Source organism: Hymenobacter sp. YC55 (assembly GCF_029433095.1).
GTDB lineage: Bacteria > Bacteroidota > Bacteroidia > Cytophagales > Hymenobacteraceae > Hymenobacter.
This window is the reverse complement of sequence record NZ_JARNTX010000001.1, coordinates 344469-402139: the sequence shown is the minus strand read 5'-3', so window position 1 is coordinate 402139 and position 57671 is coordinate 344469. Positions and strand designations below refer to the sequence as shown.

Genomic DNA, 57671 nt, shown 5'->3' with positions numbered 1-57671 from the left:
CGTTTCGGTTCGCTATAAAGACGTAAAAATCAACATTATCGACACTCCTGGTCACGCCGACTTCGGCGGGGAAGTGGAGCGCGTATTGAAGATGGCCGACGGCGTATTGCTGCTCGTCGATGCCTTCGAAGGTGCCATGCCCCAGACGCGCTTCGTACTGGGTAAGGCCATCGACTTGGGGTTGAAGCCCATTGTGGTTGTCAACAAAGTTGATAAAGAAAACTGCCGCCCTGATGAGGTGCACGAGCAAGTGTTCGACCTCATGTTCAACCTTGGTGCTACCGAAGACCAGCTGGACTTCGTGACGCTCTACGGTTCGAGCAAGCAAGGTTGGATGAGCACCGACTGGAAAGTAAAGACCGACAGCATCATCCCGCTTCTAGATGCTGTAGTGGCTTCTATCCCGGCTGCTCCTACCTTGGAAGGCACGCCCCAGATGCAGGTTACCTCGCTCGACTACTCGTCGTTTGTGGGCCGTATCGCCATTGGCCGTGTACACCGTGGCACGCTACGCGAAGGCTCCAACATGAGCTTGGTAAAGCGTGATGGCACCATCAAGAAAGTAAAAATCAAAGAACTGCAGGTTTTTGAAGGCCTCGGCAAAAACAAGGTTTCGGAGGTTAGCTCCGGCGAAATCTGCGCCGTAACGGGTATCGAAGGCTTCGAAATCGGTGATACGCTGGCGGATGCTGAAAACCCTGAAGGGTTGGCTACCATCAGCATCGACGAGCCGACGATGAACATGCTGTTCACCATCAACAACTCACCGTTCTTTGGTAAGGAAGGTAAGTTCGTGACCTCACGTCACCTGCGTGACCGTCTGTTCAAAGAGACCGAGAAAAACTTGGCGCTGCGCGTAAAGGAAACCGATAAGGAAGACACGTTCTTGGTGTACGGCCGCGGTATTCTTCACTTGTCGGTACTCATCGAGACCATGCGTCGCGAAGGGTTCGAGTTGCAGGTTGGTCAGCCTCAGGTTCTGTTCAAAGAAGACGAAAACGGCAACCGCCTGGAGCCAGTGGAGCACTTGGTAGTAGACGTACCCGAGGAAACTGCCGGTAAGGTGATTGAATTGGTGACGATGCGCAAAGGCGAGCTAACCATCATGGAGCCAAAAGGCGACTTGCAGCATTTGGAGTTCAACATTCCAGCTCGTGGCTTGATCGGTCTGCGTAATAACGTGCTGACAGCTACTGCTGGTGAGGCCATCATGAACCACCGCTTCTCGGCCTACGAGCCCTACAAAGGCGTAATTCCCGGTCGTATTTCTGGTTCGCTGATTTCGATGGATACGGGTGCTGGCACGGCCTACACCATCGACAAGATGCAGGACCGCGGCGAGTTCTTCGTTGATCCAGGCGAGGAAGTATACGCTGGCCAGGTTATCGGTGAGCACACCCGCCCCAACGACTTGACTATCAACATCCAGAAAGGCAAGAAGCTCACCAACATGCGCGCTTCGGGCTCGGATGAAAACGTGAAGATCGTGCCCAAGCGTCAGTTCTCGTTGGAAGAAGCTATGGAATACATCCAGAAGGATGAGTACCTAGAAGTAACGCCAAAGTCGGTGCGGATGCGTAAGATCCTACTTGACGAAAATGAGCGTCTGCGTTACGCCAAGAAAGTAGACTAGTTTCTAGTTCTTTAGTTTGGAAAGGGGGACAGCCGATGGCTGTCCCCCTTTTTTGCTTTATACATAAAAGGACGATTTACCCCTTCGTGTGTTGTAGCAGCACCTATCTTCTCACTGAGCAGGTCCAGTACTCATTTCTGCTTTACATCCACACATGACCACTAATTCTTCTATCCCTACCCGTCCTCGATTTTCTTTGATGCGGCAGCGGTGGAGTGAGTTGCTATTTGCCCATTGGCCAGTGGAGCCGGAGTTGTTGCGGTCGTATTTGCCGGAGCGGCTGGAGCTAGACTTATTCGAGGGGCAGGCGTGGTTAGGCGTGGTACCTTTTACTATGAGTGGCATCCGGCCGCTTGGCTTACCTGCCGTGCCGGGCCTTAACCATTTGCACGAGTTGAATGTACGCACCTATGCCCGCCTGAATGGCGTGCCGGGCGTGTGGTTTCTATCTCTTGATGCTACTAACCCATTAGGGGTATGGGCGGCCCGGACGATGTTTCACCTCCCCTACTTGCACGCCCGCATCAGCCTTCGGGAAACAGACGGTGCTTTTCGGGCCGTGGCAAAACGCACTCACCCGGGCGCGGCGCCAGCCACCTTCGCCGCTACCTGGACGCCAGGCAAGTTGTTGCCACCGGCGCAGTCAGGTACCCTAGCGCACTTTCTGACCGAACGGTATTTTCTGTACACGGCGGGGCCTAATCTGCTACAAGATATACAGGGCCCCAACCTGTGGCGTGGCCAACTCTACCATGAGCCTTGGACACTGCGGGAAGCCACACTAAGTGAGTGGGAATCGACACTGGTAGAAGCGCATGGCCTGCCAACTCCTATTGGGGAGCCTTTGCTTTATGCAGCAGAGCCTCTGGAAGTGTGGGTGAAGGAGCTACGGCGGGTATAAGGCAAGATTAATGCACTGCCTCGGCTACCTCTTCGGCATCTCGCTGGAAGCTGTAGTAGAGGTAGTACAGGGCGGGCAGAATAAAAAGGCTACCGATCAGCAGGGCCCAGCCCAGCGCATTTATGGTGGCAAGAGGCGCTTGGCTGTTGAGCAGTGAAAGGTTAGCGCCATTTTGCACCACAATAAAATCCGGGAAATGCCAGTAGCCAATGGCCAGCAGAATCATGGTTACTTGGAAACCGGCCAAGAGGCGCGGCAAAATCGTCCAGCCTTGATTGACAGCATAGGCTAGCACTCCAAGCGAAATGGTTGCTAATACCACGGCCGTAGTGCCTATCACATTGCCGAAAATCCACTGCCAAAGCGGAACTCCATCTATATGGGCAGCCAGAAACACCAGTCCGCCTGCCGCAAAGGCAATAAGCGTCATGGTGCGCGTCTTGCGGATAAAGTACCGCTTATCAACCTCCGTATGGGCCTCCCCTATGCTGTAGACGCTGGCTAGGTAGCCGCACAAAGCCACCGTGAAAACGCCGACGGCCACCGCAAACCAATGCAACCAGCTATAGACGTAAGCAGATAAAAAATCCGTTGTTTCAAAATTGATGTTTCCAGCTAGAACGCTAGCCGCAATAACACCCAAGAAAAACGGCGTAATGGCGCTAGATAGTGCAAAAATGCGGTTGTAAAGCCGCTGCATCTGGTCCTTCACGGCATCATAATGCCGAAACACGAAGGCCGTGCCCCGGGCTATAATGCCCATGAGCATAACCAGTAGCGGGATGTGCAAGTAGACCGACATCACGCTGTAGATGCGCGGAAAACCCACGAATAGTATCACGACGGCAATGATGAGCCACATGTGGTTGGCCTCCCAAATCGGCCCAATGGCATGGGACATAGTTTGGCGGGCGGCACTGCGGTTTTTGCTGCGCGTAAACAGCTCCATGATGCCCGCCCCAAAGTCGGCGCCGCCTAGCAGCAGGTACAGCAAAATAGACAGGCACAGGTAGGTAATGACGACGTATTGCATCATAAAGCAAAGGCATTAAAACGTCAGGGAAAGGAGCAGTACAGCTAGGCTGCGACGAGTTGCGCAGGCCGGTCGTAGAGTTCGGGCACCATTTTTATCTGGCGGTAGAGCAGGAAAATCACCACCAAGCTCAACGACACGTACACGGCCGAGAACAGGTAGAACGAGTAGGCAATGCCGGGCATCGGCGTCACGGCGTCGGCGGTGCGCATCACCCCGTTGATGATCCAAGGCTGGCGGCCGACTTCGGTTACGGTCCAGCCGGCTTCCACGGCAATAAAGCCGGCGGGCGTAGCAGCCACAAAGAGCTTTAGGAGCCACTCGCTGCGCAGCCATTGCTTTTTGCGCCAAATCGCCAGAAAGTAGATTCCGGACAGTGCCACCATGCCCATACCAAGTCCAACCATAAGCTGAAACGCCAAGTGCGGCACCAGCACGGGCGGTTGGTCGGCCACCGGAATCTTATCGAGGCCGGTGACTTCCTGCTCGAAGTTGCCGTGCGCCAAGAAGCTCAGCATACCCGGTATTTTAACAGCGTAATCCACTTTTTTGCCTTTCTCATCGGGCAAGCCGCCTAGTACCAACGAGGCGCGTTTCTCGGTGTGAAAGTGAGCCTCCATAGCGGCCAGCTTGGCTGGTTGGCGGCGGGCTACATCTTTGGCCGAAAAGTCACCACTCAGGGGTTGAAGCACGGCCGCTACGGCTGCAAACAAAGCCGCAATCCGGAAAGCGCGGGTATGGAACTGCACGTTGCGGCGCTTCAAAATCATGAGGGCGTGCACGCCGGCTACCGCAAAGCCGGTGGCCGCAAACGCCGCCAACGACATATGAATGGCCTGCGACAGCCACGCATCGTTGAACATAGCGCGCATCGGGTCAATGTTTGTGTACTGCCCGTTCACGTAATCGAACCCGGCGGGGCTGTTCATCCAGGCATTGGCGGCTACCACCAGAATACCGGAGGCCAAGCCGCTTAAACCCACGACCACGCCCGTAAACCAATGAAACCACGGGTGAAACCGGCCCCAACCATACAGGAAAAAGCCGAGCGCAATAGCTTCAATAAAGAACGCCGTGCCTTCCAAGGAAAACGGCATCCCGAAAATTGGGCCGGCGTGCTCCATGAACTTCGGCCAAAGCAACCCTAACTCAAACGACAGCACAGTACCCGAAACGGCCCCGGTAGCAAAGAAAATAGCTACTCCTTTGCTCCAGGCTTTGGTTAGGTTTTTATAGTTGGGGTCGCCGCTGCGAAGCCATTGGAAGTGCGAAACCGCCATGAAAAACGGCATCACCATCCCGATACACGAAAAGATGATGTGGAAGCCCAGGGATAACGCCATTTGCGACCGGGCAGCAATGAAATCGTCCATCGTACGGAGTATTTAGCGCGTGAACCGCCGCCTCGTGGGCGGTGGCAACAGCCGACGCCTGCCTTCAGGCACGGCCTACTCTTACAACACCCCGAAGGTACTATCCAATCCCCGCACGGGCACATTATTAATTGCCAAATCCTGTGGCGCCCAGCTCTCGGCGCAGCACGGAGTCGGCGCGGGTGTGGCGCTGCCAGTAGTCGGATTTTAGCGTGGTGGTGCGGATGGCGCGGGTGGTTAGGGGCTTGGCGCTGCCGTAGGTCTGGTTACCGAAATGCATCTGCCCATTGTAGGTGTCTTCCCAGCCGGCAATCAGATAAGGAAACGCTTGCTCGAACACAATGGTGAGGGTGCGCTTAGTATCGGGATACGTGAGCGTGTAGGCTTGCAGCGCGGCCCCAGCTTGGGCCGGCTTGAATACGGCACCACGGTAAGGCACCAGCTCGGCGCTGGCTGTTTCCACGCGCAGGGGCTGGTGGCGCAGCCGGGAAGCTACGGTGCCCGGAACGATGTGCAGTTGACCCAAAGGCAAAGTCTTAGGATCGAGGCGAAGGCGGGTCCACAGCTCGTCTTCCAGCACCACAACTTCCAGCGAATCCATCTGGTCGGCTTCCTGCTGGAAGTAGGAATGGGCTTCGAGCTGGTATTGGTTGCGGCGAAGATTAAGTTGGGTGTACGTCTGCCCGCACCAGTCCTGCACGGAGGTGGCTACTTTGAAGGTGTGCGGAAACTGATTGGCTGCTACGGGGGTGAACACCGAGGTGTTGATAGAGTAGTCGTAGATGCCGGTGGTGAAGCGGCGCATCTGGTTCATCTTCAGCACCGACGTGGCTGTTTCGTTGGTTTTTCCGCCTTCCATTTTCACTTGCTTGGTGGGCAGGAAGTCTTCGGTGACAAACACGAGCACCGCCTCGCCGGGGTGAATGTCGTCGTAGCGGTTTTGCTGGAGTTGGTAGCGGCTTAGTTCGGCCTGGCCAGCATACCAGTAGCGCGAAAACTCCGCCGGCACCGGCGTGGCGGCCGGAACTACTGTTTTTGCCTTCTCAGAGCCAGATGAACAAGCCAGCAACAGTAAAGAGCAGGCGGCGCAAATCGTGAGTTGATGCATGAATGGCATAAGCAACCAGATGAAACTCGGTTAAGATAGCCGCTGCGGTTGTAACCCCAACTCCTAACGCCGCACCTCGAACGTCTGGTAGCCCTGCACCTCCCCCGTTTCCACTTCCACCTTATCTACCTGCGCGGTATCGGGGCCTTGGTGGCACCATGCTTCTAACTTGTCTAGTGCTTCAACAGGACCTTCGGCTTCGATGGTGACGGTGCCGTCGGGATTGTTGCGGGCGTAGCCGGTGAGGCCAAGGCGCTGCGCTTCGGTGCGCGTACTTTGGCGAAAGAAAACACCCTGGACGCGGCCGTGGACGTGCAAGGTGCGGTGCTCGGAAAGAGAAGTCATAAGCGCGATAGTCAGCTGGTGGCTAATTAGAAGCAGATGTACGTGCGCGAAGCTATACCGTGTACGTGAAAAGCTTCTGCTCCACCACCCATGCATGTTCTGCGCGGGCTTCACGCAACGCGGTTGAGCGGCAGCTTACAGCTTCTTCAGCGTTTCTTCAGAAAGGCCCCTGTACTTAGCTGGCTGCTTATGAAAGTACTACAACTTCTCCTGCTTTTCCTGCTGTTAGTGTTGGGGCCGACAGCCTGGGCCCAACACACCATTCGGGTAGTAGTGCGCGATTCCACAACCCGTGAGTTGTTGCCTGGCGTGAGTGCCGCTGTGCTTGGTACTACCCTGGGCGCAGCTACCGACAATAAAGGCCAAGTATCGCTCGACAACGTGCCGGGCCCGGCAGCCGACGTAGTGGTTAGCTATTTGGGGTATCGGCCTAAAAACGTGCATGTAGCGCTGCCCCAAACCGGTGGGCCACTTCTGGTGCTATTGGGTACTGCAACCAACGCCCTAGATGAGGTAGTGGTAACCAGTACGCGCACCAATTCTCGCATCGAAGACCTGCCTACGCGGGTTGAGGTGCTGGGCGAAGAGGAATTACAGGAGGAAAATGCCATCAAGCCCGGCAATATTGCCTCCTTGCTCGGCGACATTGCGGGCACCCAAATTCAACCCACCCAGCCCACTACCGGCAACGCCGACCTGCGTATTCAGGGCCTGCAAGGGCGCTACTCGCAGATTCTGCGCGACGGGCTGCCGCTGTTTGGCGGCTACGCGGGCTCGTTCGGTATTTTGCAGGTGCCCCCGCTGGATTTGCGACAGATCGAGCTAATTAAGGGTTCGTCGAGCACGTTGTATGGCGGCGGGGCCATTGCGGGCTTGGTGAACCTGGTTTCCAAGCAGCCGAAGCTAGGCAGCCCGGAGCGAAGCATCACGCTCAACCAAAGCACCCTGCGCGAGTCCAACCTCAACGGATTTGCCTCGGGCCGCAACCAGAAACTGGGCTACACGCTCTTTGTGGGCGGCACGCGGCAGCAGGACGTCGACGTGAACAACGACGGCTTTACCGACGTGCCCCGCCTGCGCAACTTCACCGTACACCCGCGCCTGTTTGTGTATCCGAATGCGCACGGCCAACTGGCCCTCGGCTACACCGGCACCGTGGAAGACCGCCGCGGCGGCGACCAGCAGGTGGTGCGCCAAGACGCTGATGCCCTACATCAATACTTCGTGATTAACAAAATGCAGCGCCACACCGCCGACGCGGTGTACACCCAAGACAGCGTGGCCGGGGGCACGCTTACCGGCAAAGGCACGCTCAGCAGCTTCGACCGGCGCGTAAGCAACAACACCGTGGATTTTCGGGCCCGGCAACTATCGTACTATTCGGAGGTGAGCTACTTGCACCGGCTGGGCCAGCAGCATACCGCCGTAGTAGGGCTCAATTTCAATGGCGAGCAGCTTCGGCCGCAAGCTAGCACGTCGGCGCTGCCGGCCGGGCACTATACGTACGCTACTATTGGAGGCTTCGCGCAGGACGACTGGCAGGTGCTTCCGGCGCTAACTGTACAGGCTGGTCTGCGCCTCGACCATCACAACCAGTACGGCAACTTCCTGCTGCCGCGTCTTGGCTTGCTTTACCGCTTCTCGGAGCAAGTGACGGCCCGCTTGAACGGGGGCCTGGGCTACCGCGTGCCCGTGCCGTACGTAAACGAGCTGGACGAGCGAGATTACCCGCAGGTGCAGCCCCTGGTTGGCTTGCAGGCAGAACGGTCTACCGGTCTGAACGGCGACGTAAACTACCAGCGCACCTTCTCCCCTACATTTACGCTGACCTTAAACCAAGGCTTCTTCTACACCCGCATCCAAGACCCGCTGGTATTGTCGGAGCCCACGGCAGGCAGCGGAGCGGGCCTGTCGCCGCTGTATTGGTTTAATGCGACCCGCCCTGTGGTAAGTGAAGGCACCGAAACGTACGTGCGCCTGCGCGCCCATGCAACGGAGCTCTACTTGGGCTATGTGTTTACGTATGCGCGCCGCCACTACGATGCCGTGAATCCCAACGTAGAGCTGGCAGCCCGCCACAAGCTAGCGGCAGTGGCCACGCAGGATTTTTCGGAACGCTGGGCCGCGGGCATTGAAGCCAGCTACACCGGCCGCCAATACCTTTCCGATGGGCGCCAAACGCCGGGCTACCCCATTGTGGCCGGCTTAGTGCGCTACCACCAAGGACCTTTGATTCTGGTGCTCAACGGCGAAAACCTGTTCGATTACCGCCAGACGCGCCGCGAAGCAGTGGTGCTCGGTTCGCGCCTCAACCCTGACTTTCCTCAGCTTTGGGCACCCGTTGAAGGCCGGGTCATCAACCTATCGGCGACGATCAGGTTTTAGCGGCTAACTGCCGGACTCCCGTTATGCTTCCCGCTGCCGGAGCGCCTCGAACGTGAGAATGGCGGTGGCGGTGCTCACGTTCAGGGAGTCGATGGCGCCGCGCATCGGGATGATGATGGTTTGGTCGCAGGCCTGCATGAGTTCGGGGGTGAGACCGTCGGCTTCGGTGCCCATGACGAGGGCGGTAGGGCCGCGGAAGTCGCAGGTAGTGTAGGGCACGGCCAACTCGGTGAGTGCGGCGGCATAGGTGCGAATGCCGTGTTCTTGGCACCACGCAAGCAGTTCGGTGCGGGTAGTGGCCACGGTAGGCACCGTGAAGCTGCACCCAATGCTGGCCCGAATGGCATTGGGGTTGTAGAGGTCGGTGCGCGGGTCGCAGACGATAACGGCGGTGGCTTGGGCGGCGTCGGCGGTGCGTAGGATGGCGCCGAGGTTGCCAGGTTTCTCCACCGACTCCAGCACCAGCAGCAGCGGCGCAGCGGGCAGCGGCAAGCTAGCCAGCGTGAGGCGCGGCGGCCGCACCAAGGCCAGTACGCCGTCGGACCCTTCGCGGTACGCTACCTTCTCGAACACCGCCTTCGACACCTCGAACCACTCGGTGGGGCCAGCGCCGAGCAATGCCCGCAGCTCTTGCATTCGTGGCTCGCCGGCCAGCTCCCGGCACACAAACAAGGCCGTAACGGCTACGCCGGCGCCGTGCGCAACGGTCAGTTCCCGGTGCCCTTCAATGATAGTCAGCCCCTGCTCGCGTCGTTCCGACGACTTCTGCTGCAAGCGCAGCAAGTTCTTGATGCGCGGATTTTGGGGGCTGGTAATAAGGTCGGGAGCAGACATGGGGGCAATGCAAACAAAGACGCACGGATGGGGCGAAGATACGAGAGGCAGGGCCAGCCGCGTTATAATGCAGCGTTACGGAGTGTTCATACGCGCTACTCAGGCTTGAATTCGCTGTGGGTGAGGCGGTACATTGCGGCTTGAAGTGCTTAGCAGGCGCGGCCCCATGTCGTGCTCCTAAAGACTTCGGAGCGACGGGTTAGTGGCCGAATAACTTGCAGGCTCAACCGTTATTCTTGCTGGCGCGTAAGTGCTGTGACTTTTGTACATGGTTGTTATTCGATGCGCTTAAAGCTCAATACCAAAATTATTCTGGGCTTTAGCCTAGCCCTAACTGTGCTACTACTTACGTCGTTGGGTGCTTATAAAAGCATCGAGCAATTGTCGTTTTACACGCGGCAGGTGCAGCATACCAACCGAGTATTACAATACACCTCCGATTTGCGCATACGGATACGAGACGCGCAAATGTCGGTGCGCGGCTTTCTGCTGATCGGCGACAACAACTACCTGCTGACTTTTCGTGATGGATTCCAATCCGTTCGGGTGGACCTGGATTCGTTGCAGGAACTCACCCGCGACAATCCCGAGCAGCAAAGCCGCCTCGATACGCTTCGGCGACTGGTAGGCCAGGAAAAGTCGTTTCTGCGGCAATGGACTAGTTTGCCCCCCTCGCCCTTGGCGGCGCGCGACTTGGTGATAGCCGACCAGAACAACCTCAACCAGCTCAATGGCATGCTTGTGCGGCTGCGCGCTTCCGAAGAAACCCTCCTGCGCGACCGAATGCAGTACCAGGATTTCTACCAGAACACCACCCCTTTTGCCATCATCATGGCGGCAGTATTGGCCGTGCTGATTGTGCTGTGGCTGTTTCTGAAAATTTCGCGCGAGCTGAAAGCCAACCAGCACCTGCAGGAGGAGCTAACCAGGGTGAACGAGGACACAGCACGCCGCATCGACATTATCGAGGAGTTGGCCGAACGGGTGGTGCAAGGCGACTACACCGTGAAAATCCGCAGCGAAAAGCAGCAGGACAGCCTCGGCAACTTAGCTACCTCGCTCAACCGAATGACGCAAACACTGGAAGAGAACTTTACAACGCTGGAAAACCGCAACAAAGAACTCGACCAGTTTGCCTACGTAGCCGCCCACGACCTGAAAGCACCGTTGCGGGGCGTCACAACGGTATTGAAATGGATTGAAGACGAGCTGGCCAGCGAGATAAGCCAGCAGATGCGCCAATACTTGACCATGATGAAAGGCCGCCTGAACCGGCTGGAAGACCTCATCAATGGGCTGCTGGCGTACGCCCGGGCGGGCCGGGCCAGCCAAGCCGAGGAGCAAGTAAACGTAGATCAGCTGGTGAGCGAAATAGCGGAAATGGTGGTTCCGGCGGGTTTTCAGGTGGTGCGCCCCGATCCGCTGCCCACCTTCCTCACCAACCGCCTTAGCTTGGAGCAGGTGTTCACCAACTTAATCGGCAATGCCGTTAAGTACCACCACAAGCCAACTGGCACCATCACTATTGGCTGCCGCGACATAGGCCGCTGCTACGAGTTCCGGGTACAGGACGACGGCCCCGGCATTGCCCCGGAATACCACGAAAAAATCTTCCTGATTTTCCAGACCCTACGCGACCGTCACACCGCCGAAAGCACCGGCATTGGCTTAAGTATCGTAAAAAAGATCATCGACGAGCAAAAAGGCACTATTCACGTCGAATCGACAGTTGGACAGGGTGCCACGTTTGTCTTCACTTGGCCGAAACAGGTGAAGCAATGAATTTGAGGCTCGACTGGCGCCATTTGCGCCGTTGGAATACCAAATTCACGCTTCGCTAAACTACCATTCTACTACCCCACCGTATGCGTTCAGTACTGCTTGTTGAGGACGATTTCTTCGACACGATGACTGTCAAGAAGTCTTTCGAAAAATTTAATATTCAGCACCAGCTCTACACTGCCTTCAATGGATTGGAAGCGCTGGACTTGCTGCTCGGTACCAACGGCGTAGAACCGATTCAGCCGCTGCCCGAGGTAATTTTGCTGGACCTGAACATGCCCAAGATGAACGGCCACGAGTTTTTGGCTGAAATCCGCAAGCACCCGGAGTTATCAACAATTCCGGTGTTTATAACGACTACCTCGGTGCTGGATGTCGACCGGCTGAATGTGCAGAACCTCGGGGTTAACGGCTACATTCTGAAGCCGCTGGACTTTGAAACCGCAGCCGACATGGTCGATAGTATGAGCTTACTGGAAAAGCTTCTGAAATAGAACAGCGGGGAGGCAAATTGTCCGGGATGCAGGTTTTTGCAAGTCAACCGTTACTTTCATCCTGTTGTACTCTTCCTCGCTTTCTTTGTCATGATGCACCGTTCGGTTTTGGTTTTGCTGAGCAGCTTTTCCTTGTTACAAACTGTTGCTGCGCAGGCCCAGGAAGGCCCACGCCAACTCAACACGCTGCCCACGCCCACTACCCGACCCGCCACGCCTGATACCACTCGCCGCGCAGCCCCACCAACCGCACCGCGCCAACTGGCCTCCCCGCCCGTCGTGCCCGATTCGGTGCGACAGCAACAGCAGCAACGGGCAGCGCTGCCGCCCGGTAATACCACGCGCTTCGCAGTAGGCTTGAAAGACGGCAAAGTCTACCAAGCCTACGACGTTCTCGTCAAGCAGCCGCTGATTGGTCGCTCTTTCTTGTTACTCGACGGGCAGCAACGGTTGGAGCTAGACCAAGTGCGCTACTACGAAGACGAAACCGGCTTTTATGTGCGCACCACCTTGCCCGGCCGCTCGTCGCGCGAAACCACCTTGCGCCGCGACCGGGTAGGCCGGCTTAGCCTATATTCCATCACGAGCACGCAGTATGCCGGCAACGGCTTCGGCAGCCCCTACGGGTACGGCCGCTACGGGGGCTTCGGAGGATTTGGCAGCCCCTACGGCTATGGCGGCCCCGTGTACCGCACCACCAAAACCGAGTACTTCAGCAAAGACAATGGCCCCATCGAGGACCTGAGCCTGCGCAACCTGATGCTGGCCACCGCCGACAACCAGACCTGCACCAACCTGTTGCTCCAAGCTCGCCAATACCAGCGGTATACCACGCTAAGCTATATTGCAGGCGGCGGTTTGATGGTGGCGGGGCTTATTTCAACCTTGAATTCCGATAAGGGCAATGGGTCTGTTATTTCTCCTCTGGTGTATGGCGGCATTCCCTTCCTTATCGTGCCGTTGGTATTGGGTGGCAAAAGCCAGAACAACATGCGGCAAGCCATCAGCATCTACAACCGGGGCCTGTAGCAACGGAGATAGGCACGTGCCCGCAAGCGTTTAATCCGCTTCTTACCAGGAGCAAGCGACTAGCTTCTTCATAGGCTCGGGACGAATGGCAGGCTACCAGTAACGGGCACGGATAGTAATTCAGTTTCTGTGCTTCTCACTGCGCCACCAGCTACTAGAGCCAACAGGCAGCATTCCAGAAATGACTCGTAAAAAGCACGTATTTTCAGGTCCGTATTTTCCGCAAGAATAGCCAGCTTTGTTGAGCTTGCATCTATTTATATGTTATTAATTTACAGGTATTTACTACACGCTCTCAGCTACTAGTAGAGGAGCCGTATAAGTAGTAAATAGCAAGCTGCACAGGAACGCCGGAATAGACGAGGCGTAAGGAATACTCAGTTACTACTTGCTAGTGGCAGCCTACTCCTCTCACTTTACTTTCCTTGCTATGTTCGACAAATTAGAGACCCTCGACGACCTGTTCGAGATGCAACTCAAAGACCTGTACAGCGCCGAAAATCAGTTGGTAAAAGCATTGCCTCTGATGGCAGAAGCCTCGAAAGACGGCCGCTTGCGCCGCGGGTTTGAGCGCCACTTACATGAAACCGAGAAGCAAGTAAGCCGCCTCGAACAGATTGCGAAAGACCTGGGTCTGGACATCACCGGGCACACCTGCAAAGCCATGGAAGGCCTGATTTCCGAAGGCCAGGAAACCATGTCGGAAAATGCTACCCCCGAGGTAATGGATGCCGCCCTGATTGCCTCGTCTCAGCGCATCGAGCATTACGAAATTTCGGGCTACGGCACTGCCGCCCACTTCGCCGAACGGCTGGGCCACACCAAGGCTGCCGATCTGTTGCGCCAAAGCCTGGAAGAAGAGCAGCTCACCGACACCAAGCTCAACGACTTAGCCAAGAACTACATCAACCAAAAGGCTGAGTCTGAGTCCGAGTAATTCGCCCCTGACCACCAAAAGGAGAGGCCACAAACGTCGGTTGCATACGGGCGCTTGTGGCCTTTTCTGTTTAATAGCTGCTTCCTCCAGAGGCAACTCGATTAAAAACCAAGAGTACGGACCAGTAAAATCAGCGTAAGCCGCAACGGGAAATCAGCATTTCCCCCTACAATGGCGGTTTATTAGCTCGATAGCTTTGCCTTGGTCTTCGGCATGTGTCGTTGCTAAAAGAGAGTTCTGATGGCACACTTCACAGCTCACATCAAACAAGCCCAGGGAAAAACAGGCGTGAGTCTACGTGGGCAGTGTACTGATGTGGGAGCAGCTCATCAACTGGAAGCGGCAATCAAAGAGGTTATTGCCAATAAGATGGCAGTGGTCTGGATTGACTGCCAGCGCCTGGAACCCATGTCCTGGCAGGGCCAACGAGCTATCCTCAATGCCGATTGCCTCGCCCGCACGGCCGGCGTGACACTACAGTGGTGCGGCATGCCTGAGGCTGTGTTAGAGCAGCTCGTGACCAGCGGGCTAAGCCTGCTACTGCACCTGCAGCCCGCCAACGATTACCAAGGCCCCCGAGAGTTACTACAAGACAACCTGCCTATTCCCACCACCCCCAAATTCCCCCCTAACATATGAGTGTGCAGGCGCCAACTCCAGCCAGCGAAATTCATATTTACCGACAAATTAGACGGCTCCGCCACCTAAATGGCCGACGGCATTCCGTTGATTCACTGCTGGGTCGGGTGCGCCGGTTGCTGGCTAGCTCTGCCGTGCGCTGCCTAGAGTTGCCCGCCGGTACCCTTGTCTACCGGGGCGTGGCTTGCCAGGAGCCGCCGGAGCGAGTCGGTGACGTTTCGTATCCGCCTTCCGAGCGCATAGAACACGACCAACGCGCCAACCGCGCCGGGGTGCCCATGTTCTACGCCAGTGCCACTTGGCACCCGCCATTCTTCGAAGCCGGCGTAAAGCCCAACGACCAAATTTTGATTACGCGCTGGATTAGTCGGCAACCGCTCCGGCTCGTTAGCTTTCACGCGGCCGACCAGTGCACTGACAATCCGAATTCTGACCGCAACAAGGCCTTGCGCCAGGCCATAAGTCAGCTCCCTTCCGCAGCGCGCCCAACGGCAGCTTTCCTGACCAAGGCCTTTACGCGCAATGTAGCCGCCGACAAACACCACGATTATCGCCTATCTATTGCCATAGCCGAGGCCTGCGAGTTGGGCAGCACCTTCGACGGGCTGCTTTATCCGTCGGCTGCCATGCCGTCGCTGGCACACAACTTGGCCCTCCACCCCAGTTGCATCGACACGGGCAAGCTGGAGCTACAATACGTTGAGCATTTGCGCGTCAACCGTGTGGGCACCGAAACCATCGACGTGCATTCGCTGGACTTTGCCAACAGCTACGACAGCACTGGCCGCTTGCAGTGGCTAGGGCAGCCCGGCAACTGGGTGCTACGCGAAGGGGGTACCCTCACGACCTGCAACTTCACGGCGACTATGCAACCAAAGCAATAAGCTGAGGCAAATGTGCCCGTAGGTTTTCCTTCTAAAGCAAGAGCCCACCCAGGCCAAGCGTTGACTTCTACGTCAGCACTTGGCCTGGGTGGGCTCTTTTGCTGAGGTAAATAGCAGGCAAAAGCTAGGCTAGCGTTCGGAGTTGGCTACCTGAACAGTGGCAGATCCGGCTAGCTATTTCGCGCGGACTTTGCGGGTTTATACGCAGAAAATACGTGTTTTTTCAGCGGCTGCTGCGTCAAAATGGGACGTATAGACAGGAACCCGGCAGGTGTCGGGTTCCCCTCTCACCATCCATTTTCAGCCCATGTTTTATCACGATAAAGAATTGCAGTACAAAGTTCGGGTCGACCGGCCTAGCCCTGTTTTTGCGCGCATGCTTCAGCAAGCTATTGGCGGCATAGAAGGCGAGATTCGGGTTTGTCTGCAATACCTATTTCAAGCTTGGGGCAACCGCGGCCCGGCCAAGTACCGCGACATGCTCATGGAAACCGGCACCGAAGAAATAGCCCACATCGAGATGCTGGCTACTGCCGTGGCCCTAAACCTGGAGGGAGCTCCAACCAGCCTGAAAGATGAAATGGCGAAAGACAAAATGGTAGGCGCCATTATGGGCGGCATGGACCCCCGCCACCTGCTTTCATCGGGCATGGCGGCTATGGCTGTCGACGCCAACGGTGTGCCCTTTAACGGGTCGTGGGTGGTAGGCTCCGGCAATACTGCCGCCGATATGTACGCCAACGTAATGGCCGAAAGCACGGGTCGGGTGTTGGCAACTCGCCTTTGGGAAATGACCGACGACCCTGGCATGAAAGACATGCTTTCCTTCCTGATTGCCCGTGACACCATGCACCAAAACCAGTGGCTTGCCGTAATCGAAGAGCTAGGCGGCATGCACGGTGTACACCCCATCCCGAACTCTTTTCCGCAAAACCAGGAAGTGCAGCAGTTCAGCTACGCTTTCGTGAGCACCAGTGTCAACGACATCGGTACGCCGAACGGCCGCTGGACGCAAGGCCCGTCTATTGACGGCAAAGGCGAATTCCACGTGATGAAAGCCGAGCCCATGGGTGGCGAGCCCAAGCTAGCTCCTCCAGTGCCTGAGGGCCACGCCCAAAAAGAGCAAATGACGCTCACCGACTCCATCATGGGCAATATCAAAGACTCGATGGGTCTGTAAGACTTGTTGCTAGCAGAGCACGCTGCTGATGCAGCAGCATGACAGCCTGCTACATCAGAACGTCATGCTGCGCTTGGGAAGCACTTCGCGGAGGTGGTACATGGTTACTGCTTGCGAAATGCCGTCTAAGCGTAGCATGACGTTCTGGTTTCGGTGTAACGCTCGGATTTCCACCTACCAAACTCAGCCACACTATCCTCCTATTTCTTGAAGAATCATGGATAAATCTCCTGCCTACGACCCTAATCAGGCCGGCAAAACCGAACAGCAAACGGCCAGCAACAACGTACCCAAAAGCGGTGAGCGGCCCGACCAAGGCGCCGCGCCCACGAGCGACAACTGGAGCACCTCCCCCGACCGAAAGTCGATGGATGAGCGCCCCATGGAGGCTCCTGATACGTTAGGCGCCAAACACAAGCACCCGATTCTGGCGCAGCCCCCCGAAGAATTTACGGGCCTGCACCTCGGCAAGCCCGCTAAAGTGGCTGCCGGCGTAACGGCTGTGCTCAAGTCTGGGGCGTTTGCTTTCAGTGAGGACGGCCCGGTACGCGGCACGCATGCGTTGCTGAAGCTCAACCAAAAAGACGGGTTCGACTGCTCATCTTGCGCCTGGCCCGACCCTGATGACCACCGCTCGGTAGCTGAATTCTGCGAGAACGGAGCCAAGGCCACGGCCTCCGATGCCCAATCCGACCCGGTAGGGCCCGAGTTCTTTGCCAAGCACAGCCTAGCGGACTTGTCGCGCATGACAGACCGCGACCTGAACAATGCCGGCCGTATCACGCACCCCATGGTGTTGCGGCCCGGGGCTACGCACTACACGCCTATTTCGTGGCCCGAAGCTTTTGATTTGGTTGGTCAGGAGCTGAATGCCCTGAAATCACCCAATGAGGCCATTTTCTATACCTCGGGCAAAGTACCTAACGAGCCCGCCTACTTGTACCAGCTGTTCGTGCGGCAATTTGGCACCAACAACCTGCCCGACTGCTCGAACATGTGCCACGAAAGCAGCGGCGCGGCCCTGAGCAACACCACGGGCTTGGGCAAGGGCTCGGTCACGCTCAACGACATCTACGACGCCGAAGTCATTTTGATTATCGGCCAGAACCCTGGCACCAACCACCCGCGCATGCTCACGGCTTTGCAAAAGGCCAAGAAAAACGGCGCCAAGATTATCAGCATCAACCCCTTGCACGAGGCGGGCCTGCTGCACTTCAAGAACCCGCAGGATTTCATGAATCCGCTCAAGGCCTTGGGGACCTTGCTCGGCGACGGTACGCCCATCACTGATATTTACCTGCAAGTGCGCATCAACAGCGACCAGCTTGTGATGCGCGGCATCATGAAGTGCTTGCTGGAAGCGGAGGCGCTCAACCCCGGCCAAGTGCTCGACCACGATTTCATTACGAGCTATACTACGGGCTATACGGAGCTAGTAGAAACGCTCAACAACACGAGCTGGGTCGATATCGAAGAAGCCAGTGGCATTACCAGAGCCCAGATTCAGGAAGCGGCTAGCTTAGTAGCCCGCCACAAAAAAATCATTACCTGCTGGGCCATGGGCCTTACGCAGCAGAAAAACGGCGTGTACACCATTCAGGAAATCACCAACCTGCACTTCCTGAAAGGCGCCATTGGTATTCCGGGTGCGGGTCTTTGCCCGGTGCGCGGCCACTCCAACGTGCAAGGCGACCGAACAATGGGCATCTGGGAGCGTCCCACTGACACCTTCCTCGACTCCTTGGCCAAGGAATTCAACTTCGAGCCGCCCCGCGAGTTTGGCTGGGACGTAGTGGAAGCAGTGAAAGCCCTGCACGACGGGAAAGTAAAGGTGTTTATGGCCATGGGCGGCAATATGCTCTCGGCCTGCTCCGATACCGAATTTGTGGCCGAGGGCATGCGCAAGCTGCGTTTGTCTATACACGTAACGCCGAAGCTCAACCGCAGCCACCTCGTAAACGGCGAAATGGCCTTGCTGCTTCCTTGCAAAACCCGCATCGACATCGACATGCAGAAGTCGGGGCAGCAGTTCATGACCTGCGAAAACTCGATGGGCGTGGTTAGCATGAGCAAAGGCGTGCTAGAGCCCATATCCGACCAGATGCTGAGCGAAGTAGCCATTGTGTGCGGCATTGCCATTGCCACCTTGGGCGAGCGGACCACGGTAGATTGGGTGGGCTGCACCGAAAACTACGACCTCATCCGTGACTATGTGGCCCGCACCATTCCTGGCTTCGAAGACTTCAACCAGAAAGTGCGGCACCCCGGCGGTTTCTACCTACCTAATGGCCCCCGCGAACGGAATTTCACCACCGAAAACGCCAAAGCCAACTTCACCAGCACGCCCTATGAAAAACACGTGTTGGAACCCGGCCAATTGGTGCTCATGACCATCCGCTCGCACGACCAGTTCAACACCACCGTTTACGACTACAACGACCGGTATCGGGGTATCCATGGCGAGCGGCGCATCATCTTCTTGAACCCGGAGGATATGGCCGACCGTGGCATCAAGGAGAAAGGGCTAGTCAACATCACCAGCCACTTCTTGGATCAGCAGCGCCACGCCGAGAAGTTCATTGCCATTCCCTATGATATTCCGAAAGGCAATTGCGCCATGTACTTCCCCGAAGGCAACGTGCTAGTGCCCATTGGCAGCGTGGCCTACAAAAGCAACACGCCGACTTCCAAGTTTGTGGTAGTAACAGTGGAGCGGGTGGAGGTGCCAATTGGTAGCTCAACGCCTACCTCCGAGCAAGTAGCAGTGCCTGCGTAAAGCAAATTTCGAGGCAAGCAAAAGACCAAAACGACCCATAACAAAATTAGATCATTCCGGTTTTTTGCTTGCCTCGAAATGGCAAAATTTTATGTATTACTTCAAAGTATTTACATCTTTATATGTAAGGCTCTCGAATACCAAACTATCGTAACAAACACGTAAATACGTACCAATAAACACGTAATTAATCTGTTAAGCAAAGTAGCAGCGGCGCAGTCCCCGTACATCAAGTCATGTTTCACACCAGATGTACTAAACCGCTATGACCAAGCTTCTCCTTCCCCCAGAGCCGGCCGCCCAGCCGACCTCTACTTCCCGCCGCTCCTTCCTGCGTTACTCGGGTGCTACTATGGCCGTTGGTGGCCTTTTGCTAGCTGGCTGCGACGACGACAGTGAAAATGGCAATAACCGTATTGACGTAGGTTCAGGTGACCCTGGCATCCTCAATTATGCCTACGCGCTTGAGCAGTTGGAAGCAGCTTTTTATGCTGCAGTAAAAGGAGGCGCGTACTATACAGGTGCCCCAGCTTCTGAAAAGCAAATCTTTGATGATCTGGCGCTGCACGAACAGATTCACGCCGATTTCTTCAAAACAGCTCTTGGTAATGGTGCTATAAAAGCATTGGAGCCCGATTTCAGCACTATCAACTTTGGGGATAAGAACAGTGTACTTACTGCTGCTCAAGCCTTTGAAGATTTAGGAGTAGCTGCGTACAATGGAGCTGGCCGCTTTATTACGGCTCCTGGTTATTTGGCAGTAGCCGGTAAAATTGTATCGGTAGAAGCTCGGCACGCAGCTCTTATTCGTGACTTGCGCTCTTATAACTCGTTCGTGGATAACGATGTAGTGGACTTGTTCACGCCATCTGGTAACGCTTCAACCCCTGGTGTGGGCAACGGCACTGGTTTGGAAAGGTCTAAGCGACCAGCTGAAGTGGTAGAAACTGCCAATCAGTTCTTGAAAGAAGGCTCTAAGATTAGCGCCAACAGTTTTAAATAAGCTGGCTTTAGCTGGTCTTTTCACTACAAATCGTCTCCTCCATCATGGATTTATTTAAACTAATCAAGGAAATCGAGCAGGTTGATCCTGAGATCTACGATCGTCTCGACTCGCGTCGCCGTGTATTCAAACACTTTGGTATGGCTGGCAAAGCCGTAACGGCTGCTGTGTTGCCGGGCTTAGTAAGCGGCCTTTTCCAGCGTGCTTACGGGCAGGGCACTGCACTTCCAGCTGACATTGTTGCCGTGTTGAACTTGGCGCTAAGCTTGGAGTACTTGGAGTTCTACTTCTACGATAGTGGCCTGAAGGCTCCTAACCTGATTCCAACTGCTGATCGGCCTGCCTTCGAAAAAATTCGCAACGATGAATCAGGCCACATCAAAATTTTGAAACAGACTTTAGGCTCGCTTGCTATTGCTGAGCCGGCACGTAGTGCTTTCGACTATAGTGGTGGTCGTAACCCAACACCGCTGGTAGGTGACACGGCAGTAGGCAATGGGCCATTTAGAACCGTATTCACGGCTTATCCTATTTTCCTGGGTGTGTCGCAGTCTTTTGTGGATACGGGTATCCGTGCTTATAAAGGCGGCGCTCCAGTTCTCATGCCAAACAAAGACGTGCTTGAAGCTGCTTTGAATATCCACTCGGTGGAAGCGCGGCACTCCTCGCACGTGCGCACCATCCGCCGGGGTATCACCAACGTGGCCAACCCTACAGCACCAATGAATGCGCAGCCGAAGAGCTGGGTTTCCCTTCAGGATAATGGCGGTCCTTCTCCGGACACCAATCCGTCGACCAGACCAGTTTACGGTGCTGGCAATCCGGCTTCTAGTTCTGACCCACTAGCGCTTGTTTTCCCAGCCGAAGACAACGTTACCCACTTAGGTGTAGCAATTCCAGGCAATGCCACTGCAGCTTCAGAAGCTTTTGATGAGCCTCTTGATCCTACTTCGGTTAAAAACATTGCCCGCAATTTTGTTGTGGTTACTAGCGGCCTGTTCCCCGCCTAAATTGCAAAACTCAAGTAGGCAGCCTTCTATATAAGCAACTGCTTACCCATTCAGCACAGCCTCAGTTCATGCGTATCTCGATACGGATGAGCTGAGGCTGTTTTTTGTGCATACTACCTACCTCGACACTTACAACCTTGGCGCGCTGCTAACGTCTACAAACCTCTCACAGAACAGCCAATCCAATGAACAAATATGCTATTGTAGTGCACGGCGGCGCCGTAACCATGAAGCCCGGGCAACTAACGCCCGAAGAGGAAGCGCTTCAGCGGGAAGGATTAAAGCAAGCCTTGCACGCCGGTTGGCAAGTGCTTCACGAAGGCGGCACCGCCCTCGATGCCGTGCAAGCCGCCGTGACCAGCCTCGAAAACAACGAGCATTTCAACGCCGGCCGCGGCAGCAGCCTCACGCAGCAAGGTGAAGTGGAAATGGATGCCAGCATCATGGACGGCAGCAACCTCAAGGCGGGCGCCGTAAACAGCGTCAGGTATGTGAAGAACCCGATTCGGCTAGCCCGCGCCGTGCTCGACAGAGGCAACCCCGTGTACTTGGCCAGTGAAGGCGCCATCGAATTTGCCTTGGAGCAAGGCCTGGATTTAGAGGCGCCCAACTATTTCAAAACCGAGAAAACGCGCAAGCAATGGCTGGAACTGGTAGAGCAAGAGCAAGCCGAGCCCCAGCAGCAAGACACGGTGGGCGCCGTTGCGCTCGACCAAAACGGCAACCTAGCTGTGGCTACCAGCACCGGGGGTATTGAGGGCCAGCTCAAAGGCCGCGTTGGGGATAGTCCGGCAATAGGTGGCGGCAGCTACGCCAGCAACGATGCGTGTGCTGCCTCCTGCACCGGCGATGGCGAAGTGATTTTGCGGGGTGCTCTGGCGCACGAGGTGTACGCGCTGGTTAAGTACAAAGGCTTGCCTATCGCAGAAGCTTGCCGCGAAGCTATTGCCTTGCACGACGAAGACTTGCAGGGTGACAAAGGCATTATTGCGGTTGATAAGCAAGGCAATGTGGCGTTGGAGTTCAACAGCAACCTCATGCGCCGGGCCTACCGCATTGGCGAGGAAGAACCAGTAGTAGCCATGTGGCGCGACGAATAGGGTTTCGGTTGCCGGTTATGGGTTGGCTGTTGCCAGTTATCAATCAGTCATTGGTATAGCCAGAACGACAAACAGCAACTCATAACCGGCAACTGGCAACTGATATTCCCGTAGGCTAAGCTGTGCCGTCCCTTAAAGCCCCCGATACTACCTTCGATAGTCGCCAGCAGAAAGCACTGCTCGTGCACGACCGCCTGTGCGCGGAGTATGGCGCGCCATTTCCGTTTTTCAGCACCAAAGATCCGCTGAGCGAACTGGTTAGTGCCCTGCTCTCCCACCGCACCCGCAACCAGGATTCGCACCGGGCCTACCAGCAGCTTGTGGCTCGCTTCCCCACCTGGGAGCAAGTACGCGACGCCCCCACCGAAGAAGTACAAGAGGCCATTAGCCCGTGCACTTGGCCCGAGCAGAAAGCGCCCCGAATTCAAGCCGTGCTGCGCGAAATCAGTGAGCGGTGTGGCGGCCCCTGCGACTTATCCTTTCTGGCCGATAAGTCGGTGCCGGATGCCCGCGCTTGGCTGGAATCTATTTCGGGGGTGGGGCCCAAAACCAGCGCGGCTGTGCTGCTTTTCAGCAAGCTGCGCATTCCGGCTATGCCCGTTGATAGCCACCACCACCGCGTTGCCCAGCGCCTAGGTCTGATTGGTCCGAAAGTAGGAGAAGGCGCCGCGCACGCTATGCTCGCTGCCCTGCTACCACCCGATTGGGATGCGCAACAAGTGTACGACCACCACGAAGCGTACATGTACCACGGGCAGAAGTGCTGCTACTTCCATACCCCTGCTTGCGGCCGTTGCGTCGTGCTCGACCAGTGCCCTTTTGGTCAGGCGCGGGTAGGCAGCAACAAGTGAGCTGTAGTGGCCCTGAACGAGGCACCGTCAAGCTGCTGTTTTTCTCTATACTTGCCCACCACCTCACAGTTAATTGCAAAGACCATGAAACCGACCTATGGCGTGCCAGCGTTGCTTTCCTTTTTTATCCCGGGCTTAGGGCAACTTATCAAAGGACAACTTCTGAAGGCCTTTCTGATTTGGGCTGTTGGGGGCGCCGTCGGCTTTTTGCTGGCCTGGACCTTAATCGTACCCTTTGTGATTTGGGCCTGGAACGTGTACGACGCCTACAACGACCCCGCCTAACCGGTTTCAGAGCCTGTGCCCGTTTCACTTCACCTCAAAGCCAAGCCCAATGCCCGAGCCAACCAACTGCTGGTAGCTCCCGATGGCACCGTAACCGTGCGCCTGCAAGCCCCCGCCCACGATGGCAAAGCCAACGCCTGTTTGCTGAGTTACTTGGCAGCGGTATTCAGCGTCAGCAAATCCAACATCACCCTGGTTTCAGGCCACACCTCGCCCTTCAAGAAAGTTGCCATCGACGCAGTAGACGAGCCTACGCTGCAAGCGGTGCTGGCGCAGTTCCTAACGGCGTAGCACCTAGTAGTTAGGTTGGTTGCTTGCCATGCAGACTGGCACAGGCAAAGGCCCGATTAATTATCTAGCTGACGCTTAGCAGCCTGCAAACTCAGGTGCAGCCTGAAGACAACCTGAACATCAGGGTGCGTATAATCCGCCAACACGCGGGCCACGCAGGTGCGCACCTTCTTCTCTTCGTACATGACGTTTCCTACTTGGGTGCTGGCCGGCTTCTGGGGCCTTGTTTCGGGTTCGGCACTGCTGCTGGGCGCAGCGCTTGGCTACTTCGCCCGCGTGCCGCAACGGCTGATTGCCGCCATTATGGCGTTTGGCAGCGGGGTTCTGATTTCCACTCTTTCCCTGGAATTGATGGAGGAAGCCTACCAAAAAGGTGGCTTCAACTCCACCGCTATGGGCTTTGTGGGTGGCGCAGCCGTCTATACCCTCGCCAACTGGCTGCTAGCGCGCTACGGCGCCAAGCACCGCAAACGCTCCAGCGACCTGCAAAAGCAAGAGCGTGCCTCCGTGAAACAAGCAAAGGGCAACGACGAAGCCGACAACGGGATGGCCTTGGCTATTGGCGCGCTACTCGACGGCATCCCCGAAAGTATTGTCATCGGGCTTAGTATGTTGGCAGGAGGCGGGGTAAGCATGGTGGCGGTAGTAGCCATTTTCCTGTCCAATCTGCCCGAGGGGTTGTCGAGTGCGGCGGGCATGAAAAAATCAGGTCGGTCAGCTAGCTACGTGCTACTGCTGTGGGCGGGCATTGCCGTTATTTCGGGCGTAGCGTCGTTGCTGGGCTACACGCTGTTCAGCGGCTTTTCCAACGAGGTAGTAGCCGGCACGATGGCCGTTTCGGCTGGCGCCGTGCTAGCCATGATTGCCGACACCATGATTCCGGAGGCTTTCGAAGAAGCGCACAACTTCACGGGCCTGATTACGGTGCTCGGCTTCCTGGTTTCTTTCTTTTTGAGCAAGATGGATTGAGGTCTGTTGGTATAGGTGCCAGCTAAGTTGTAGGGGGCAAAATATTGCAGTTGCGTTGTCGTACGTTATCCTCGAAATCATGAACTTTGACCTGTTGGGTTCGAGGGGTTGATTTCCACGTTTTACTCGTACAGTACGCTTACCAGTTAGCACCTTATACTATGGCTATGTCGCCCGATCCGTCTGCTATTCAACCCCTGCTAGACGCCCTTTCCTTTTCACCCGACAATCTGCCCCTTCGCAAGCATGTGGGCGGTTTACTGCTCGACGCCAATCGGCTAAACGAAGCAGAAGACGTATACCGGGCCGGCCTGCGCCAAACCCCTACCGACACCGACTTGCAGCTAGGCTTGGCTAAAACCTACGCGGGCCTAAGCAAAACGTCGGCGGCCTTTGTGGTGATAGAAGAATTGCTTGAAGCCTGCCCCGATCATGCGCGGGCGCACCTGCTGCACGCCCAGTTGCTGGTCGAAACAAACCAGTTGCCCGCTGCCCGCGAGGCCTATGCTACCGCCTTACAATACAACCCCACATTAGAGGATGCCGAGCTAGCCGCCAAGCTGCGCGAACGAGCCCCGGCCCAACCCGCGCACGGCGGCCTACCTACAGCCGCACCCTTCGCCAACTCGCCCGTCACCGATGAGCAGGCGCTATTTGGCGGCCTCGAAAAGCCGAAGATCAACTTCTCGGATGTGGGAGGTATGGAGGCTCTGAAAGAGGAAATCCGCCTGAAAATCATTCACCCGCTGCAATTCCCCGACCTATACAAGGCCTACGGCAAAGCCACCGGTGGCGGGCTGCTGCTCTACGGCCCGCCCGGCTGCGGCAAAACCTACTTGGCTCGTGCGACGGCCGGCGAGGTAAAGGCTTCGTTTATCCACGTCGGCATCAACGACATCCTGGATATGTGGCTTGGCAACAGTGAGCGGAACCTGCACCAGCTGTTCGAGCAGGCCCGGTTGCAGGCGCCCTGCGTGCTGTTTTTCGATGAGGTAGACGCCTTGGCGGCCAACCGCCACGATTTGCGCCAAAGCGCCGGCCGCACCGTAATCAATCAGTTCCTGGCCGAGTTAGATGGTGCCACCGCGTCCAACGACGGGGTGCTGATCCTGGCGGCTACCAACGCCCCCTGGCACCTTGACTCCGCTTTCCGCCGTCCCGGCCGCTTCGACCGGATTCTGCTGGTCACCCCACCCGACGAAGCGGCTCGGGCCGCCGTGCTGGAAGTGCTACTGCGCGGCAAACCCGTGGCATCTTCCGTAAACCTGCGCAAGCTAGCCGCCCAAACCGCTGGCTACTCCGGTGCCGACCTGCAAGCGGTGGTAGACGTGGCCGTAGAAAACCGCCTGCGCGAGTCGATGAAGGCCGGTAAACCCCTGCCGCTGGAGCACGCCACGCTAGCCGATGCCGCCGGCAAAGTGCGCGCCAGCACCCGCGAGTGGTTTGCTACCGCCAAAAATTACGCCCTCTACTCCAACGAAGGCGGCGTGTACGACGACATTCTGGTCTACTTAGGCATCAAGAAGCCCTCGGCGTAGCCAGCACCTTGTATGGACATGGAAACTATCCGCACCGACCGGTGGCAGGAGGCGGTGCAGCAATTGCTGGCCGTACGGCGTCCGGCGCAGGCCGAGCAGTTAGTACGACAGCGCCTAGCAACTTATCCGCAGGATGCTTACGCACACGTGCTATTAGCCTTCACGCTCCTTCGGCAGCAACGGGAAACGGAAGCAATAGACGCCGCTGAAAATGCTTTGAGCTTCAATCCAGCCGAAAGTGAAGCGTATTACTTGCTTGCTTTGGCGCTGGCCCGCAAAGGCAAAGTGGAAGCCGCTCAGGCTTCTATTCGTCAGGCTCTACGACTCAATTCAATCAGCAGCAAGTATTTGGGCATTCAGGCTTGGTTGCTGAATGTCCTCAATAGGTCGGCGGAGGCGCAAGCGGCGGCCGAAACGGGGCTTAGCTACGACCCAACGCATGTAGAATGCTTAACCCAACTCGCAAACGCTCTGCGCAATCAGCAGCAGTGGCCTTTGTTGAAGGCTTGTTTGCGGCAGTTGGTGAAAGCTCATCCGCAGTTACCACTGGCACACAAGCTATTAGGTGAAGAAGCCCTACGCCAAGAACACTATGCGGAAGCGCAGGCACATTTCGAGGCGGTCTTGCGGCTAGCACCTGCTGAAGCAAAGGCTCATAAGGGCCTGACTCGTGCTCTACGCTACCAGTTCGGGCCGGGACGTTTGGCGAGGCGCCTTGATGTGTACATGACTTCTATTTCGGAAGGCACTAAGAAAGGGCAGTTGCGTGCTTGGGGTCATTTCTTACTCATCCTAGTTCCGCTTTCTTTTTTATGTATCCCCCTGCTATTGTTTATGGGATTTGAAGCCTTGTATTGGCGGTTGCATCCGCAGGTGCGACAGTTGCGCAACCGCCCTGCCGATGCTCCTTCTTACTTGCACGAAAGTTTGTACCGCTACGGCACTATTGCTTCTGCTATTCTGCTGGTAATAGCCCTGTTACCGTCTCTGATCTGGATTATTCTAAAGTTGGGGGTACCGGAAAGCTCACTAGGACCTGGGTTGACGGGAGGGCTAACAGCATTGATATTGGGGATGGGCCAAGCATTGAAGACAGCTACGGATATGCCGCTGCCTACAAAATCGCCCGTAGGCTGGCTGCTCGTAGCTTTTCTGAGCCTAGCCGCGACGCTGGCTTGTACCTTCTCTACGCTCTTATGGCCGTGGAGTCCGCCTGCTTTACTTCTGTGCAACGGGGCACTCCTTTACTGGCGTATTCGCAGCCTACGGCACGATTCGCCGGATAGGATGGTCGGCTAACCTTACGCTATTCTTTTTTATTTCTCTGTACTTCTATATGGAACAACCCACCTGGCCCGACCGAATTCTGCTACTATTACGCCAGGGGCGCGCCACGCAAGCCGAACAGGAATTGCGCCGGGCGCTGCAAGAAGACCCTGACAACCCGTTGGCGCACGCTTGGCTAGGTATGGCCCTGCTCGATCTGAACCAGCTAACGCAGGGGCAGCAGGAAATAGAAACGGCCATTGGGTTGGCGCCGGAATACGACTTTGCTTACTACTTGCTTAGCCTGGCGCATCAGCGGCAGCAGCGGCTACCGGCGGCGCAGCAGGCCATCGAGCAAGCCTTAGCACTCGACCCTACCGACCCCAACTATCATCACATGTTAGGGCAAATCCGGTTTCAGCGCGGCCAGTGGGAAGGTGCCCTTCGCGCCTCCGAAGCCGGCCTTTACTACGATGCTCAGCACGTCGACTGCCTTAGCTTGCGGGCCCGTTGCCTGGCCCGCCTTGGCCGCCCCACCGATGCGGCCAGTTCGCTGCAGCAAGCCCTGCACTACAACCCCGACGATGCCGGCACCCACGCCGATGCCGGTTGGGTAGCCCTCGAAGCCGGTCAGCACCGCCTCGCCCTCGACCATTTCCGCGACGCCCTGCGGCTACGCCCCACTTCCGAGTACGCCCGCGAAGGCCTAGTTGAGGCTCTGAAAGCACGCTACTGGATTTACCGCGCCTTTCTGCGTTTCAGCGTCTGGACCCAAGGGCTGAGCGACGGTACGCGCCGCATGATGTTTATTGGCATCTACGTGCTGGTCAGGTTTGTGCCGCTGTTGCTGCCGCTGTACTTGCCGCTGGTGTTTATGAGTTGGTTTGCCGACCCTATTTTCAATGGCTTACTGCAACTCAACTCTTACGGTCGCCATGCACTTTCCGACGCGCAACGCCGACAGGCCCTGGCATTTATGAGCACTGCCGGGGCAGGCGCGGCTTTGCTCGTCACAGCGGCACTCACCAATTTTGCCTGGACGGGCGTGCTCGGCAGCAGCTTACTAATGTCCCTTTTTCCGCTGATGGTAGCCTTACGCCCTAATGTAGCCGAACGCACGCGCCGCTGGGCAGTGGGCGCAACAGCCGCGTTATTGGTATTGGGTGTTTCTGGAGCAGTTTTGCAGGCTTTCAGCATCGAAGGCGAGCTTCACAATGGGGTCATGGGTGTCATGATTATTATCTGGCTGCTGTTTATGTGGGGCACTGCTCTGAGCTAGAAACGTTGTAGAACGAAGTAGCCTTGGCACTTGCCTGAACCGAGCAGACGTTGCGAGACTCTCTTACCTGCGTCCTTAACTGGGTGTAGATATGTGTGATTACCTGGCGTCTCGTCGTTGTTGAGGCCGTTCAGACTGTGTTGTTGCCGTTCAAGGATGAGACGCGAGTAGTCACATTTCCACATCCTTTCGGTGTCAGCACACGCGGGGCATTTCAGCAAGCTGAAATGATTAGAGCACTACGGGCTGAGAGGCACAAGGCCTAACTCTACTATTCATGGGCTAGAGTATAGAAAGAAGAAAGCCGTCAGATCCCCCCTCCGACGGCTTTCGTATTCCCTCCCCTACTCACTTGGTTGCTGTTCCGGTTGACGGAAGCTAGCGCGCAAGTGTACTACACGCTCTCCTTCGCTACTTCCTTGCGGTAGGTGCGCTCAAAATCTTCGTCTACGTGATAGGTCGACTCCTCGTGCTGGCTCAGGTCGAGGCCAAGGGCTTCTTCTTGTAGCTTCACCCGCAGGCCAAAGAAACGGTCTGTCAGCTTAAGCAAGATCCAAGAGCCCACAAAGGAATACGCCACCACAATCACCAGTCCTAGCACGTGGTAGCCAAACACCGTGGCCGTGCCGTGTACCAAGCCTACTTTGTCGGCAAAAACGCCGGTGAGCAGCATGCCCACAATACCGCCTAAGCCGTGGCAGGGAAACACGTCCAGCGTGTCGTCGATGGTGGTGCGGCTATTCTGCCAGTGCACCGCCACGTTGCTGATTAGCGAGCCTACTACCCCAATGAGCAAGCTTTGGCCGTAGGTTACGTAGCCAGCGGCGGGTGTAATGGCCACCAACCCAACTACCGCCCCAATGCAAGCGCCCATGGCCGAAGGCTTACCACCCCGCACCACATCGGCCAGCATCCAGGCTACCAGAGCGGCAGCCGAAGCCAAGTTAGTATTCACGAAAGCAGTTACCGCTAGCTCATTAGCTCCGAGGGCTGAACCCGCGTTGAAGCCAAACCAGCCGAACCACAGCAAACCCGTACCTAATAGCACATACGGCACGTTGGGGGTAGAGAACACCGTGTTGGTAAGGTGCGTGGCGCGGCGGCCCAGCACGGTAGCGCCCGCCAGAGCAGCAATACCAGCCGAAATGTGCACCACCGTACCGCCGGCAAAGTCAAGCACGCCCCATTTCCGCAGGAAGCCTTCCGGGTGCCAAGTCCAGTGGGCCAGCGGGCAGTAGATGAACAGGCAGAAGAGCACCATAAAGACCAGATAGCCTTTAAAGCGCACCCGCTCGGCAAACGAACCAGTAATAAGAGCCGGCGTGATGATGGCAAACTTGAGCTGAAAAGCAAAAAAGAGAATAAACGGAATAGTAGGCGACAACAGCGGATGCGTGGCGGTACCCACGTTGCGCAACATAACAAACGTGAGCGGGTTGCCGATAACGCCGTGCCAGGAGTCGCCGTAGCTCAGCGAAAAGCCCACGAAGTAAAACACAATAGATATCACGCCCAAGGCAACGAAGCTTTGGAGCATGGTGCTGATAACGTTCTTCGGTCGGACCATGCCCCCGTAGAAGAACGACAAGCCCGGCGTCATAATCAGCACAAAGGCAGTGGCGGTAAGCATCCAAGCCACGTCAGCGGCATTGAAAGACCCCGGGGCCGCGGCGGGGTGAGGCAAGTCTACAAAGGCAGACACCAGGGTTAGGGCCACAAGCGCCACCAGAGAAAACATACTCAGGCTGGTTAGCCGCTTGGATTCAGAAACCATAACTCAGATTTAAGTTGGACTTGTTTTACAAAGGCCAAAATAGAGAAACATGATGTAAAAATTGACAGTACCCTCAAAAATTTAGAGGCAATCTTTTAAATACTTATGTTTTTCCAGTATCCACGCCTTATTACAATACCCCTTTTGCCATAACACGATGCCATTTTATGATACATGTAAAAACTCGGGGGTGTACTGGCTCCTGTGAGCATTAGAATAAAGGCTCATCCTGTTTGCAGCAGTAATCACATGGTAGAAATCTAGCATGTGAGCCTAGGCAAGGGTGCTATAGAGATAAGAGCAGCGAATCAACTGCTCTATTTTTTGCAACAAGTAGGTTATGCTGATGCCTCACCACTTGTTTCTGTTGAAAGCATCAAGCCAGAGCGGGAGCAGACGACCGGTGTTCTGGTTGTCTGGTCCCGCTCTGGCTTGGGGTTGATTGGGTTGTGGCTATCTTACTTGAGGAAGCTGCCGTGTATTATTGTTTATAACGGCCTTCCACGTTGTCCATGTACTTCTGGCCGGAGCCGGTATTTAATAGTAGTATCTGCTCTTCGGGTTTCAACCAGCCTGTTTCAAGTAGATGGCGGGCTGCCATCCAAACTGCTCCACCCTCGGGGGCTACAAATAAGCCCTCTAGTTGCGCTAGCTCGCGCATGCCTTCCAACATCTGCTCGTCGGTGATGCTGATAGCAATGCCGTTGGATTCGTCTAGCACTTGCAGCATCAGTTGCTCGCCGAGGGGGCGGGGCACGGCCAGGCCGTTGGCAATGGTGGGCTGGCCGACGTACTCGTGGCAGTTAGGCTGATGACCGGCGCGAGTTTCCACCAGGGGGCAGCAGTTGGCGGCTTGCACAGCTACCATGCGCGGTAGTTTAGCATCGGCGGGCAGCCAGCCGAGGGTTTGCATTTCGCGAAAGGCCTTCCAGATGCCAATGAGGCCGGTGCCGCCGCCAGCGGGGTAGAGCAGTACGTCGGGCAGTTGCCAGTCGAGTTGCTCGGCTAACTCGTAGCCCATGGTTTTCTTGCCTTCGAGCCGATAGGGCTCTTTCAGCGTCGATACATCGAGCAACTCCCCGTTGGCGTTCAGTTCCCGGACGCGGGCAGCGCAGTCGTTGATGAGGCCATCGACGAGGTGCACTTCGGCACCATACCAGTAGCATTCCTCTTTGAAGGCCTTGGGGGTGTGGCGGGGCATCACCACCACGGCCCGTAGGCCAGCGCGGGCACAGTAAGCCGCCATGGCCACCCCGGCATTGCCGGCCGTTGGGATGATGCAGCCGGTGGCACCTAGCTCCTTGGCTTTGGAAACAGCCATGCTCAGGCCGCGGGCTTTGAAGGAACCCGTGGGGTTTTGCCCTTCGTCTTTGAGGCGCAAATCGTGCAGGCCATAGCGGGCACCGAGGCGTTGCAGTTCTAGGAGTGGGGTCCAGCCTTCACCGAGGCTTACTTTGTGCGCATCGTCGAAAAGGGGTAGCAGGGAGCGGTAGCGCCACATCGAGTTTTCGGCGACGTCTATGCCCGCAGTGCGCAGCAAGGGTTCAGCTAAGTGGTAGGAAGCCAGCAGGGGTTGCCCGCAGCACTCCGAAACGCGCTGCATCGTGAAAGCTGAATAGGCAGTGTGGCAGGCGGCGCAATGCAGTTCGTGCAGGCGCGTAGGGGTATCGAGGAGAGTTTTCATAGCGCTGATTTCTACGCAAACCTCCTCTGTTGCTATTCCTTTTACAAACGGCTATTTGGAATAGGCTATTCCTTTTTGGAATAGTAGCGCCGCGTGAACTGCACGAAGCTTTTGTAGGGCACATTGTTTTCGGTGCCCTTGCGCTGCACAAAATCGAAATGCCGCACTAGGTTCAGGTCGCGGATGCGCACCACCTGCAACTCCCCCGACTCCAACTCTTTCAGCACCGCCTGCCGTGGCAGAAACGCCAGACAGGTATCAACTCGCACGAAGTTCTTGAGGGCTTCGGTACCCCCGAGCCGCACTTTCACGGGCAAATCGGTGAGCTTAATCTGGTGCGCCGCCAACGCCTCTTCCAGCACCGCCAGCGTACCAGAACCCGTTTCGCGCAACGCAACGGGCACGGTTAGCAGTTCGCGGGCCGTAAGTTCTTGCTTGTAGATGGGGTTGCGGGTGGAGCACACCGCCACTACCTCGTCGGTGAGCAAGGGCGTGTAGGTAACGTTGCTGACTTTGTGGATGCCCTCGATGATGCCAAGGTCGATTTCGTGTTCGAGCAGCGCCTTGAGGATGTTTTCGCTGTTGCGGTTTTTGAGGGTGAGTTGCGTGTTGGGGTACTTGCCGAGGTAGGCGGAAAGCACCGGCGGAATAACGTAGAGCGAAATGGTGGTGCTGGCCCCAATCACCATGCGCACCTGCGGCGAGAAGTCGTTGTTGAGGGCTGTAAACTCTTGGTGCAACTCGTGCTGGAGCTGTTTGGCCAGCAGCAGCTTGCTATACAGCAATTCGCCAGCCGGCGTGAGCACTACGCTATTGCCGAGCCGCTCGAACAGGCCGGTCTTGTAATACTCTTCCAGTGCCTTCACTTGCTTGCTCACTGCCGACTGGCTCAGAAACAAGGTCTGCCCGGCTTTGGTGAAGCTGAGCTGTCGGGCTACTTCCAAGAAGATTTCGTGCGGGTGGGAAAGCATAGAGAAAACGAAGGACCAGGAAGCACAGCAAGGTACGCAACCCGACTCATGCACTATGCCCTCAGGACCGTTGAAAGGGCTTATCAGAAAAATATGTATAAAATTTTGTCATTTCTTCAATCATTATACAAAGAGTATTTTGTATGTTCCGGTCCCTATGCTATTGCGGGCTACTGGCGGTGGCTTCTATAGGTAACCGGCCGCGCCGGGCCCGCGCTATTATCGGCTGCTTGACGGCAGCCAGTTCGTGTTTTATCCTTAACCATTACCTGTATGGAAACTGGCCTGCTGATGCTGGTCGCCGTTGTGGGCGTCCTGCTGTACCAGGACGTATCAAAGCGTGTGCGGGAGTTGACCCAACGACTGCAAAAGCGCGAAGACGAGCACCTCGCTTTATCGGTGACCGTTGAGCGTTTGCGTCAAGAGCTGCAAAAGCTTCATTCCCAACCACCCCTAAAGCCCGCCCCGGCACCACCGGTACCGGCGCCAATCGTGGCGCCACCCCCTCCGGCACTGGAGTGGTATAAGTCGGCAACTCCTGCCGCGGCCACCACTCCTCCCCCACCAACGGCTGCACCGGCACCGCCTGTTCAGGCTCCGGCCAAATCAGAGTCTGCTGATGTGGCTCCAGCCGCACCACAAGCAGCACCCGCTGTACCAGCGCCACCCGTTGCGCCAGCCGCCGCTGATGTGGCTACCACAGCTACTCCCCCACTCACACCCCGGCCGGTTGAAAAGCCGGTTCCGGCACCTCCCACTCCCGTTCCCCCGACGGCTACACCAGCCCCAACTCCCGCCCCGCGGCCACTGCCTGCGCCCGCACTGCGTCCTGCTCCCCGGTCCATCCCGGTTCCTGCGGCAGCTGTACCAGCTGGCCCAACCTGGTGGGACCGGGCCGAACAACTGCTTCTCGACAACTGGACCGGCATACTAGGTGCCGTGGTCCTCGTGACGGGCATTGGCTTCCTGGGCGTGTACACGGCATTGCGCGTTAGTGCGCCGGTGCGCTTCGGCATGATTACCGCTTTTGCGGCGGTGCTGCTGGCCATGCATTATTACCTGCGGGCAAAGCCCTTTGCGGCACAGCTGCACGTGTGGCTGCAAAGCAGTGCGGCAGCGGTGTTTCTGTTTGCCTGCGTGGGTGCTGTGAGCGTACCGGGCCTGCAATGGGTTGACCCGCCGTTCAGCTACCTCTTGCTACTGGTGGGCGTGGCCGCCAATCTGTGGTTGGCCTGGGACGCCAGCCGGGAATCGGTGGCAACGCTGCACGGGGTGCTGAGTTTGGTGGCGTTGGCGGTGCTGCCGCACACGCTGCTCACGCTAGCTTCCGCCGCGGGCGTCACGGCGTTCAGCATCGCCATTACGTACCGCCAGCGCTGGCGGTACCAGCTGCTGCTTAGCATTCTCAGCTTTTTCGCGTTTCATCAATACTGGCACTACTTGCTGGCTGCAGATGCTCCAGCCTCCGGCTCCATGCGCTTAGGCGCCATGGGCTTGGTATTGCTGGTAGGAGTAGCCGCCGCGGTGGTGCAATACCGGAAGGTGTACGCCAGTGTGCGTTTCGATGCTTTGCTGTTTGCGGCCCACCTACTGAACTGGACTTGCTTGGGTATCAACCTCTATCAATACAGCACCGGCTCACCCTGGAAAACGGTGCCACTGGGGCTGGGCGCGCTGCTCACGTTCTGGGTAGCCCGGCAGGCCCGGCAGCTCGGTATTCGGTGGCTGTTCCGCACCGACAGCATTATCTCGCTGCTTCTGGCCTTGTTCACGGCCTTCTCGTTGCAAGGCTGGCACGCTACGGGCACGCTCGTGCTGCTCTTTATGCTGCTCGAGACCTTGCTCGTTGCCTTCATCATGGTCCGGGAGCGGGAAGTGGTGGTGTTTCAAGTAGCCTCGGCCGGTGCTTTGTTGGCGAGTTTGGGGCTGTTGGTGCTGAACATCGCGCAAATCACTTTTTACACCCCCGCTGAGCTGCACCGCAACGCCGGCCTGCTGGTACTGGCTGGTTTGCTAGGCGCCGGCTATTTCCAGCTCGTGCAGCGCCAAACCTTGCTCAACGATGCAGAAGAGCCAAGCGGGCAAGAGCTGTACCGTGGCTTCGGCGCGATGGTAGGCGCGTTGTATTTGGGTGGTGCGGCTTTACTGGTACAAGCTCTTTTCGGCGTCCCGAATCCGCCGGTAATGGGGCTATTGAGTGGCGCAGCTGCGGCCGCGGGCACGCTATTCGGGGTGGCGTGGTGGCTACGCTCAACCAAAGGCTGGTTCCGCACCATGCATTTGCTATGTGGGCAGGTGCTGTTGGTGGTAGCTATCCTAGGGCTACACAAAGCCGGGCTGGTGTGGCCGGCAGTAGCAGTGGTGCTGTACCTAGAAAGCTTGCTGATGGCGGGCGTATTGGGCAAAGCCAACGAACCACCGGCTTACCGCGTGCTGCTGGTTGCCACGGTGCTGAGTGGTGGCTGGCTGTTACTGGCCTCTACTACGCTAGTTCTGCAGTTGTCGGGCCCCGAACTGCACCGCAACGCGTTGCTCCTGCTGCTGGCCGCTTTCAGCAGTTCCGTGGCTCTGCACCTGACGGGGCGCTTGCCGCAGCTTGCCGCACTGCTGTTTGAACCCAACGACCGAAGCCTGCACACCGGGCTACGGGTACTAACTGGCTTGTTTTACTTCGGAGGCGGCCTACTGCTCACGCAAGCGCTGTTTGGCATCAGCAACGCACCTGTGGCTGCGTTGGTGGGTGGCTTGGCTGCTACCGCGGGCGGGCTGTTTGGGCTGGCCTGGTGGATGCGGGGCAGTCCTGGCTGGTTCCGGCCGCTGCACCTGCTGCTAGGCCAGTTGCTGCTGGTCGTAGCTGTGTTGGGCTTGCACGAAGCCGGTCTTTCCTGGCCTGCTACGCTCACGCTGCTTTACGTCGAAACCCTAGTGCTAACGTTGCTGCTGGCCTGGTATCAGGAGTGGCCGTTGTACCGCGTTCTGGTTTACGCTTCGCTGGTGCTGGCCGTGGCGCTGGCTCCGCTCGTGTACCGCACCAGTCCCGGCCTGCTCCCCGATACACTGCGCGCCTTGCTACTGGCGGCCGCGGCGCTGACTACCGTTGGTACGCAGGCGCTATTGCTCCGCCGCGGCGCGCCCGTATTCGATGCAGTACCTCTTTCTTATAATCCGCTGTACAGGCTACGCCTACTCGGCACGTTGGCGGGTTGGCTGCTGCTGGCAGCGGGCGGCTTGGTGTACGAGCATACTTGGGCGGGTTGGGTTGTAGCTGGCTTCGGCGGGGCACTGCTGGCACTCCGGCGCTATGTTACCATACCGGGCTTGTGGGTTGGTTTGCTGTTGCAGGCCGTCGGCTACCATGGCTTGCAATGGAGCCAGGTACTCCCGGTTCAGCAAGCTTACCAGCCACTGTCGGTGCTAGGGTATCTGCTGCCGCTACTGGCTTTGTCGGGGGCAGGGTTGCTCTGCTCGTGGTGGGAAGGCAGGCAGCAGCACGTACGCTGGCCGTGGCTGTACCTGCTCGGATTGCACGCCGCGCTGGCTGTTTGGGTGGCCTTCGCGCCGCGCACCGAAGCCGTGCCCGTACTTCTGTGGGTGCTACTGGCAGCCGTAGCGGCAGTGGCCGCGCACCTACTACGCCAACGACTGACCACAACTGAAGCCCTGACGCGGCACGGTCACCCCGACCGGTTCCTACTGCACCTCACCTATGGTTTGCTCACGTTGGCACTGTTTGGCCACCTCGACTTGCTGGCGGCTTTCTCTACCGACCTGCTGCTAGGCTTCCCGGCTCGTCGCTTTACGGCGGCCGCGCTGCTGCTGGTGCTGGCGGGTCTTGCGTGGCAGCGCTCGTCAATTACCGGTCCGGTGTATCGTTCCACCCAATATGTGCAGCCCTTGCTTCCTGAGCTGACGCTGCTCTTTTTCACCTTTACGCTGTGGCGCGAAGTGCAGCTGGAATGGGAAGCTCTGCTGTGGATCTTGCTGGCTTTTGCGCTGACATTAGGTGCCCGTCACCTACTCCACCGCCTGCGCCGAGTGCAGGTGTACGGGGCGTTCTTCTTCGCAGCCTCCGTGCTCTGGAGTAGCTACGTAGCCCTCACCGCCATAGCGCCCGGCCAGCTCCTGACAGCTCCCTGGCTGGCCGCGGCTGGCACCGTCGTTTTGCTGTTCGCGTATGCCGCCGTGGCGTTCAATCAGCCACCACTTGCCACCGAGGACGCGTATTGGCCGCCGTGGTTGGCGCCTCTGGCCAAGCTCGGGCAACTACCACTGCCGGTCAAGGTGCCCCTGCTGCTGTATCCAGCGTTCCTGGCGCTTATGCTGCTGTTGGTTCAGTCCTTCGACCGATCGGTGCTGACGGTTCTGCTGATGGTAGAAGTGATGGCCGCTTTCATCAGTAGCCTGATGCTGCGCCGGCAAGACTTGCGCTATGCCTCGCTGGCTGGCATGGTTGTGTGCTTTATCCGGCTCATATCCTACGATTTAAGCCAGAGCAACACCATCACGCGCGCTATCGTCTTCATCTTGATGGGTCTGCTGCTACTCGCTACGAATGCCCTGTACGCCCGCTTCAAAGGCCGGTTTGCGCCAGCCGCCACCCATCCAGAAGAAGAGCTGGAGTAGGTAGCTCAGATAATAGTTAAGTATAAACTAGGTCCCCGCCTCATCTGAGGCGGGGACCTAGTTTTTTAACTTCGTAGCAGTTGGTTTTCTTCACGCATCACAACCCCATAATGGCCGCGTATACGCCGTTTACCACTTCTGCCATCCGCCTGAAATCCAGCGTGTCGATGGTGTCGGAGGGGAGGTGGTAGTTGGGGTTGCGCAGAAAGGAGGTGTCGTTGATCATGAGGGCCTCGTAGCCATACTTCCAGTAGTTCCGATGATCGGAAAGACCAGCCAATCCCATTTCGGCGGGCAGATTGATGCGCTGCACGTCGATGTCGGCCTTGGTTTTCATCAGGTCCTGCACCTGCTTGGTGAAGCCTTCCTGACCCATGCGCCCCACTACCGTAATGAAATTGCCGGTATTAGGATACAGCGCAGCTATTTGCTCGTTGGGGAAACGCTGCGAGCCGGGCTCGTCGCGGAAGTAGCCGATCATCTCGTAGCAAAGCATGGCCCGCACGGGCACGTTGGCATCATGCAAGGACTTGGCATGCACGGCGCTGCCCATGTACTCGGTGGCGAAATAGGGCGGCTCCTCATTGGGATAGGCCACTAGCTCTACGCGGTATTTCGAGTTAGAGCCAAGGTTTTGTAGCAGCCGGGCCGTTTCCAGCAGGCCAGCCACGGCACTGGCGTTGTCGTCGGCGCCGGGTTGGTCGCCGCACACGTCGTAGTGCGCGCCAACTACCAAGCGCGGCGCATCAGCCGGTCCAAACCACAAGATGATGTTGCGGTACTGCCGGCCATCGGCCTTAAAGGTTTGCTCCTCGACGTGGCCGTCTTCCAGATTCTCAAAAGCGGCCTTGATATGGTCAGCGGCCGCATTCAAGGACCGAAGGTTGCGGTAGTGGCGGGCAGGTTGCAGCGACGTCAGGAACTTAACATCGGCATACAGTCGGTTTTGATCGGCACCCATGGTTTGGTCGGGTTGGAGAGGTGTAGGTCGGGAGGAAGAGGCGCTCCGCTGCGAACCGCGTTGCTCACAGGCAACTGCACCCAATAAGGTCAGGAGCAGTCCGCACACAGCGCTTTGGAGATGGAGCATAAGCCGTAAACGAGGAAAAGACCAACGTGGCCATGCAAATCTCTGCCTACCTTAACAGCGCAGAAACCCTATGCAGCATGGCACTTTCGTACCAGAGAATTGTCGTTAAAATCGGCTCCAACGTCCTTACGCGCGAAGACGGCCTGCCCGACAGCAGCCGCATTCAACACTTAGTTGACCAGATTGCTGACCTGAAAAAAGTTGGCAAGGAAGTGATTGTTGTGTCGTCGGGAGCGGTGGCGGCGGGGCGTAGCTTGGTTTCCGTTTCCGAAAAGGCCGATGCCGTGAGCAGCCGCCAACTGTTGGCCGCTGTGGGCCAGGTGAAGCTGCTGGCCACGTACGCCGAGCTGTTTCGGGCCCATGAGTTGGTGTGCGCGCAGGTGCTGGTAACCAAAGAGGACTTCCGCGACCGGCAGCACTACCTGCACATGCAAAACTGCTTCCGGGCGCTGCTGCAGAACAACATTATCCCGGTCGTCAACGAGAACGACGTTATTTCCGTCACGGAACTGATGTTCACCGACAACGACGAACTGGCTGGCCTCGTCGCGTCCATGCTGGACGCCGACGCCTTGCTGATCCTAAGCAATGTAGACGGCATCTTCGACGGCGACCCGAAAGCCCCCGGTGCGCAGCTGATTCCAGCAATCGAGCCCACTACCACCAGCTTTTCCGGTTTCGTGACCACCCAACGCTCTCAGTTTGGGCGCGGCGGCATGATTACCAAGTGCCACATGGCCCACAAAGTGGCGCAGTTGGGCATTGCGGTGCACATTGCCAACGGCAAAACCATCAATATCCTGCCCCGCATCCTGAGCGAGGAAGTGGTAAACACCAAATTCATTCCCAACAAAACGGCGTCGCGCAAGAAGAAGTGGCTGGCCCACGCCGAAACCGCTGCCAAAGGGGCTGTGCAAATAAACGCCGGTGCGAAAGCGGCCCTCACCACCCCCGGCAAGGCCACTAGCCTCCTGCCGGTAGGCGTGCTCGGCATCGTCGGCACGTTTACGAAAGGCGACATTATCCGGCTGCTCGACGAAGTAGGCAAACCCATCGGCATCGGTATAGCCGAATACGGCTCCGATAAGGCACTCGAACGCCTCGGCCAACAAAACCAGAAACCGCTGGTACACTACGATTATCTGTTCCTGAGCGCAGAAATCAGCTAGAGTATATGGCTAGTCGCTCCACACACCGTCATGCTGAGCGCAGCCGAAGCATCTCGCGTGCTGACGTTGTGATAGTAACTGAGTTTACTACACTAGCGAGATGCTTCGACTACGCCTCCGGCTTCGCTCAGCATGACCCTTTGATTAGACTGTAAAGCACTATCTATCCTGTAGGCTATCAGCCAAGCAGCCGCATCTTCTCCCGACCTTTCCGCTATGGATTTACAAGTCAGTTTTCAAGCCACGCAAACTGCCAGCCGGAGCCTCGCCCTGTTGCCCCCTGAGAAGGTAAACGCGCTCCTGCTCGACCTGGCGGCCACCGCCGTGGCGCAGACGCCGTTTCTGCTCCGTGAAAACGAGAAAGACTTGGCCCGTATGGCCCCCGAAAACCCCAACTACGACCGGCTGCAACTCACCGCCGCGCGCCTCGAAAGTATTGCGCAAGACATAGAAAGCGTGGCGGCTCTGCCTTCTCCGCTAGGCAAGGTGTTGCTGGAACAGGAGCTGCCCAACGGCCTGCACATTTCCAAAGTCCGGGTGCCACTTGGCGTAGTCGGCGTCATTTACGAAGCTCGCCCCAACGTGACCTTCGATGTGGTAGCGCTATGCTTGAAGACCGGCAATGCGTGCTTGCTGAAAGGCGGCAGCGACGCCAGTTTCTCCAATGAAGCCATTATTTCCGTCATTCACGAGGTGTTGTGCCGCCACGACCTGCTCCCCTACTGTGCCACCCTGCTCCCCCCCGACCGCCAGGCCACGGAAGCCCTGCTTAAGGCCGTCGGCTACGTGGACGTGCTTATTCCGCGCGGCAGCCAAGGCCTGATTGAGTACGTGCGCCAAAACGCTAAGGTCCCCGTCATCGAAACCGGCGCGGGCATCGTGCACACCTACTTCGATGAAACCGCCGACCTCGCCAAAGGCCGCGCCATCATCGCCAACGCCAAAACCCGCCGCGTGAGCGTCTGCAACTCCCTCGATTGCCTGCTGCTGCACGAAGCCCGCCTGATTGACTTGCCCGCGCTGGCCGCTCCCCTGGCCCAAGCCAACGTGACCCTCTACGCCGACGAACCCGCCTACGCCGCCCTGCGCGGCCTGTACCCCAGCCAGCTCCTGCAACCAGCCGCACCCGAGCACTTCGGCACCGAGTTTCTATCGCTGCGAATGGCCATCAAAACAGTAGCCAGCCTCGACGAAGCCCTTACCCATATTGCTGCCCACAGCTCCAAGCACAGCGAGGCCATAGTTTCCGAGGACGCCGCGCACATCGAGCAGTTCCTCAACAGCGTGGACGCCGCCGCCGTGTACGCCAACGCCTCCACCGCCTTCACCGACGGCGGCCAGTTTGGCCTCGGCGCCGAAATCGGTATCAGCACCCAAAAGCTCCACGCCCGCGGCCCCATGGGCCTAGAGGAACTCACCAGCTACAAGTGGCTGGTGCGCGGCAATGGGCAGGTGCGTCCTAGCTAAAAGCCACCTTTACAAACCACGACCGTCATGCTGAGCGCAGTGCAACGAAGCCGAAGCATCTCGCTAGTGTGGTAAAATCATACACCATCACAACGTCAGCACGCGAGATGCTTCGGCTGCGCTCAGCATGCGGTAGTATCGTCGAAGGCGCAAAATTTACAATGGCAAAAATGTTCTTACCTCTGCGAAGATGCACGTGCCACCAAATCCATCAGCAGCGCGTGTCCTTCCGGCCATAGACCTAGGTTAGTTTCAGAATTGATGTGACCTAGCGCCCCCACGTTCACTAGCCAGCTGCCCCATGCCTCGGCAAATTGCTGCGCCCGTGCCAGCGTTACATACTCGTCGTTGGTGCTGGCCACCACAATACTTGGAAACGGCAGCGGCGCCAGGGGCATAGGCCGAAACCCCGTGACTTCTGGCGGAAAGTCGGGCCGGTCTACATCGGCGGGAGCTACTAGTAGGGCACCGGCTATGCGGTGTTGTGTGGTAGCCGCCCAGTGCGCAATGGTAGCACAAGCCAGACTGTGCGCCGCCAGCACCACATGGGGGCCAGCAGTTGCTACCGCCGCATCAAGCGTCTGCACCCAATCGGCTTGGACGGGCTGGTCCCAGTTGTGTTGCTCTACCCGTTGACAGCCATAGTGTTGCTCCCAATGGGTTTGCCAGTGGTTGGGGCTAGAGTTGCCCAAGCCGGGCACAGTGAGGATGATGGTGGAAGGCATAAGCTGAAGGGGCGTCGAAAGTAAGTGCTTCGCGTATCTTTACCTGTGTACGCCAACGCCTGCCTTTATGCCACCTATCACCAGCCTCTCCCAGCTCGACCTTACCAAAAGCTATACCTACGCCGACTACCTAACGTGGCAGCTAACAGAATGGGTAGAACTTATCAAGGGCAAAATCCGCCCGATGAGCCCAGCCCCACGCGTGGTACACCAGCGGATTTCCAGTCGTCTGATGGGCACGATCTACGCGAACTTGACCGACCGAAGCTGTGAGGTTTTTCACGCGCCGTTTGATGTGCGCCTGACTACCACGTCGGCCAACGGCGACGCGCAGATTACAACGGTTGTGCAGCCCGATATCTGCGTGGTGTGCGACCCGGCCAAGCTGGACGAGAAAGGCTGCGTAGGCGCGCCCAACTGGATTATCGAAATCCTGAGCCCCGGCAACCTTGCCCGCGACACCAAAGAGAAGTTCGACCTCTACGAGGAAAATGAAGTGCCGGAATACTGGATTGTGTCGCCCGGCGAAAAGAGCATTACCGTGTACGTGCTGCACGAAGGCCGCTACCAGGTGCGCGGTGAGTTCTACACGCCCGGCCCCGTAACAGTCTACATGCTGCCAGAAGTTGGTATTGAGTGGACGGAGGTGTTTGAGGGGGTGTAGCGTGTCACTGGCGCGAGTTTAGCGTAGCGTAACTCGTGACAAATCATGTCGCGAATTTTCAACTCGCCCACCAGAACAGGCTGTGTGAACGGTGCGGGACCTTCTTGCCGCTCACGCGGCAGTGGAGCTACAAGCTCCACATCACAGGCTGGTCACGAGTTACGCTACGTTAAACTCGCGCCAGTTGGGGAAAAAGGATATTTAATCCAGCATTTTGCTACTCACTGTAGCTGCTGACCATAGACTCTGATTATTCCATTCGTTGTTTCATATCCAATACCGACATTACTTAATACCTCTATAATCTCATCAGTAATGACCTCCAATTTAGGTGGTACTAGCCTACCTATCGGCGTCACCACAACAGGGTCGAGTTCTATCCACTCTACATCACTAATTCTTTCCGGTCCCGAAACCTCAATATAGTCTTCTACGGGCAAGCCAAACCCACCTTTCCAGTCAGTTATATAGTCTTCGTTATAAACCTTAAGCCTGATTTGGCAGCGCATATCATAGACTAACTTCTGAATGGCAAGCAAACGGTTCATTCTTATGGTAAAGTAGTAGGCGCTACAGATTAATTATTGCCTTTAAACCTATATAAAATATAGCAGGAAGCACGTTTTTCTATACCTTCCGGCGTCTTTTCAAGCTCCTCCCTATCATGTTGTTCCGTACCCTTTCTCGCCTGCCGCTGCTGGTGCTGCTGGCTTTGCTATGGGCTTGCTCGAAGCCTGGCACTGATACCGCCACTAGCCCCGACGGCGAGGAAATCGACCCGCAGCAGAACCTAGTGTTTCTCTTCGATGAAGCCGTGATGGACAAGGCGCAGCAGAACCGGTGGGATACGGTGCAGTACGTGAAATTCCAGCCGGCCATGCGCGGCAAGTTCAAGTGGACTTCCGACCGAGAACTGGTGTTTTCGCCCCTGACGCCGTTTCGGCCGAGCACCACGTTTAAGGCGGAGCTACAGCCGGCCACGCTGCCAAGCGGCAAGCAGAAACTGGCGCTACCCGAAAACCGCCGCAAGTTTCACACGCCGTTTCTGGCGCTAAACGAACCGCAGGCCTTTTGGGGCCGCTCGACGCGGGCTGCCGGCACCGCCGAAATGCGCCTAGAGCTACCCTTCAACTACAGCGTGCGCCCCTCCGACGTCAAGCCTCTGCTCCGCGTGACGCAGGACGGGCAGCCGGTGGCCTTCGAGGTGCGTAGCGCCGAGCCGGGTCAGAGCGTGAGCGTAAGTCTTACACAGGAAGTTAGGACCGGCAGCCCACTCACCGTGGCGCTGGCGCAGGGCCTGCGTGCCGTGGGCAGCGACCGGGCTTCCACGAGCGAGTACGCCACTAGCGTGCCGGTGCCCGACCAACAGGCGCTGGAAGTGCGCTCTATTGTGGGCAGCCTGCAAAATGCCGACCCCATCATCACTATTCAGACCAGCCAGCCGGTGAGCGAGGTGAATTTGCAAACCGGCCTCACGGTGTCGCCGGCGGTGGCGTTTTCGGTGGAAGAGTTGGAAAGCGGCTTCGTGCTGAAAGGTGGTTTTGAGGCCGGAAAAACGTATCAGGTAAGTTTAGCGCAAGGATTGCCCGGTGCGCTTGGCGGCCAACTCGCCAGCAGCGTCACCGAAACGGTCAGCTTCGCGACCGAGCAGCCCACCATCAGCTTCGCCAGTCAGGACAAGGCCATGTACCTCGATGCGTTGGGTACGCGCAACCTCGGCATTCGCATCAACGAGGTGGAGAAGGTGCAGGTGACCATTGCCAAAGTCTACGCCAACAACATTCAGCAGCTGCTGCGCGGCGAGCAGCAGTACGGCTATCCGCAATACGACGAAGACAGTGAGGAAGAGAGCGAAGGCGAAGACGGCGAGTACGTAGACCGCTCCTTTCGCTACTACGACATCGAACAACTAGGCAACGTGCTGACCGAGCGGAGCTACACCGTGGCCGGGCTGCCGAAGGCGCAGGGGCTGCGGCTGCTGAACCTGGATTTGAAAGACCTGGAGTTTTCGGGCGGGTTGAAGGGCCTGTACGTGGTGAAGGTGCAGGACACCGAGCGGCAGTGGCTGCAAGTCAGCAAGCTGGTATCGGTGTCGGATATCGGCATGATTGTGAAGCAAGGCAAAAACGGCAGCACGCTGGTGTTTGCCAATTCCATCCGCACGGCCAAGCCGCTTTCGGGGGTGGAAGTGCGCTTCGTGAGCTCCAACAACCAGGTAATTAGCACCAGCGTCACCAACCGGGAAGGCGTAGCCAAATTCGACACAACCACCGCCAATTCGCGCTTCACGCTGAGTATGATTGTGGCACTGCGCGAGTCGGATTTCACGTTCCTGGACTTGGGCCGGAGCGGCGTCGAGACGTCGCGGTTCGAGGTGGGCGGGCTGCAATCCAACGCCGCCCGCTACCAGGCCTTCCTCTACGGCGACCGGGACCTGTACCGCCCCGGCGACACTATCCGCAGCAACACCATCATCCGGACCGAGGACTGGAAAAACCCGGTGGCCAAGCTGCCCGTCAAGATTCGGCTGCTGCTGCCCTCCGGCAAGGAATACGCCAGCCTGCGCAAGGAGCTGACGGCGGCCGGAAGCTTCGAGGCCGACTTTATTCTGCCGCCGAGCATCATGACTGGCACCTACACCATGGAAGTGCTAACCGGCAACGACGTGCTACTGACTTCGCGGCAGGTGAGCGTAGAAGAGTTTATTCCGGACCGCATGAAGGTGACGGTGAAGGCCACGCCCGCCGTCGTGAAGCCCGGCCAGACCGTTTCCGCGCAGATTATGGCCCAAAACCTATTCGGTCCGCCGGCCGCCGACCGCAAGTTTGAGGTGGAGTTTGCACTGAAGGAAAAGGCTTTCGCCCCCAAGAAATTCGAGGATTACACGTTCAGCTTAAGCACTGGCGAGTTGCGCCGCACGCGCTACGGCAACCAGTCGGGTACGTCGTCGTTGGCGAGCCGCTTCGAGAACACCACCCGTGAAGGCAACACCGATGCCGCCGGCCGCGGCACGGCTACCTACGAAGTGCCCAACTACACCGACCTCGGCACGCTGCAAGGCACGGCCTTTTGCACGGTGTTCGACGAAACCGGCAGGCCCGTCAACCGCCTCGCCACCTTCGAGGTGCAAACGCAGGCGGTGATGTTCGGGCTGAAAACCCTGCCCGAGATGTTTGAAACCCGCGAGGTTATCCCGATTAAGCTGGTGGCCCTCACGCCGGCCGGGCAGCCCACCAGCGCCGAGGCCCGCGTGCAGGTGGTGCGCCTGTTGTGGGAAACGGTGATTGAGCGCCAGGGCGGCCGATACGTGTACAACTCGCAGCGGCGCGAAGAAACCGTGATGGACCAGCGCGTATCGGTGGGCAAGGAAGGCAGTGCCAGCGGCCTAGGCTTCCCGGCCAGCTACTCCGGCGAGTACGAAGTGCGCGTGTCGCGGCCCGGTGCCGACACCTACGTGGCGCAGCAGGTGTACGCCTACGGCTACGGCGACACCCAAAGCAACGCCTTCGAAGTCAACAACGAGGGCGAGGTGACCATTGCGGCTGACAAAGAGAAATACCAGCCCGGCGAAACGGCCAACCTGCTGCTGAAAACGCCCTTTCCCGGCCGCATCCTCGTGACCGTGGAGCGGGACCGGGTGCTCGACCATTTTTACGTGAATACAGACGAGAAATCGGCCCAAGTAAGCATCCCGATTCAGGGCGGACACGTGCCCAACATCTACGTGACGGCCACCGCCATCCGTCCCATCACCGACAACCGCCTACCCCTTACGGTGGCCCGCGGCTTCGTGCCGCTGGTGGTGGAAAAGCCGGAAGCCAAGCTGGCTGTGGCCATCAAAGCGCCCGAGCTGAGCCGCTCGCAAGTGTGGCAGACGGTGGAAGTACGCACCGCGCCCAACGCCAACGTAACGCTGGCTGTGGTGGACGAAGGCATCCTGCAAATGAAGGATTACCGCACGCCCGACCCCTACGGCTACTTTTACCAAAAGCGCGCCCTCGAGGTAAGTGCCTACGACGTGTACCCCTTCCTGCTGCCCGAACTCGGTACCAGCTCGTCGGGGGGTGATGCCTCCGACCTCTCGCGCCGCACCACGCCCGTACCCTCGCGCCGGGTGAAATTATTCGCTAAGTGGAGCGGCGTACTCACCGCCGACGCCAGCGGCCTGGTGCGCTACAAGCTGCGCGTGCCGCAGTTCAGCGGCGCCGTCCGCATCATGGCCGTGGCCTACAAGAACGACGCTTTCGGCTCCGCCGAACAAACCATGCGCGTTGCCGACCCGATAGTTATTTCAACGGCCCTCCCCCGCTTCCTCAGCCCCGGCGACACGATTGACGTGCCGGTGACGCTGACGAATACGACGAACCGCCGCATCTACGGTCCTTTCGATGTAAAACTTGAAGGACCATTAAAAATTGTTGACACTACCAAGCCAGGTAGTCCCGAAGGCTTATTCTCGATTTTGCCGTCTAAAGAGAACAGAATCACTTTCCGAGTAGTAGCTACTGGTGTAGGCAACAGCAAAATGACTGTTGCAGTCAAACAGCAGTTTGAAGGTCCTAGACCAGATGATGGTGAAAACAGTAAAGGCCATAGAGCCACCTTCACCGAAACCATCGAGCTACCCGTCCGGCCCGCTTCGCCGTTGCTGAAGCGCACGGGGGCGGGCGTGGTGGCGGGCGGCGCGACTCAGCAGCTGAACCTGACGAGTGACTTCCTGCCATCGTCTATGCGGAGCCAGCTGGTGGTGAGCCGCTCGCCGATGACCGAGTTTGCCAAGGATTTGCGCTACCTGCTGCAATACCCGTATGGCTGTTTGGAGCAAACCGTGTCGGCGGCCTTCCCGCAGTTGTACTACGGTGATTTGGCGGCGTCTTTGGGGCAGAAAACTGGAAAAACGGGCAAGGCGGGCCTGTTCAACCCCAATTACCACGTGCAAGAAGCCATCCGCAAGGTGGAGTCGCAGCAGATGTACAACGGCAGCCTTAGCTACTGGCCCGGCGGCGACTACGACAACTGGTGGGCCACCGCTTACGCCGCGCACTTCCTGCTCGAAGCCCAACAAGCCGGCTTCACCGTGAATAAGAGCGTGCTCGATAGAGTGTTGCGTTACCTGGAAACCCGCACCAAAAAGCGCGAAACCGATACCTACAACATCATCCAGACCGGCGGCGTAATTCAGCAGCTTACCCTGGCGAAAAAGGAAATTCCCTACTCGCTCTACGTGCTAGCCCTCGCTGGCCGCCCTGACCCAGTGGCGCTCAACTACTACAAAGCCAACCGCAAGCTGCTGGCGGAAGACTCGCGGTGGGTGCTGGCCTGCGCCTTTGCCGTGGGCGGCAACCAGCGCAGCTACCGCGAAGCTTTGCCCACCCGCTTCGGCACCCAAACCATGGCCGGCCGCGAGCTGGACGGCTCATTCTCCTCCCCCATCCGTGACGAAGCCCTGGTGCTCAACGCCCTGCTCGCCGCCGACCCCGCCAACCCGCAGATAAACGTGCTGGCTCGCCAGCTCAGCCGCCAAGTGAAATCGGCTAGGTGGCTGAATACACAGGAACGCGCCTTCTCGCTGCTGGCTCTCGGCAAACTGGCTAAGAAGAATGCCGCTAGCACCGTCACGGCCTCGCTGCTGTCTGATAGTAAGGCCATGGGCAACTTCACGGGCAAAGACCTCACGGTAAACAACGTGGCCAACCACAAGCTGGCCCTGCGTACGCAGGGGCGCGGCAGCCTCTATTACTTCTGGGAAATGGAAGGCATCAGTCCCACCGGCCAGGTAATCGAAGAGGACGCCTACCTGCAAGTCCGCCGCCAGTTCCTGGACCGCACCGGCGCGCCAGTAGGCACCACGTCGTTCAAGCAGAACGACTTAGTGGTGGTTAAAATCACGATTCAGTCGGCGCAAAGTGCCGGGGAAGTGAAGAACGTGGCCATCACCGACTTGCTGCCCGCTGGTCTGGAAATCGAGAACCCGCGCATCGGCGCCGTACGGGACCTGACCTGGGCCACCAATGCCGCCCAACCCGACTACCTTGACGTCCGCGACGACCGAATCAACCTCTTCACCACCGTCGATACCACGCCCAAGTCGTTCTACTACCTGGCCCGCGCCGTCAGCAAAGGCACGTTCAAGCTCGGCCCCGTTAGCGCCGATGCTATGTATAACGCCGAGTACCATAGCTACAACGGCGCCGGCGTGGTGCGGGTGCGATAGAAAGACTTGTTTGATGTAACATAATGAGTTATGATGCTGAAAGAAATTGGTTTCTACTCTCTTGTTGTGCTCTGTGCCCTTTTGGTGGCTATACCCGTCTTTGCTGTCGCGCGGTATATAATTCGTCGGTTCAGGCCTGCGCAACCACATAGCAACAGAATCGCCATTCTAGCGGCAATTGTCGCTACGCCAATTTTGTGTGTGGCCGGGCTATACCTCATGCTTGCCATCTATCTATACTATCCACACCGGGATTTCAACTCTGATAGATGGGCGGCCGAGAAGATGAAGCGTTATGAGATGATGAAGGATCTGCAAGACTCTCACCGCCTGCTAGGTCTTTCAGAAAAAGAGGTTGCTGCTTTGCTAGGCGCTCCAGACCAACAGACAGATCAATACTGGGAATATTACTTGGGAATGACGCCCAAACTTATTCCTATTGATGGCGATGCTTTGTCCCTGGAATTCCGTGATGGCAAAGTAGTCCGCTTCTTTGTCCACGAAACCTAAACCCCGTTTGATACTCCTCTTAGTGATTTAGTCATTCATTGTGAGGCTAAACAACAGGAAACCCAGGGCATCAATCAGCATTACCTAGAGAAGACTGGATAACTGGCTTCAGCAAACTCAACAACAGCTCTTTTCGCTGTTTGATCGTACACTTTCGTACCTATTCTAATGCAGCCGGCGCTTAGTTAGCGGCCGGCTGTGTTGTTGGTGGTTAGACCTAATGCTGTGCGAGAATGCTGAACCTGCTGCGAATTACTACAATCCATTTACTGCATTCTTTGAGAGGCTTCCCGAAGGCAGTAGTACTGCTGTGGGCGGCTTTCTTACTGGCTTCCTCAGCACAGGCCGACATCGTTACGCTCACGGCCAACGACAACGGCAAGCAAGTTCAGCTCAATGTTGGCGACCAACTAGTGGTGCGCTTACCAACCATCTCGCCCCGCTTTGGCTGGCGCTTGGCGCAGGCGTATCCTGGCCAACTAACCATTACTACCACTAATATTTTGCCTGGTTTGAGTAGCGGCGTTCCGGGTGCTCCAGCCACTTACGAAATGCACTTTCAGGCCGTCGGCACGGGCGGCCTCGATTTGGCGCTGCTTTCAGCGGCACCGGGCACCAGCTATTCGTCGCTTAACGGCTATTTCCACGCCTATATCACCATCGACCAGCCGGGCGTAGCCAAGAATGTGAACATCACCGAATACGGCAACCACAGCAGCGTGAAGGTGAACCAAGGCGACCAACTACTCATTAAGCTGGACACGACCGTAGGGTCGCAGTACGCCTGGGAACTGATGCCCATGACCGACGGGATTGTGCAAGCCGTAGCGCCACCTGCCGAACAACCCCGAAAGAAACCCAAGAAAGCAAAAGTTGGCACTCCCGAGGACATTGCCTTTCAATTTCAGGCCCTGAAGCCCGGCAAAACCACACTACGTTTTTTATATCGGAATACAACTAACAACGAAGCGCCTCCTAAGCGGGACTTCGAGTTGCAAGTGGAAGTCCCGGAGCCTCCCAAATAAAGCTGGCGGCTACTTAGCTTTTCACTGAATCATCGAGTAGTGCTGGTGCGCTATTGGTGTTGATTTCAGTCCTATAGGCTCGTTTTGCCAGGGCTTGCTTCTGGCTAGCCCTAACACTAACGTCCTTATTTCACAAACCAATTATTGAGTAAATCAAACTGATTCTGCAAGGTTATCAGGCCATTAGCTCTGCTTTCCGTTATTCAGCCGCGTCTGAGGTGCTTGTTTCATAATTTATACAGAATCAACATGTGACTTTGTATATAACTCGGCCGTAAAAGCCTTTATACACCTCAAGCAAGCGGACGAGCTACGTTCCCTTTTCCGTAGTAAACAAAAGTACCTTTTAGCCTTTTGTCAGACATGTTCGACACCACCGATTATCCCGAGCAAAACCTGTTCGCCCTCACCATATCGGGCGCCCTCACCAAAGAGCATTACGATGCCATCATCCCGTTGCTGGAGCAGAAGATAGCCCGCTGGGGCAAAATCAATATGTACCTCGACGTACGCAGCTTCAGCTACATCACGGCAACCGCCCTGTGGGAAGACATCAAGCTGGATGTTAAGCACTGGGGTAACTTTAAGCGGGTAGCCATCACCAGCGACGACAGCAATCTGCTGAAAGCTGCTGCTGCCTTGGCTACTTTGGTTAGCCCAGCGGAAGTCCGCCATTTCCCGCTGGAACAGAAAAGAGAAGCTATTCACTGGGCGCTCAGTGAGGAAACCGAGGTGGCCTCGCACACCGCTTAAAACTACGTTTTCACCGAAAGTCAAGCTTGTGGAGCCGTGCTTAGGCCATCATTTCATTGGGAGCCTTAGTTACTTGGGCACCTGAATCACAACCGGTGCGCCTGCTCGTCATACACCAAAAAAGAGGCCTGTTCCACGGAACAGGCCTCTTTTTTGGTGTATGCTAGAGTCTTACTGAAGAACTACGCGCTTCGTGGAAATGGTCTGCCCCGTTTTCACTTTGTACAAATAGGTACCGCGAGACAAATTACCAGCGTCGAACCTTACTTGGTGAACACCAGCCGCTTCGTTTCCTGACACCAAGGTCTGCACTTTGCGTCCCATGGTGTTATAGATTTCCACGCTTACTGGGCCCTCCTGCGTGAGGTAGTAGCTGATGGTGGTAGCACCGGTGAAGGGATTCGGATAGGCCACTGCTTCCTTGGTTAGCATAGCCGCCGCGGAAGGAGTGGAAGCAACAGTGGCCGTAGTAGCAGGCTGCGTGAGGGCGTTGTACTGCGGGAAGGTACGGCTCACAATAACGGCGAAGTCGGCGCGGGTTACGTTCTGCGCGGGCTTGAAGGTGGCGCGCACCGTGGGCTGCAAATCGTAAGGGCCTTGCGTAACGGTGTAGAAAGCGTTGATCAGGTTTAGCTCTAAAGCCACGCTTACATACCCTTCCAAACCGGCCGGAATGCTAGCGGCGTCGTCGATGGCGATGCTGCGGCCGTCTACTTGCACCGTTACGGGGCTGCCGTTGCGAGCAAGCGCCTGCTGTTGAAAGCCGAGACCCTGCACCAGCGAGTAAGCGAGGGAGGTGCGGCTAACAGTGGCATCAGGCGAGAAAGTGCCGGCAGCGGTAGGCTGCATGACCCCGTTGAACTGGTTGAACCGGTCGCGGAGGGCAGCACCGCGGGCCACAACCGATTCGGTTAGGAGAACGTCGCCAGCTGCCACATCAGAAAAAGAACGGGCGCCGGTAGTGGGCAGAAATTGCTTGATGCCTTGGCCCATCAGCAAGTAATCGGCTAGCTGGATGCGGGTTAGGGGCGCATTGGGTTTGAAGCCATTGCTTAAGCCGTCAACGAGGCGCTTGGACACTGCTAGTTTGATGGCGGCTTCGGCCGGGTGGCCGGCAATGTCGCCGAGGTTGGTGGTGCCGCTCGGCGTGAGCAGGGTGATGTTGCCGGCTACTGTTTCGGGGGCCGCTATACCGCGTACTCCTTCCACTTGCACGGTCCAGGTACCCGCTACCGGCGAAGCCACGGCCACGCTACGGTCGGTGGTCAGCGTAAACGTGACGGGCGTACCAGAGCTATACCGCACCCCGGCCGGGTCAATCAGCACCAGGTTGGTTAGGTTGCCCGTTTGGCCTAAAATGCCCGTCGAGGAAATCTTTACTTCGATGCTGTTGGTGCCAGCCGTAACGGGGAAGGTAAAGGAATTGCCAGTGGTTAGGGCCGGATTGAAGTTGATGGTGAACGGCGTAGTAGTGGTTTGCGCGTTTACGCTGCTCTTGAAAACACGGGTGGCATTCACCGTCGACCCAAAGGCGGCCGAGCGGAAGGCCTGGTCGACAGCGGCATACGCATTCACGTAGCCCGCTCCCACTTCCCACGACTCGTGGCCGGGCATGTTGGTGGCCGTTTTCTGCAAAATCTCTTTCACCTGCGCCGGATTCAGCGTGGGCTTGGCTTCCAAAAGCAAGGCCACAATACCCGCTACGTGCGGCGTAGCCATGGATGTACCGCTGCTGTGCGTATAAAACGGAATTTCGGCGGGCGTCAACACGGCAAGGTCGGTTTGAGCCCCCAAGGAAGACACGGGCGCAATAGCGCGGGTCGATACCACATCTACGCCGGGCGCCACAATAGCAGGCTCGTTTTTGAAAGTCCAGGTTTCGCCATCGACCGTAAAGGTGCCCTGCTCACCGCGTACGCCACGGGAAGAAAAGTCAGCCAGCAGGCCGTTTCGGTCGCCAGCCCCTACCGAAATCGTCCAGGGAGCAATGGCATAAGGGTTGTGCGTATCAGCACCGGGGCCTTCGTTGCCAGCCGCAAAGACTACCACCATGCCCCGGTCGTAGCACTTTTTCGTAGCCACGTTCAGTGGGTCATTCGGGTCAAAGTCGCCGCTAGTTCCAAACGAGTTGCTAATCACCCGGATGTTGTATTGAAACTGGTGCGTAAGGGCGTAGTCGAACCCGCCGAGGGCATCGAGCACCAGTAGTGCCCCGCCCGAGCCGTAGCCAAGCAACGAAGCGCCTGGTGCCACGCCCTCATACTTGCCACCCGATCTTGCACCGGTGCCGCCCACAGTACCCGCGCAGTGCGTGCCGTGGCCCGAGTTGGTGTCTGTGTTCGGCACTCCCTCAATGTAAGTGATGGGCAACATGGCACTTAGCGCGTTCAGGTTGGTAGAGCCCAAGGTGTTCTGCACTAAGTGCGAACCAAACTTGATATCCTCATGCGTACCGTCGACGCCGCTGTCGTTGATGAGCACTCCCACACCGCGGCCTGAAACCGGAATACCTCCGTTGCGGCTGGTAATCTGCTGATCGGTGCGCAGGCGCTTTACACCCGTCAGATGGGTATCGTCGAAGTTGTAGTAGTCGAGCTTCTTGTTGATGTAGAGCGAGCGTACTTCCGGGTTTTGGGCCAGCGCATTCACTTGCGCGGCAGTAGCCACAATACCAGCCACTGGCAGGGCCCGAAGCGTGACACCCCGAGTGATACCGAGGCGCTGTAATAAGCTTAGCTGCGTAAGCTGCGGGGCACCCGTTCCTTTGAAAGTAACGACCACCTGAGCGGTAGGATTGGTTTGTAAGGCAGCGCGGATAGCTGGGTCAACGGTTGCCTGCGCAAAAGAAGTGCTGGCTTTTAGGCCAACTAAAAGTAGGGATGCAAACAGTTTGGCTTTCATGTAGTGGTTTGGGAATAAGTAGTGGGTTGATGGTGGAAGTTTGAGGCAGGCCGGACGCTCCGTCGTGCAACTACAGCTGCACTTTGCAGGCCTGAGCTAAGGCAAGAATTCTTAAGAAGTCATACCCCTGCCGGTCACGAAATATTTACGGACAGGGCTTGAAATTTGGATTTAAATCCCCACGTCTTTTTTTAGAAAAAAGCCTCAAATGCTAATAATCAAGCAGTTTATGCGCATTAAATTTTAATTAATTTCATTAAAAAGGTCTTTTTATTGCAATTAATGTGTTACGATTATATTGTTTACAATTGAATAGATCAGCTAAAAACAGGCGTTGATAAGCGCATTGCGGGCCACACAAAGTGCCATATCCACTGCTCTAATCGGTGGGGAAATGGGAGGGTTTTGTATTCGGTCCAGAAGGAAAATTCAGGGTTGAAAAAAACTCTCCTTATGCTGGCATGAACAGCAGGTTGGATGCTGAACTAGAGCTGGGCCAAGGGTATATTTGGCTATGAATTGGCGGACCGGATTGCGGCTATTAGGAAGCGTACTAGCAGGGCTTCTGGTGCTCTTCGCTCTTGATCTAGCCTTTCCTCTACCTCGCGCTCCGCTCTACTCGCCTATTGTATTGGCCGCCGATGGCACGGTGTTGCACGCCTACCTCAACCCCACCCAGAAGTGGCGCATGAAAACCGAGCTGCGCGAAATCACGCCGGCACTGCGCAAGACTATTATCGAGAAGGAAGACCGGTGGTTTTACTGGCACTTTGGGGTAAACCCCGTAGCCTTGCTGCAAGCTGCCGCTCGCAACGCGTTTGGCACGGGCCGCACTACGGGAGCCAGCACCATTACCATGCAGGTAGCACGGCTGCTGGAGCCCAAGGAGCGCACCTTCGGCAACAAACTGCTGGAAATGCTGCGCGCCGCGCAATTGGAAGCGCACTATAGTAAAGCGGAAATTTTGCAGCTCTACCTGAATCTGGTGCCTTACGGCGGCAACGTAGAAGGCGTGAAATCGGCTGCGCTGCTTTACTTCCAGCAGCCCCCCGACTACCTGTCCCTGGCTCAGACCGTCACGCTGGCTATCATTCCGAACCGGCCGCGCGGACTAATACTTGGCAAGAACAACGCGGCGGTGCTGCAAGAGCGCAACCGCTGGCTCCGCCGTTTCGGAGAAGCTGGCTTGTTCACGCAGCAGGATATAGCTGATGCCTTGCTCGAACCGCTGGACGTGCAGCGCCACCCCGCGCCTGCGCTGGCGCCGCATTTAGCCCGGCGCTTGGTGCAGCAATTCCCGGGTGAGGCTATTATTCGCAGCAGCCTTAACCGCAACAAGCAAAGCAAAGCCGAAGACCTCACGCGCAACTACGTGCGTCGTCTCTACGAGCTTGGCATTACGCAAGCGGCAGTGCTGGTCGTCAACAACCGCACCCGGCAAGTGGAAGCTTACGTAGGCTCGGCCGATTTCCTCGATTTCAGCAACCAAGGCCAAAACGACGGAATTATGGCTGTCCGCTCGCCGGGGAGTACGCTCAAGCCATTTCTATACGCGCTGGCTATGGACCGGGGCCTCGTCACCCCCAAGCTGCTGCTGCCCGATGTGCCCACCAATTTCCAGGGCTACCGTCCCGAGAACTTCGACAAGCACTGCAACGGTGAAGTAACGCTAGAGCGCGCCTTGGCTTACTCGCTCAACATTCCCGCTGTGCGCGTCCTCAACGAGTTGGGCGTGCCTGCCTTCACCGATAAGCTCCGCCAAGCGGGCTTCCAAAACGTGACCCGCAACCAGGCTAATTTAGGGCTGAGCAGCATTCTGGGTGGCTGCGGGGCCAGCTTGGAGGAGCTAACCAACCTCTACGTAACGCTGGCCAACGAGGGCCAGTACGCCAAGCTACAGCTAACACGAACCCGAAAAGGCCAGGCAAACGGCACGGCGCTTGTCTCTCCGGCTGCGGCCTTTCTCACTACCGACATCTTGGCGCAGCTTACGCGCCCCGACTTACCATTAGGCGCGGCCAGCAGCCTTCGCCTTCCTAAAATTGCCTGGAAGACGGGCACCAGCTATGGCCGCCGCGACGCCTGGAGCATTGGCTACAACAAGCAGTATACCGTGGGCGTGTGGGTGGGCAACTTCAGCGGCCACGGCAGCCCCGCCCTCACGGGTGCCGATATAGCTACGCCCCTGCTGTTTGATGTATTCAATGATCTGGCGTACAACTCGCCCAACGACTGGTTTGTGCCACCGGCCACTTTGGACTTCCGACTGGTGTGCGCCGAAACGGGCTTGGTTCCCAACGAAACCTGTCCCAACCAGATAATCGATTATTTCCTACCGGGCGTATCGGAGGGGCGGCGGTGCCAGCACCAGCGCGAGGTTCTGCTGTCGGCTGACGGCCGCTTCGTTTATTGCCGGGCCTGCGCGCCGGCTACGGGCTTTCGTCGCGCTCTGTACCCGAATCTGCTGCCGGAGGTAGCGGCTTACAAAGAAGCACAAGGCATTCCGTACCAACGCCTGCCACCACACAACCCTGCCTGCCAACTAGTACGCGGCGGCACGGAGTCGGCCCCTACTATCACCTCTCCTACTGCCAACACCGAGTACGTTCTCAATCGCCACGAGCAGCAGCAACTGCTTTTGAGCTGCACCACCGACAACGAGGTGCGCCAAGTGTATTGGTATGTCAACGACAAGTTCTTGCGGGCCGCTGCGGCCACCGAGCGGGTTTTCTTTAAGCCCCCACCCGGCCCCCTGAAAATTTCGTGTGCCGATGACCACGGCCGCAACACCGATGTGGTAGTAACGATAAGCGAAATGTAGCAGCGCCGGTTGGGGCAGCCTAAAGCTTCTGCTTTGCACTACCCCAACCGGCGCTGGCTTCTACTATTGCTGTGTCTTATACCACCGAGGCTTGATGCTTCATAATAGCGGCCGTTAGCTCCTGGCCGTACACCTGCCAAGGGCGGGCCCGGGCAGATTCGAGGGCGGCGCGGCCTGCTTCCGCAACCGATGCGGGGCGCCGTAGCATTTCCTCGATAGTCGAAACCAACGCTTCAGTCGAGCCGGCTTCCACCAGCCAGCCATTGCGGCCGTGCTCGATCAGATCGGGGCCTGCGGTACGGTCGGTGGTAATCACGGGTACGCCCTGCGACATGGCCTCGGTGATAACCAGCCC

Annotated in this window: 44 protein-coding genes (2 of these 44 cut by a window edge); 30 read left to right on the top strand and 14 right to left on the bottom strand. The window is 57.2% G+C overall.

Annotated elements, in window-relative coordinates:
* On the top strand, positions 1 to 1633 hold the 3' portion of the coding sequence (gene typA, locus P1X16_RS01770; protein ID WP_277225824.1) for a translational GTPase TypA. The gene continues 176 nt to the left of window position 1, outside the view; 1633 of the gene's 1809 nt are visible here — the last part of the coding sequence; its start codon lies off the left edge, out of view; it ends in the stop codon at positions 1631 to 1633.
* Positions 1634 to 1787: 154 nt separating this feature from the next.
* Entirely contained in the window at positions 1788 to 2534 is a 747-nt protein-coding gene (locus P1X16_RS01765; RefSeq protein ID WP_277225823.1) for a DUF2071 domain-containing protein, read from the top strand.
* Positions 2535 to 2541: 7 nt separating this feature from the next.
* Here the strand turns inward: P1X16_RS01765 and P1X16_RS01760 are convergent, their stop codons facing one another.
* The 4 genes from P1X16_RS01760 to P1X16_RS01745 form a co-directional block, all read right to left on the bottom strand.
* Entirely contained in the window at positions 2542 to 3570 is a 1029-nt protein-coding gene (locus P1X16_RS01760; RefSeq protein ID WP_346771227.1) for a cytochrome d ubiquinol oxidase subunit II, read from the bottom strand.
* Positions 3571 to 3611: 41 nt separating this feature from the next.
* Positions 3612 to 4940, bottom strand: coding sequence for a cytochrome ubiquinol oxidase subunit I (locus P1X16_RS01755; RefSeq protein WP_277225821.1), 1329 nt, complete (start codon positions 4938 to 4940; stop codon positions 3612 to 3614).
* A 127-nt stretch (positions 4941 to 5067) separates the two neighbouring features.
* Positions 5068 to 6048, bottom strand: a complete 981-nt coding sequence (locus P1X16_RS01750) for a hypothetical protein (protein ID WP_277225819.1) — start codon at positions 6046 to 6048, stop codon at positions 5068 to 5070.
* 63 nt (positions 6049 to 6111) lie between these two features.
* Complete coding sequence (locus P1X16_RS01745; RefSeq protein ID WP_277225817.1) at positions 6112 to 6393, bottom strand: acylphosphatase; 282 nt, start codon at positions 6391 to 6393, stop codon at positions 6112 to 6114.
* Positions 6394 to 6582: 189 nt separating this feature from the next.
* On the opposite strand from P1X16_RS01745, the gene P1X16_RS01740 reads away from it, so the two are divergent.
* Positions 6583 to 8778 (top strand): TonB-dependent receptor, encoded by a 2196-nt coding sequence (locus P1X16_RS01740; RefSeq protein ID WP_277225815.1) that lies wholly within the window; start codon positions 6583 to 6585, stop codon positions 8776 to 8778.
* A 21-nt stretch (positions 8779 to 8799) separates the two neighbouring features.
* On the opposite strand, the gene P1X16_RS01735 is transcribed toward P1X16_RS01740, so the two are convergent.
* A complete protein-coding gene (locus tag P1X16_RS01735) occupies positions 8800 to 9612 on the bottom strand; it encodes an RNA methyltransferase (protein WP_277225813.1) in 813 nt (270 codons plus the stop codon).
* Positions 9613 to 9894: 282 nt separating this feature from the next.
* On the opposite strand from P1X16_RS01735, the gene P1X16_RS01730 reads away from it, so the two are divergent.
* From P1X16_RS01730 to P1X16_RS01665, 14 genes are all read left to right on the top strand, one after another.
* A complete protein-coding gene (locus tag P1X16_RS01730) occupies positions 9895 to 11394 on the top strand; it encodes an ATP-binding protein (RefSeq protein WP_277225811.1) in 1500 nt (499 codons plus the stop codon).
* A gap of 83 nt (positions 11395 to 11477) precedes the next feature.
* A complete protein-coding gene (locus P1X16_RS01725; protein WP_277225809.1) occupies positions 11478 to 11888 on the top strand; it encodes a response regulator in 411 nt (136 codons plus the stop codon).
* A 90-nt stretch (positions 11889 to 11978) separates the two neighbouring features.
* On the top strand, positions 11979 to 12917 hold the full coding sequence (locus tag P1X16_RS01720; RefSeq protein ID WP_277225807.1) for a hypothetical protein: 939 nt from the start codon (positions 11979 to 11981) through the stop codon (positions 12915 to 12917).
* A 430-nt stretch (positions 12918 to 13347) separates the two neighbouring features.
* Positions 13348 to 13854 carry a ferritin-like domain-containing protein gene (locus P1X16_RS01715; protein WP_277225806.1) on the top strand — a complete coding sequence of 169 codons (507 nt, stop codon included), beginning with the start codon at positions 13348 to 13350 and terminating at the stop codon, positions 13852 to 13854.
* 240 nt (positions 13855 to 14094) lie between these two features.
* Positions 14095 to 14493 (top strand): STAS domain-containing protein, encoded by a 399-nt coding sequence (locus tag P1X16_RS01710; protein ID WP_277225805.1) that lies wholly within the window; start codon positions 14095 to 14097, stop codon positions 14491 to 14493.
* Entirely contained in the window at positions 14490 to 15377 is an 888-nt protein-coding gene (locus P1X16_RS01705; protein ID WP_277225803.1) for an RES domain-containing protein, read from the top strand. The genes P1X16_RS01710 and P1X16_RS01705 overlap by 4 nt, the downstream gene beginning before the upstream one ends.
* A 307-nt stretch (positions 15378 to 15684) precedes the next feature.
* Complete coding sequence (locus P1X16_RS01700) at positions 15685 to 16557, top strand: manganese catalase family protein (protein ID WP_277225801.1); 873 nt, start codon at positions 15685 to 15687, stop codon at positions 16555 to 16557.
* Positions 16558 to 16774: 217 nt separating this feature from the next.
* Complete coding sequence (locus P1X16_RS01695) at positions 16775 to 19333, top strand: FdhF/YdeP family oxidoreductase (RefSeq protein WP_277225799.1); 2559 nt, start codon at positions 16775 to 16777, stop codon at positions 19331 to 19333.
* A 265-nt stretch (positions 19334 to 19598) separates the two neighbouring features.
* Entirely contained in the window at positions 19599 to 20336 is a 738-nt protein-coding gene (locus tag P1X16_RS01690) for a ferritin-like domain-containing protein (protein WP_277225798.1), read from the top strand.
* 44 nt (positions 20337 to 20380) lie between these two features.
* Entirely contained in the window at positions 20381 to 21346 is a 966-nt protein-coding gene (locus P1X16_RS01685) for a ferritin-like domain-containing protein (protein ID WP_277225796.1), read from the top strand.
* Between the two features lie 185 nt (positions 21347 to 21531).
* Complete coding sequence (locus P1X16_RS01680) at positions 21532 to 22446, top strand: isoaspartyl peptidase/L-asparaginase (RefSeq protein WP_277225794.1); 915 nt, start codon at positions 21532 to 21534, stop codon at positions 22444 to 22446.
* 122 nt (positions 22447 to 22568) lie between these two features.
* Positions 22569 to 23297, top strand: a complete 729-nt coding sequence (locus P1X16_RS01675; RefSeq protein WP_277225793.1) for a Fe-S cluster assembly protein HesB — start codon at positions 22569 to 22571, stop codon at positions 23295 to 23297.
* Between the two features lie 84 nt (positions 23298 to 23381).
* Complete coding sequence (locus tag P1X16_RS01670; RefSeq protein WP_277225792.1) at positions 23382 to 23582, top strand: hypothetical protein; 201 nt, start codon at positions 23382 to 23384, stop codon at positions 23580 to 23582.
* A 15-nt stretch (positions 23583 to 23597) separates the two neighbouring features.
* Positions 23598 to 23873, top strand: a complete 276-nt coding sequence (locus tag P1X16_RS01665; protein WP_277225790.1) for a DUF167 domain-containing protein — start codon at positions 23598 to 23600, stop codon at positions 23871 to 23873.
* Positions 23874 to 23929: 56 nt separating this feature from the next.
* Here the strand turns inward: P1X16_RS01665 and P1X16_RS01660 are convergent, their stop codons facing one another.
* A complete protein-coding gene (locus P1X16_RS01660) occupies positions 23930 to 24058 on the bottom strand; it encodes a hypothetical protein (protein ID WP_277225788.1) in 129 nt (42 codons plus the stop codon).
* Here P1X16_RS01660 and P1X16_RS01655 point away from each other — a divergent pair.
* The 4 genes from P1X16_RS01655 (at position 24057) to P1X16_RS01640 (ending at position 28925) form a co-directional block, all read left to right on the top strand.
* Positions 24057 to 24842 (top strand): ZIP family zinc transporter, encoded by a 786-nt coding sequence (locus P1X16_RS01655; RefSeq protein ID WP_277225786.1) that lies wholly within the window; start codon positions 24057 to 24059, stop codon positions 24840 to 24842. The two genes, P1X16_RS01660 and P1X16_RS01655, sit on opposite strands and share 2 nt — an antisense overlap.
* Positions 24843 to 25009: 167 nt before the next feature.
* Positions 25010 to 26380 (top strand): AAA family ATPase, encoded by a 1371-nt coding sequence (locus P1X16_RS01650; RefSeq protein WP_277225784.1) that lies wholly within the window; start codon positions 25010 to 25012, stop codon positions 26378 to 26380.
* An 18-nt stretch (positions 26381 to 26398) separates the two neighbouring features.
* Positions 26399 to 27679, top strand: a complete 1281-nt coding sequence (locus P1X16_RS01645) for a tetratricopeptide repeat protein (RefSeq protein ID WP_277225782.1) — start codon at positions 26399 to 26401, stop codon at positions 27677 to 27679.
* A gap of 37 nt (positions 27680 to 27716) precedes the next feature.
* Positions 27717 to 28925, top strand: coding sequence for a tetratricopeptide repeat protein (locus P1X16_RS01640; RefSeq protein ID WP_277225780.1), 1209 nt, complete (start codon positions 27717 to 27719; stop codon positions 28923 to 28925).
* 394 nt (positions 28926 to 29319) lie between these two features.
* Here the strand turns inward: P1X16_RS01640 and P1X16_RS01635 are convergent, their stop codons facing one another.
* From P1X16_RS01635 to P1X16_RS01625, 3 genes are all read right to left on the bottom strand, one after another.
* Positions 29320 to 30699, bottom strand: a complete 1380-nt coding sequence (locus tag P1X16_RS01635) for an ammonium transporter (protein WP_277225779.1) — start codon at positions 30697 to 30699, stop codon at positions 29320 to 29322.
* 481 nt (positions 30700 to 31180) lie between these two features.
* Complete coding sequence (locus tag P1X16_RS01630) at positions 31181 to 32383, bottom strand: threonine synthase (protein WP_277225777.1); 1203 nt, start codon at positions 32381 to 32383, stop codon at positions 31181 to 31183.
* A 65-nt stretch (positions 32384 to 32448) separates the two neighbouring features.
* Positions 32449 to 33354 (bottom strand): LysR family transcriptional regulator, encoded by a 906-nt coding sequence (locus tag P1X16_RS01625; protein WP_277225776.1) that lies wholly within the window; start codon positions 33352 to 33354, stop codon positions 32449 to 32451.
* A 273-nt stretch (positions 33355 to 33627) separates the two neighbouring features.
* Between P1X16_RS01625 and P1X16_RS01620 the strand changes: the two genes are divergently transcribed.
* Positions 33628 to 37977: a hypothetical protein gene (locus P1X16_RS01620; RefSeq protein WP_277225775.1), complete on the top strand. Its 4350-nt coding sequence runs from the start codon at positions 33628 to 33630 to the stop codon at positions 37975 to 37977.
* A 97-nt stretch (positions 37978 to 38074) separates the two neighbouring features.
* On the opposite strand, the gene P1X16_RS01615 is transcribed toward P1X16_RS01620, so the two are convergent.
* Positions 38075 to 39067: a M28 family peptidase gene (locus P1X16_RS01615; protein ID WP_277225773.1), complete on the bottom strand. Its 993-nt coding sequence runs from the start codon at positions 39065 to 39067 to the stop codon at positions 38075 to 38077.
* Positions 39068 to 39144: 77 nt separating this feature from the next.
* On the opposite strand from P1X16_RS01615, the gene proB reads away from it, so the two are divergent.
* Positions 39145 to 40236, top strand: coding sequence for a glutamate 5-kinase (proB, locus tag P1X16_RS01610; RefSeq protein WP_277225771.1), 1092 nt, complete (start codon positions 39145 to 39147; stop codon positions 40234 to 40236).
* Positions 40237 to 40413: 177 nt separating this feature from the next.
* Positions 40414 to 41703 (top strand): glutamate-5-semialdehyde dehydrogenase, encoded by a 1290-nt coding sequence (locus tag P1X16_RS01605; protein ID WP_277229424.1) that lies wholly within the window; start codon positions 40414 to 40416, stop codon positions 41701 to 41703.
* Between the two features lie 176 nt (positions 41704 to 41879).
* On the opposite strand, the gene P1X16_RS01600 is transcribed toward P1X16_RS01605, so the two are convergent.
* Positions 41880 to 42428: an alpha/beta hydrolase gene (locus P1X16_RS01600; RefSeq protein WP_277225769.1), complete on the bottom strand. Its 549-nt coding sequence runs from the start codon at positions 42426 to 42428 to the stop codon at positions 41880 to 41882.
* Positions 42429 to 42495: 67 nt separating this feature from the next.
* On the opposite strand from P1X16_RS01600, the gene P1X16_RS01595 reads away from it, so the two are divergent.
* Positions 42496 to 43092, top strand: coding sequence for a Uma2 family endonuclease (locus P1X16_RS01595; protein WP_277225768.1), 597 nt, complete (start codon positions 42496 to 42498; stop codon positions 43090 to 43092).
* A gap of 221 nt (positions 43093 to 43313) precedes the next feature.
* Here the strand turns inward: P1X16_RS01595 and P1X16_RS01590 are convergent, their stop codons facing one another.
* Positions 43314 to 43640: a DUF6678 family protein gene (locus P1X16_RS01590; protein ID WP_277225766.1), complete on the bottom strand. Its 327-nt coding sequence runs from the start codon at positions 43638 to 43640 to the stop codon at positions 43314 to 43316.
* A gap of 116 nt (positions 43641 to 43756) precedes the next feature.
* Between P1X16_RS01590 and P1X16_RS01585 the strand changes: the two genes are divergently transcribed.
* The 4 genes from P1X16_RS01585 (at position 43757) to P1X16_RS01570 (ending at position 51594) form a co-directional block, all read left to right on the top strand.
* Complete coding sequence (locus P1X16_RS01585; RefSeq protein ID WP_277225764.1) at positions 43757 to 49306, top strand: MG2 domain-containing protein; 5550 nt, start codon at positions 43757 to 43759, stop codon at positions 49304 to 49306.
* 30 nt (positions 49307 to 49336) lie between these two features.
* Entirely contained in the window at positions 49337 to 49816 is a 480-nt protein-coding gene (locus P1X16_RS01580; protein ID WP_277225762.1) for a hypothetical protein, read from the top strand.
* A gap of 278 nt (positions 49817 to 50094) precedes the next feature.
* Positions 50095 to 50841, top strand: a complete 747-nt coding sequence (locus P1X16_RS01575) for a protease inhibitor I42 family protein (protein WP_277225761.1) — start codon at positions 50095 to 50097, stop codon at positions 50839 to 50841.
* A gap of 363 nt (positions 50842 to 51204) precedes the next feature.
* The gene (locus P1X16_RS01570; protein ID WP_277225759.1) at positions 51205 to 51594 is read left to right on the top strand and encodes an STAS/SEC14 domain-containing protein; all 390 of its coding nucleotides are present in this window, start codon (positions 51205 to 51207) and stop codon (positions 51592 to 51594) included.
* A gap of 171 nt (positions 51595 to 51765) precedes the next feature.
* Here P1X16_RS01570 and P1X16_RS01565 read toward each other — a convergent pair whose 3' ends face one another.
* Positions 51766 to 54495, bottom strand: a complete 2730-nt coding sequence (locus tag P1X16_RS01565; protein WP_277225757.1) for a S8 family serine peptidase — start codon at positions 54493 to 54495, stop codon at positions 51766 to 51768.
* Positions 54496 to 55063: 568 nt separating this feature from the next.
* Between P1X16_RS01565 and pbpC the strand changes: the two genes are divergently transcribed.
* Complete coding sequence (gene pbpC, locus P1X16_RS01560) at positions 55064 to 57316, top strand: penicillin-binding protein 1C (protein WP_346771226.1); 2253 nt, start codon at positions 55064 to 55066, stop codon at positions 57314 to 57316.
* 76 nt (positions 57317 to 57392) lie between these two features.
* Here the strand turns inward: pbpC and P1X16_RS01555 are convergent, their stop codons facing one another.
* Positions 57393 to 57671, bottom strand: partial view of a glycosyltransferase family 4 protein gene (locus tag P1X16_RS01555; RefSeq protein ID WP_277225753.1) — the final stretch only. 975 nt of this gene lie beyond the right edge of the window; only the last 279 of its 1254 coding nucleotides appear in the window; its start codon lies off the right edge, out of view; it ends in the stop codon at positions 57393 to 57395.

Excerpts from the sequence above, each read along its gene's own strand:
- P1X16_RS01765 (WP_277225823.1), top strand. The coding sequence starts at position 1,788 with ATGACCACTAATTCTTCTATCCCTACCCGTCCTCGATTTTCTTTGATG.
- P1X16_RS01760 (WP_346771227.1), bottom strand. The coding sequence starts at position 3,570 with ATGATGCAATACGTCGTCATTACCTACCTGTGCCTGTCTATTTTGCTG.
- P1X16_RS01755 (WP_277225821.1), bottom strand. The coding sequence starts at position 4,940 with ATGGACGATTTCATTGCTGCCCGGTCGCAAATGGCGTTATCCCTGGGC.
- P1X16_RS01750 (WP_277225819.1), bottom strand. The coding sequence starts at position 6,048 with ATGCATCAACTCACGATTTGCGCCGCCTGCTCTTTACTGTTGCTGGCT.
- P1X16_RS01745 (WP_277225817.1), bottom strand. The coding sequence starts at position 6,393 with ATGACTTCTCTTTCCGAGCACCGCACCTTGCACGTCCACGGCCGCGTC.
- P1X16_RS01740 (WP_277225815.1), top strand. The coding sequence starts at position 6,583 with ATGAAAGTACTACAACTTCTCCTGCTTTTCCTGCTGTTAGTGTTGGGG.
- P1X16_RS01735 (WP_277225813.1), bottom strand. The coding sequence starts at position 9,612 with ATGTCTGCTCCCGACCTTATTACCAGCCCCCAAAATCCGCGCATCAAG.
- P1X16_RS01730 (WP_277225811.1), top strand. The coding sequence starts at position 9,895 with ATGCGCTTAAAGCTCAATACCAAAATTATTCTGGGCTTTAGCCTAGCC.
- P1X16_RS01725 (WP_277225809.1), top strand. The coding sequence starts at position 11,478 with ATGCGTTCAGTACTGCTTGTTGAGGACGATTTCTTCGACACGATGACT.
- P1X16_RS01720 (WP_277225807.1), top strand. The coding sequence starts at position 11,979 with ATGATGCACCGTTCGGTTTTGGTTTTGCTGAGCAGCTTTTCCTTGTTA.
- P1X16_RS01715 (WP_277225806.1), top strand. The coding sequence starts at position 13,348 with ATGTTCGACAAATTAGAGACCCTCGACGACCTGTTCGAGATGCAACTC.
- P1X16_RS01710 (WP_277225805.1), top strand. The coding sequence starts at position 14,095 with ATGGCACACTTCACAGCTCACATCAAACAAGCCCAGGGAAAAACAGGC.
- P1X16_RS01705 (WP_277225803.1), top strand. The coding sequence starts at position 14,490 with ATGAGTGTGCAGGCGCCAACTCCAGCCAGCGAAATTCATATTTACCGA.
- P1X16_RS01700 (WP_277225801.1), top strand. The coding sequence starts at position 15,685 with ATGTTTTATCACGATAAAGAATTGCAGTACAAAGTTCGGGTCGACCGG.
- P1X16_RS01695 (WP_277225799.1), top strand. The coding sequence starts at position 16,775 with ATGGATAAATCTCCTGCCTACGACCCTAATCAGGCCGGCAAAACCGAA.
- P1X16_RS01690 (WP_277225798.1), top strand. The coding sequence starts at position 19,599 with ATGACCAAGCTTCTCCTTCCCCCAGAGCCGGCCGCCCAGCCGACCTCT.
- P1X16_RS01685 (WP_277225796.1), top strand. The coding sequence starts at position 20,381 with ATGGATTTATTTAAACTAATCAAGGAAATCGAGCAGGTTGATCCTGAG.
- P1X16_RS01680 (WP_277225794.1), top strand. The coding sequence starts at position 21,532 with ATGAACAAATATGCTATTGTAGTGCACGGCGGCGCCGTAACCATGAAG.
- P1X16_RS01670 (WP_277225792.1), top strand. The coding sequence starts at position 23,382 with ATGAAACCGACCTATGGCGTGCCAGCGTTGCTTTCCTTTTTTATCCCG.
- P1X16_RS01655 (WP_277225786.1), top strand. The coding sequence starts at position 24,057 with ATGACGTTTCCTACTTGGGTGCTGGCCGGCTTCTGGGGCCTTGTTTCG.
- P1X16_RS01660 (WP_277225788.1), bottom strand. The coding sequence starts at position 24,058 with ATGTACGAAGAGAAGAAGGTGCGCACCTGCGTGGCCCGCGTGTTGGCG.
- P1X16_RS01650 (WP_277225784.1), top strand. The coding sequence starts at position 25,010 with ATGTCGCCCGATCCGTCTGCTATTCAACCCCTGCTAGACGCCCTTTCC.
- P1X16_RS01645 (WP_277225782.1), top strand. The coding sequence starts at position 26,399 with ATGGAAACTATCCGCACCGACCGGTGGCAGGAGGCGGTGCAGCAATTG.
- P1X16_RS01640 (WP_277225780.1), top strand. The coding sequence starts at position 27,717 with ATGGAACAACCCACCTGGCCCGACCGAATTCTGCTACTATTACGCCAG.
- P1X16_RS01635 (WP_277225779.1), bottom strand. The coding sequence starts at position 30,699 with ATGGTTTCTGAATCCAAGCGGCTAACCAGCCTGAGTATGTTTTCTCTG.
- P1X16_RS01630 (WP_277225777.1), bottom strand. The coding sequence starts at position 32,383 with ATGAAAACTCTCCTCGATACCCCTACGCGCCTGCACGAACTGCATTGC.
- P1X16_RS01625 (WP_277225776.1), bottom strand. The coding sequence starts at position 33,354 with ATGCTTTCCCACCCGCACGAAATCTTCTTGGAAGTAGCCCGACAGCTC.
- P1X16_RS01620 (WP_277225775.1), top strand. The coding sequence starts at position 33,628 with ATGGAAACTGGCCTGCTGATGCTGGTCGCCGTTGTGGGCGTCCTGCTG.
- P1X16_RS01615 (WP_277225773.1), bottom strand. The coding sequence starts at position 39,067 with ATGCTCCATCTCCAAAGCGCTGTGTGCGGACTGCTCCTGACCTTATTG.
- proB (WP_277225771.1), top strand. The coding sequence starts at position 39,145 with ATGGCACTTTCGTACCAGAGAATTGTCGTTAAAATCGGCTCCAACGTC.
- P1X16_RS01600 (WP_277225769.1), bottom strand. The coding sequence starts at position 42,428 with ATGCCTTCCACCATCATCCTCACTGTGCCCGGCTTGGGCAACTCTAGC.
- P1X16_RS01595 (WP_277225768.1), top strand. The coding sequence starts at position 42,496 with ATGCCACCTATCACCAGCCTCTCCCAGCTCGACCTTACCAAAAGCTAT.
- P1X16_RS01590 (WP_277225766.1), bottom strand. The coding sequence starts at position 43,640 with ATGAACCGTTTGCTTGCCATTCAGAAGTTAGTCTATGATATGCGCTGC.
- P1X16_RS01585 (WP_277225764.1), top strand. The coding sequence starts at position 43,757 with ATGTTGTTCCGTACCCTTTCTCGCCTGCCGCTGCTGGTGCTGCTGGCT.
- P1X16_RS01580 (WP_277225762.1), top strand. The coding sequence starts at position 49,337 with ATGATGCTGAAAGAAATTGGTTTCTACTCTCTTGTTGTGCTCTGTGCC.
- P1X16_RS01570 (WP_277225759.1), top strand. The coding sequence starts at position 51,205 with ATGTTCGACACCACCGATTATCCCGAGCAAAACCTGTTCGCCCTCACC.
- P1X16_RS01565 (WP_277225757.1), bottom strand. The coding sequence starts at position 54,495 with ATGAAAGCCAAACTGTTTGCATCCCTACTTTTAGTTGGCCTAAAAGCC.